This is a genomic window from Pseudomonas sp. IT-P44 (assembly GCF_949768225.1).
GTDB lineage: Bacteria > Pseudomonadota > Gammaproteobacteria > Pseudomonadales > Pseudomonadaceae > Aquipseudomonas > Aquipseudomonas migulae.
This window is the reverse complement of sequence record NZ_CATKQM010000028.1, coordinates 1-57,458: the sequence shown is the minus strand read 5'-3', so window position 1 is coordinate 57,458 and position 57,458 is coordinate 1. Positions and strand designations below refer to the sequence as shown.

Annotated in this window: 48 protein-coding genes and 1 pseudogene (1 of these 49 running past the window's edge); 28 read left to right on the top strand and 21 right to left on the bottom strand. The window is 58.8% G+C overall.

The genetic code is table 11. The features are described 5' to 3' along the window. Both ACM6IO_RS16480 and ACM6IO_RS16475 read right to left on the bottom strand, forming a co-directional pair. On the bottom strand, window positions 1–1,142 hold the 5' portion of the coding sequence (locus tag ACM6IO_RS16480) for an HlyD family type I secretion periplasmic adaptor subunit (protein WP_008039525.1). The gene continues 199 nt to the left of window position 1, outside the view; 1,142 of the gene's 1,341 nt are visible here — the first part of the coding sequence; the start codon lies at window positions 1,140–1,142; its stop codon lies off the left edge, out of view. A gap of 6 nt (window positions 1,143–1,148) precedes the next feature. Beyond that, complete coding sequence (locus ACM6IO_RS16475) at window positions 1,149–2,885, bottom strand: type I secretion system permease/ATPase (RefSeq protein WP_008024527.1); 1,737 nt, start codon at window positions 2,883–2,885, stop codon at window positions 1,149–1,151. A gap of 686 nt (window positions 2,886–3,571) precedes the next feature. On the opposite strand from ACM6IO_RS16475, the gene ACM6IO_RS16470 reads away from it, so the two are divergent. Further along, a complete protein-coding gene (locus ACM6IO_RS16470) occupies window positions 3,572–14,401 on the top strand; it encodes a peroxidase family protein (RefSeq protein ID WP_414911859.1) in 10,830 nt (3,609 codons plus the stop codon). 671 nt (window positions 14,402–15,072) lie between these two features. Here the strand turns inward: ACM6IO_RS16470 and ACM6IO_RS16465 are convergent. After that, the gene (locus tag ACM6IO_RS16465) at window positions 15,073–15,435 is read right to left on the bottom strand and encodes a DUF6463 family protein (protein ID WP_192417472.1); all 363 of its coding nucleotides are present in this window, start codon (window positions 15,433–15,435) and stop codon (window positions 15,073–15,075) included. Between the two features lie 103 nt (window positions 15,436–15,538). Beyond that, on the bottom strand, window positions 15,539–16,588 hold the full coding sequence (locus ACM6IO_RS16460; RefSeq protein WP_414911867.1) for an alpha/beta hydrolase family protein: 1,050 nt from the start codon (window positions 16,586–16,588) through the stop codon (window positions 15,539–15,541). A gap of 367 nt (window positions 16,589–16,955) precedes the next feature. Between ACM6IO_RS16460 and ACM6IO_RS16455 the strand changes: the two genes are divergently transcribed. Next, window positions 16,956–17,654: an ion channel gene (locus tag ACM6IO_RS16455; protein WP_207286559.1), complete on the top strand. Its 699-nt coding sequence runs from the start codon at window positions 16,956–16,958 to the stop codon at window positions 17,652–17,654. A 68-nt stretch (window positions 17,655–17,722) separates the two neighbouring features. Here ACM6IO_RS16455 and ACM6IO_RS16450 read toward each other — a convergent pair whose 3' ends face one another. Continuing rightward, complete coding sequence (locus ACM6IO_RS16450) at window positions 17,723–17,857, bottom strand: hypothetical protein (protein ID WP_414911858.1); 135 nt, start codon at window positions 17,855–17,857, stop codon at window positions 17,723–17,725. A gap of 222 nt (window positions 17,858–18,079) precedes the next feature. Between ACM6IO_RS16450 and ACM6IO_RS16445 the strand changes: the two genes are divergently transcribed. Both ACM6IO_RS16445 and ACM6IO_RS16440 read left to right on the top strand, forming a co-directional pair. Then, entirely contained in the window at window positions 18,080–18,529 is a 450-nt protein-coding gene (locus ACM6IO_RS16445; RefSeq protein WP_008030792.1) for an anti-virulence regulator CigR family protein, read from the top strand. 133 nt (window positions 18,530–18,662) lie between these two features. Next, entirely contained in the window at window positions 18,663–19,178 is a 516-nt protein-coding gene (locus ACM6IO_RS16440; RefSeq protein WP_008039555.1) for a hypothetical protein, read from the top strand. Window positions 19,179–19,258: 80 nt separating this feature from the next. On the opposite strand, the gene ACM6IO_RS16435 is transcribed toward ACM6IO_RS16440, so the two are convergent. Both ACM6IO_RS16435 and ACM6IO_RS16430 read right to left on the bottom strand, forming a co-directional pair. After that, window positions 19,259–19,693 carry a GFA family protein gene (locus tag ACM6IO_RS16435; protein ID WP_207286558.1) on the bottom strand — a complete coding sequence of 145 codons (435 nt, stop codon included), beginning with the start codon at window positions 19,691–19,693 and terminating at the stop codon, window positions 19,259–19,261. A gap of 27 nt (window positions 19,694–19,720) precedes the next feature. Next, the gene (locus ACM6IO_RS16430; protein ID WP_414911857.1) at window positions 19,721–20,662 is read right to left on the bottom strand and encodes a carbon-nitrogen hydrolase family protein; all 942 of its coding nucleotides are present in this window, start codon (window positions 20,660–20,662) and stop codon (window positions 19,721–19,723) included. Window positions 20,663–20,765: 103 nt separating this feature from the next. Here ACM6IO_RS16430 and ACM6IO_RS16425 point away from each other — a divergent pair, with 103 nt between their 5' ends. From ACM6IO_RS16425 to ACM6IO_RS16415, 3 genes are all read left to right on the top strand, one after another. Then, window positions 20,766–21,455, top strand: coding sequence for a winged helix-turn-helix transcriptional regulator (locus tag ACM6IO_RS16425; protein WP_008030799.1), 690 nt, complete (start codon window positions 20,766–20,768; stop codon window positions 21,453–21,455). A 42-nt stretch (window positions 21,456–21,497) separates the two neighbouring features. Beyond that, window positions 21,498–21,824, top strand: a complete 327-nt coding sequence (locus ACM6IO_RS16420) for a low molecular weight protein tyrosine phosphatase family protein (protein ID WP_414911856.1) — start codon at window positions 21,498–21,500, stop codon at window positions 21,822–21,824. A gap of 89 nt (window positions 21,825–21,913) precedes the next feature. After that, a complete protein-coding gene (locus ACM6IO_RS16415) occupies window positions 21,914–22,387 on the top strand; it encodes a DUF6130 family protein (RefSeq protein ID WP_414911855.1) in 474 nt (157 codons plus the stop codon). Between the two features lie 72 nt (window positions 22,388–22,459). Here the strand turns inward: ACM6IO_RS16415 and ACM6IO_RS16410 are convergent, their stop codons facing one another. Further along, a complete protein-coding gene (locus ACM6IO_RS16410) occupies window positions 22,460–23,413 on the bottom strand; it encodes a LysR family transcriptional regulator (RefSeq protein WP_223555852.1) in 954 nt (317 codons plus the stop codon). Between the two features lie 215 nt (window positions 23,414–23,628). Between ACM6IO_RS16410 and ACM6IO_RS16405 the strand changes: the two genes are divergently transcribed. Both ACM6IO_RS16405 and ACM6IO_RS16400 read left to right on the top strand, forming a co-directional pair. After that, on the top strand, window positions 23,629–24,369 hold the full coding sequence (locus tag ACM6IO_RS16405) for an AzlC family ABC transporter permease (RefSeq protein WP_414911854.1): 741 nt from the start codon (window positions 23,629–23,631) through the stop codon (window positions 24,367–24,369). Further along, window positions 24,366–24,692 (top strand): AzlD domain-containing protein, encoded by a 327-nt coding sequence (locus ACM6IO_RS16400; protein ID WP_414911853.1) that lies wholly within the window; start codon window positions 24,366–24,368, stop codon window positions 24,690–24,692. The genes ACM6IO_RS16405 and ACM6IO_RS16400 overlap by 4 nt, the downstream gene beginning before the upstream one ends. A 31-nt stretch (window positions 24,693–24,723) precedes the next feature. On the opposite strand, the gene ACM6IO_RS16395 is transcribed toward ACM6IO_RS16400, so the two are convergent. Beyond that, window positions 24,724–25,701, bottom strand: a complete 978-nt coding sequence (locus tag ACM6IO_RS16395) for a PDZ domain-containing protein (protein WP_414911866.1) — start codon at window positions 25,699–25,701, stop codon at window positions 24,724–24,726. Window positions 25,702–25,964: 263 nt separating this feature from the next. Between ACM6IO_RS16395 and ACM6IO_RS16390 the strand changes: the two genes are divergently transcribed. Beyond that, window positions 25,965–26,177 carry a DUF1059 domain-containing protein gene (locus ACM6IO_RS16390; RefSeq protein ID WP_008030813.1) on the top strand — a complete coding sequence of 71 codons (213 nt, stop codon included), beginning with the start codon at window positions 25,965–25,967 and terminating at the stop codon, window positions 26,175–26,177. 124 nt (window positions 26,178–26,301) lie between these two features. Here ACM6IO_RS16390 and ACM6IO_RS16385 read toward each other — a convergent pair whose 3' ends face one another. From ACM6IO_RS16385 to ACM6IO_RS16375, 3 genes are all read right to left on the bottom strand, one after another. After that, window positions 26,302–27,189, bottom strand: coding sequence for a DUF2950 domain-containing protein (locus ACM6IO_RS16385; protein ID WP_192496337.1), 888 nt, complete (start codon window positions 27,187–27,189; stop codon window positions 26,302–26,304). A 26-nt stretch (window positions 27,190–27,215) separates the two neighbouring features. Next, entirely contained in the window at window positions 27,216–28,721 is a 1,506-nt protein-coding gene (locus ACM6IO_RS16380; RefSeq protein WP_192417482.1) for a DUF3300 domain-containing protein, read from the bottom strand. Window positions 28,722–28,957: 236 nt separating this feature from the next. Beyond that, on the bottom strand, window positions 28,958–29,476 hold the full coding sequence (locus tag ACM6IO_RS16375; protein ID WP_414911852.1) for a phage infection protein: 519 nt from the start codon (window positions 29,474–29,476) through the stop codon (window positions 28,958–28,960). Between the two features lie 341 nt (window positions 29,477–29,817). On the opposite strand from ACM6IO_RS16375, the gene ACM6IO_RS16370 reads away from it, so the two are divergent. From ACM6IO_RS16370 to ACM6IO_RS16360, 3 genes and pseudogenes are all read left to right on the top strand, one after another. Further along, window positions 29,818–30,312 carry a cupin domain-containing protein gene (locus ACM6IO_RS16370; RefSeq protein ID WP_414911851.1) on the top strand — a complete coding sequence of 165 codons (495 nt, stop codon included), beginning with the start codon at window positions 29,818–29,820 and terminating at the stop codon, window positions 30,310–30,312. A gap of 282 nt (window positions 30,313–30,594) precedes the next feature. Further along, window positions 30,595–30,726 (top strand): annotated as a pseudogene (locus ACM6IO_RS16365) (hypothetical protein); the annotation flags it as partial. A 62-nt stretch (window positions 30,727–30,788) separates the two neighbouring features. Further along, window positions 30,789–31,178 carry a CPCC family cysteine-rich protein gene (locus ACM6IO_RS16360; RefSeq protein WP_317851300.1) on the top strand — a complete coding sequence of 130 codons (390 nt, stop codon included), beginning with the start codon at window positions 30,789–30,791 and terminating at the stop codon, window positions 31,176–31,178. A gap of 101 nt (window positions 31,179–31,279) precedes the next feature. Here the strand turns inward: ACM6IO_RS16360 and ACM6IO_RS16355 are convergent, their stop codons facing one another. Beyond that, a complete protein-coding gene (locus ACM6IO_RS16355) occupies window positions 31,280–32,200 on the bottom strand; it encodes an aromatic alcohol reductase (RefSeq protein WP_414911850.1) in 921 nt (306 codons plus the stop codon). 99 nt (window positions 32,201–32,299) lie between these two features. Between ACM6IO_RS16355 and ACM6IO_RS16350 the strand changes: the two genes are divergently transcribed. Beyond that, on the top strand, window positions 32,300–32,713 hold the full coding sequence (locus ACM6IO_RS16350) for a winged helix-turn-helix transcriptional regulator (RefSeq protein WP_414911865.1): 414 nt from the start codon (window positions 32,300–32,302) through the stop codon (window positions 32,711–32,713). Between the two features lie 116 nt (window positions 32,714–32,829). Here the strand turns inward: ACM6IO_RS16350 and ACM6IO_RS16345 are convergent, their stop codons facing one another. Both ACM6IO_RS16345 and ACM6IO_RS16340 read right to left on the bottom strand, forming a co-directional pair. Beyond that, entirely contained in the window at window positions 32,830–33,138 is a 309-nt protein-coding gene (locus ACM6IO_RS16345) for a DUF6966 domain-containing protein (protein ID WP_414911849.1), read from the bottom strand. A gap of 52 nt (window positions 33,139–33,190) precedes the next feature. Beyond that, window positions 33,191–34,384, bottom strand: coding sequence for a Fic family protein (locus ACM6IO_RS16340; protein ID WP_414911848.1), 1,194 nt, complete (start codon window positions 34,382–34,384; stop codon window positions 33,191–33,193). A gap of 915 nt (window positions 34,385–35,299) precedes the next feature. Here ACM6IO_RS16340 and ACM6IO_RS16335 point away from each other — a divergent pair. Continuing rightward, the gene (locus tag ACM6IO_RS16335) at window positions 35,300–35,575 is read left to right on the top strand and encodes a hypothetical protein (protein WP_414911864.1); all 276 of its coding nucleotides are present in this window, start codon (window positions 35,300–35,302) and stop codon (window positions 35,573–35,575) included. Between the two features lie 71 nt (window positions 35,576–35,646). On the opposite strand, the gene ACM6IO_RS16330 is transcribed toward ACM6IO_RS16335, so the two are convergent. Then, the gene (locus ACM6IO_RS16330; protein ID WP_192230206.1) at window positions 35,647–35,919 is read right to left on the bottom strand and encodes a hypothetical protein; all 273 of its coding nucleotides are present in this window, start codon (window positions 35,917–35,919) and stop codon (window positions 35,647–35,649) included. A 424-nt stretch (window positions 35,920–36,343) separates the two neighbouring features. Between ACM6IO_RS16330 and ACM6IO_RS16325 the strand changes: the two genes are divergently transcribed. After that, window positions 36,344–36,913 carry a DJ-1/PfpI family protein gene (locus ACM6IO_RS16325; protein WP_414911847.1) on the top strand — a complete coding sequence of 190 codons (570 nt, stop codon included), beginning with the start codon at window positions 36,344–36,346 and terminating at the stop codon, window positions 36,911–36,913. A gap of 135 nt (window positions 36,914–37,048) precedes the next feature. Here the strand turns inward: ACM6IO_RS16325 and ACM6IO_RS16320 are convergent, their stop codons facing one another. After that, window positions 37,049–38,059, bottom strand: a complete 1,011-nt coding sequence (locus ACM6IO_RS16320; protein ID WP_223437466.1) for a zinc-dependent alcohol dehydrogenase family protein — start codon at window positions 38,057–38,059, stop codon at window positions 37,049–37,051. Further along, complete coding sequence (locus ACM6IO_RS16315) at window positions 38,056–39,165, bottom strand: alkene reductase (protein ID WP_414911846.1); 1,110 nt, start codon at window positions 39,163–39,165, stop codon at window positions 38,056–38,058. Before ACM6IO_RS16315 ends, ACM6IO_RS16320 begins: the two co-directional genes overlap by 4 nt. A 110-nt stretch (window positions 39,166–39,275) precedes the next feature. On the opposite strand from ACM6IO_RS16315, the gene ACM6IO_RS16310 reads away from it, so the two are divergent. The 6 genes from ACM6IO_RS16310 (at window position 39,276) to ACM6IO_RS16285 (ending at window position 45,135) form a co-directional block, all read left to right on the top strand. After that, a complete protein-coding gene (locus tag ACM6IO_RS16310) occupies window positions 39,276–40,172 on the top strand; it encodes a LysR family transcriptional regulator (protein ID WP_259331726.1) in 897 nt (298 codons plus the stop codon). 230 nt (window positions 40,173–40,402) lie between these two features. Further along, entirely contained in the window at window positions 40,403–41,761 is a 1,359-nt protein-coding gene (locus ACM6IO_RS16305) for an MATE family efflux transporter (protein ID WP_414911845.1), read from the top strand. Window positions 41,762–42,316: 555 nt separating this feature from the next. Continuing rightward, window positions 42,317–42,964: a hypothetical protein gene (locus ACM6IO_RS16300; RefSeq protein WP_414911844.1), complete on the top strand. Its 648-nt coding sequence runs from the start codon at window positions 42,317–42,319 to the stop codon at window positions 42,962–42,964. Between the two features lie 213 nt (window positions 42,965–43,177). Further along, window positions 43,178–43,855 (top strand): phosphoribosyltransferase, encoded by a 678-nt coding sequence (locus ACM6IO_RS16295; protein ID WP_414911843.1) that lies wholly within the window; start codon window positions 43,178–43,180, stop codon window positions 43,853–43,855. A gap of 305 nt (window positions 43,856–44,160) precedes the next feature. Further along, window positions 44,161–44,613: an Ohr family peroxiredoxin gene (locus ACM6IO_RS16290; RefSeq protein WP_192417495.1), complete on the top strand. Its 453-nt coding sequence runs from the start codon at window positions 44,161–44,163 to the stop codon at window positions 44,611–44,613. Window positions 44,614–44,682: 69 nt separating this feature from the next. After that, window positions 44,683–45,135: an Ohr family peroxiredoxin gene (locus ACM6IO_RS16285; RefSeq protein ID WP_008040597.1), complete on the top strand. Its 453-nt coding sequence runs from the start codon at window positions 44,683–44,685 to the stop codon at window positions 45,133–45,135. Between the two features lie 72 nt (window positions 45,136–45,207). On the opposite strand, the gene ACM6IO_RS16280 is transcribed toward ACM6IO_RS16285, so the two are convergent. Beyond that, window positions 45,208–45,966 (bottom strand): SDR family oxidoreductase, encoded by a 759-nt coding sequence (locus ACM6IO_RS16280; RefSeq protein WP_223450322.1) that lies wholly within the window; start codon window positions 45,964–45,966, stop codon window positions 45,208–45,210. Between the two features lie 203 nt (window positions 45,967–46,169). Here ACM6IO_RS16280 and ACM6IO_RS16275 point away from each other — a divergent pair, with 203 nt between their 5' ends. The 4 genes from ACM6IO_RS16275 (at window position 46,170) to ACM6IO_RS16260 (ending at window position 51,171) form a co-directional block, all read left to right on the top strand. Beyond that, window positions 46,170–46,739, top strand: coding sequence for a YceI family protein (locus tag ACM6IO_RS16275; RefSeq protein ID WP_414911863.1), 570 nt, complete (start codon window positions 46,170–46,172; stop codon window positions 46,737–46,739). A gap of 120 nt (window positions 46,740–46,859) precedes the next feature. Further along, entirely contained in the window at window positions 46,860–47,405 is a 546-nt protein-coding gene (locus tag ACM6IO_RS16270) for a sigma-70 family RNA polymerase sigma factor (protein WP_008030859.1), read from the top strand. A gap of 26 nt (window positions 47,406–47,431) precedes the next feature. Next, on the top strand, window positions 47,432–48,361 hold the full coding sequence (locus tag ACM6IO_RS16265) for a FecR family protein (RefSeq protein WP_414911862.1): 930 nt from the start codon (window positions 47,432–47,434) through the stop codon (window positions 48,359–48,361). Window positions 48,362–48,675: 314 nt separating this feature from the next. After that, window positions 48,676–51,171: a TonB-dependent siderophore receptor gene (locus ACM6IO_RS16260; protein ID WP_008030862.1), complete on the top strand. Its 2,496-nt coding sequence runs from the start codon at window positions 48,676–48,678 to the stop codon at window positions 51,169–51,171. 250 nt (window positions 51,172–51,421) lie between these two features. Here ACM6IO_RS16260 and ACM6IO_RS16255 read toward each other — a convergent pair whose 3' ends face one another. Next, a complete protein-coding gene (locus tag ACM6IO_RS16255) occupies window positions 51,422–54,805 on the bottom strand; it encodes an Ig-like domain-containing protein (RefSeq protein WP_414911842.1) in 3,384 nt (1,127 codons plus the stop codon). A 350-nt stretch (window positions 54,806–55,155) separates the two neighbouring features. Here ACM6IO_RS16255 and ACM6IO_RS16250 point away from each other — a divergent pair, with 350 nt between their 5' ends. Next, the gene (locus ACM6IO_RS16250; protein ID WP_414911841.1) at window positions 55,156–55,848 is read left to right on the top strand and encodes a GNAT family N-acetyltransferase; all 693 of its coding nucleotides are present in this window, start codon (window positions 55,156–55,158) and stop codon (window positions 55,846–55,848) included. Window positions 55,849–55,917: 69 nt separating this feature from the next. Here ACM6IO_RS16250 and ACM6IO_RS16245 read toward each other — a convergent pair whose 3' ends face one another. After that, complete coding sequence (locus tag ACM6IO_RS16245; protein WP_008034574.1) at window positions 55,918–56,358, bottom strand: hotdog fold domain-containing protein; 441 nt, start codon at window positions 56,356–56,358, stop codon at window positions 55,918–55,920. A gap of 162 nt (window positions 56,359–56,520) precedes the next feature. On the opposite strand from ACM6IO_RS16245, the gene ACM6IO_RS16240 reads away from it, so the two are divergent. Beyond that, on the top strand, window positions 56,521–57,138 hold the full coding sequence (locus ACM6IO_RS16240; protein ID WP_414911840.1) for a TetR/AcrR family transcriptional regulator: 618 nt from the start codon (window positions 56,521–56,523) through the stop codon (window positions 57,136–57,138). The last annotated feature ends 320 nt before the right edge of the window (window positions 57,139–57,458 follow it).

The window sequence follows — 57,458 nt, the reverse complement described above, 5'->3', positions numbered from 1 at the left end:
AGGCGGTCGGCGGAAACGGTCTTCACGCGGCCGGGGATGTTGGGCGTCTGGGCATGGTTGAAGGCCGGGAAGGCAATGTCCACGGCCAGGCCAGGGACCATCTTGTCGATGGCCTGCACGGGAATCATTGCGTCGACCTGCAGCGGCTCGTTGTCCGGAACGATTTCCATGATCTTGAAGCCGGGCTGGATGATCCCGCCGACAGTCGCAATGCTCAGGGACTGGACCATGCCATCGATGGGCGATCGAATCACCGTGTGGGTCACTTCATAGTCCAGCGCACGCAAGCGGTCGGCCAGGGTGGTGTTTTCCTTGGCGGTGTCGGTGAGCTGCGATTCGACTTCCTTCAGATAATCGTGCTGGCGCTGCAGGATGCGCAGCTTGATTTCGGTGGTCTGGCTACGCACACGAGCGATGTTGTTGAGGTTCTCGGCCTGGCCGGCGGAGAGGTCGGCATTGCTGCGCTCCAGCTCCAGCAGGCGGTTGCGCGGCACATAGCCTTCGGCAGCCAGCACGCGGGTGCCTTTCAGTTCCTGGTTGAGGAAGTTGATCTGCGAGGCGCGGGCGCCATAGACCTGTTGCAGGCCCTTGAGCTGCACTGCCGACGCCGCGAGGTTTTCCTGCAGGATGCTGATTTCGCCAGCGAGGCCGGCGCGTCGGGTGTTCAGCAGGCGTTGCTGCAGATCCATGGCAGCCAGCAGGCGGTGGTCATTCCCGAAGCGCTTGAACAGTTCGGGATCGAAGTTCACTACGTCGAGGTTGTCACGTTCCGCTTCCAGGCGGTTTTCCACGGTCTTGCTGACGATGTACTGGGCGCTGACCGCACCCTGTTCGGCAAGGGCGCGCAGCGAATCGAGGCGGACCACCTCCTGGCCTTTTTTCACGGAATCGCCTTCGCGGACAAGAATGGCCTCCACGGTGCCGCCGCTCAGATGCTGCACGGCTTTGCGATTGCTGGTGACTTTTACCGTGCCTGTCGCTACCACGCCGGCATCCAGCGGCGCCAGCCACGACCACAGGAGGAAGCCGCCGAAACCGGCGAGTACCAGCCACAGGCCCCTGCGCACAGGTTTGGCGACGTCCAGATCTACATCGTTCCTGGGATCGACGTGAATCATCTCGGTGTGTTGGCTCATTTGCATGATCGGTCACTCCCGCGTTTTGACGGAGGCAAGCGGAGTCGACGCGCCTGCAGGCATCACACTCGCCTTGCGCAGCGCTGCGAATACTTCGTCGCGAGTGCCGAGCATCTGCACGCCGCCGTCACGCAGCATCAGCACCTTGTCGACGGCGCAGAGCACATTGGGACGGTGGGAAATCAGAATGACGGTGGCGCCACGGTCTTTGAGTTGGGCCAGCGCATCGACCAACGCCTTTTCACCGACGTCGTCGAGGTTGGCGTTCGGCTCATCGAGCACAATCAGATTGGGGTCTCCATACAGCGCGCGGGCCAAGGCGATGCGTTGCTTCTGGCCACCGGAAAGCGGGCTGCCATCGGTGCCCAGGCGGGTCTCATAACCTTGCGCAAAACGCAGGATCATCTCGTGCACGCCCGTCGTTCTGGCGGCGCGGATGACCGCGTCGCTGTCCACTTCGCCAAAGCGCGCAATGTTGTCGGCGATGGTGCCTTCGAACAGTTCCACGTCCTGTGGCAGGTAACCGAGCCAAGGGCCAAGTTCGCCTTTGTTCCAGGTGAATATGTCTGCGCCGTCGAGGCGCACCTTGCCGGCCTGTGCCGGCCAGACGCCGACCAGCAGGCGGGCGAGGGTGGATTTGCCCGAGGCGGATGGGCCGATAATGCCAAGGCTTTCGCCGGGGGAAAGGTTGAAGCTCACCCCGCGCAGAATCGTGTTGTTGGTGCCGGGGGAGCCGGCGTACACATTCTCCACCGCCAGCATGCCCAGCGGCCGTTGCAGCGACATGCTTGGTGGCCGGCGCGGAAAGTCGTTGAGCATTTCATTCAACCGGCCCCAGGCCGAGCGGCAGCCAAGCAGTTGCTTCCACGACGCGATGACTTGTTCCACCGGGCCCAGCGCACGACCGGTAAGGATCGAGCAGGCAATCATCATCCCGGGGGTGATCTTGCCTTCGATCGCCAGCAGCGCACCGGCGCCGAGGATCAGCGATTGCAAGGTGATACGCACGAAGCGCCCGGTGCTGCTGATCAGGGCGGCCCGGTCTGAGGCCAGGGTCTGCATTTCCAGAATGCGCAAATGGCTTTGGTACCAGCGCTTGCCGATCGACGGCAACATGCCCATGGCCTCGATGACCTCGGCGTTGCGCAGGTTGTTGTTGGCGTAGGTGGCGGAGGAGAGGGCGGCCTGATTGGCTTCGGCCAGCGGCTTTTGCGTCGCCTTCTCGGTGAGGTAAGCCAGGCCCATCAGAATCAGCGAGCCGATGAGCGTGACCAGTCCGAGCAGCGGGTGGATCAGGTAGGCGACCAGCAGGTAGATCGGCGTCCATGGCGCATCAAAGAACGCGAACAGGCTGTTGCCGGTGAGGAACTGACGCACCTGCGCGAGATCCTGCAGGGCCTGGGCCGGATTGCCTCCGGCGCGGTTCAGGTTGCGCTCGAATGCGGCGGTGAAAATGCGTCGATTGAGGTCCATGTCAAGGCAGTTGCCGACCCGGATCAGCACACGGGTGCGGAACATTTCAAGCGTGGACATCAGCAAGAACAGGCCTATCACCAGAACGGTCAGCATCGTCAACGTTGTGACGTTGCGACTGACCAAGGCTCGATCATAGACCTGCAACATGTAAACGGCTGGCGTCAACATCATGACGTTGATGACGCCGCTGAAACCTGCCAGGGAGTAAAAACTACGACGAAGTCGGAAGAGTGCGTCAGCCAGTTCGGATCGAGAGTTCGACTGCTTGTGCATTTGGCTGACCCCCTCTTCAAAAAGCCGTTTGCCCTTGCGGAGCAGCAGCTAACAGATTTAGTCCCGTGGGTAGCCGTCGATACGCAGGTTCGCTCTCGGGCGAATCTCGTGCAAATTTCTGCGTTGCTCCCGTAGCAAGCAGCGTAGGTCGCGGCGAAACAATCTGAAATAACATTTCGCTCTAATGGTGCGTCAATCTTTCTATAAGTCCATTAAAAACAGCGAGTTGAGAGGCTTAGCACCGGTCGTCCGGTTTGTCCGTCGTAAAATTGACAATTTTTTGCTATCCAACTTTAGTCTTACTCATTGACGACAACCGTCCGCCTGAAGTCTGTCAACTCTTTGGCAGCGAAAAGCGCGGTGGTTCTCCGAAGGAGCACAGCATGTCGATCACTTCGTTCTACTGCAGAGGGAAGGGGCTGTTCAGCAAGTTCGCCTTGACCTCAAGTTTCCATGGCCCGCCTAGGGCCCGGGTTCGCTCTGCCTGATCGCTTAGCGAGCCATTCTTTCGCGAGTTCCGCGAATTCCAGGCGCGCATACCGGGGGCCGTACTAACGGCTTTGCCTTCCCGTGTCAGCTCTCGCCAAAAAAATGAACCTACACACTGCGCAAGCCAGCACCTGACTGGGCGCGGGAGGATTCTTTTCGTCCCGTGCCCTTCACCAAAGAAATCGAGGGCAAGCAAAATGGCCAATTTCAACAAGTCCGACCTGGAGTTCATCCTCAAACAGATTTTCATCGCAGAAGCACATGCCGACGGCGCCAGCCTCAGTGATTTGCTACCCAACAGTCAGGTGCCTTTCGGCCTGCGCACCGTCGATGGCAGCTACAACAACCTGGTGACCGGGCAAAGTGAGTTTGGCGCTGCGGACAATGCCTTCCCGCGCCTGCTGGACCCCTCGTTTCTGGCGTCATACTCCGGGACAGGGGATGTGATCGACCCACAACCACGGATTATCAGTAACCTGATCGTTGATCAGACCGCCAACAACCCGGCTGCGGTTGCGGCGAACGGCGGTGCCGATCCGGTCATCAGCCCAGGTCCCGATGGTGTCTTCGGCACGGATGACGACAAACAAGTGTTCTTCATCCCCAACCAGTCCGCGGACGCCGGACTGACTGCGGGCTTCAACTCGTGGATGACTTTCTTCGGCCAGTTCTTCGACCACGGCCTCGACCTGGTCAGCAAGAGCGCTACCGATTTTGTGTTTATTCCGTTGCAGCCGGACGATCCGTTGTTCGTGCCGGGCAGTCCGACCAACTTCATGGTGCTGCCACGGGCCGTGCGTACGGCCGGCGCGGACGGAATTGTTGGCACGACGGACGATGGGCAGCTCAACACCACCTCGCCGTTCGTAGACCAAAGCCAGACTTACAGCTCACACCCCTCGCATCAGGTATTTCTGCGCGAGTACGTCATCAACGCGGCAGGTGACCCTGTTGCAACCGGGCGCTTGATTACCAATCGCGATCTGGGCGCCGATGGCGAGTTCGGCACTGCCGATGATGGCGGCGCCGAAAATGGCGGCATGGCGACCTGGGCAGTGGTCAAGGCCCAGGCCCGTGACATTCTCGGCATCAACCTGACCGACGCCGATGTGCACAACGTGCCGCTGCTGGCGACCGACGCGTATGGCAACTTCATCCGTGGCCCGGGCGGTATGCCGCAGGTGGTGATGCGCATCAGCAACGGCGCAGACGGTATCGCCGGTACGGCGGATGACATCACGCAACTGGTCGAAGGCAACCGGGATGCTCCGATCAGTCTGGCCAACGCCGTGAGCACCGGGCATGGCTTCCTCGACGACATCGCGCACAATGCCGCGCCGGTGCTCGTCGACGGGGTTTTGCAGGCGGATGGTGACACCGAAATCGGCAATGCGCAGCCAGTGGGCGCGGGCGGCAACAACCTGACCTACGACAACGAGCTGCTCGACGCTCACTACATTGCCGGCGATGGCCGGGCGAACGAAAACATCGGCCTGACCACTGTGCACCATGTGTTCCACTCCGAACACAACCGCCTGGTCCAGCAGTCCAAGGAAACCATCCTGGCCTCTGGCGATCTGGCGTTTCTCAATGAGTGGCTGGCAGACGACGTCGCGGCAATTCCGACTACTCCCGCCGAAATCGCAGGATTGGTGTGGGATGGCGAACGGCTGTTCCAGGCCGCCAAGTTCGGCACCGAGATGCAGTATCAGCACTTGGTGTTCGAGGAATTTGCGCGGACCGTTCAGCCGCAGGTCGACGAATTCCTTGCCCCCAACGGCTATGACACTTCGATCAACCCGGCCATCCTCGCCGAGTTCGCCCACGTGGTGTATCGCTTCGGTCACTCGATGCTGACCGAGACTGTCGATCGCTTCGACCCCGAATTCAATCCGGTCCTCTCTGACCCGAACAACCCTGACGCGCAACTCGGTCTGATCGCAGCCTTCCTCAACCCTCTGGCATTTGCCGGCAGCGGGGCTACCGCTGACGAAGCGGCAGGGGCGATCATTCGCGGTGTGACCCGTCAACTCGGCAACGAGATCGACGAGTTCGTCACCGAAGCGTTGCGCAACAATCTGCTGGGTCTGCCCCTCGATTTGCCGGCCCTGAACCTGGCGCGTGGTCGCGACACCGGCATCCCTACGTTGAATGAGGCGCGGCGTGAGTTTTACCAGGCAACCGGCGACAGCCAACTCAAGCCGTACATCAGTTGGGCTGACTTGGCGGAAAACCTCAAACACCCCGAATCCCTGGTCAACTTCATCGCGGCCTTCGGTACTCACGGTGCATTGACTGCGGCCGATGTGGATACGCTGGTCGAGATGCGTGCGGTCGCTGCGGCCCTGGTGTTTGGCGGCAGCGCGGTGATCAACGCCGGCACTGCCGATGAGCGTACTTTTACCGCCACTGAAGAGGATCGCCTGGCATTCCTTAACAGCTCGGGCATCTACGCCATGGTCAATGGCGTCACCACCACCGGTGTCGACGACATCGACTTCTGGGTCGGCGGCCTTGCCGAAGAGAAGATGCCGTTCGGCGGTATGCTCGGCTCCACGTTCAACTTCGTGTTTGAAACCCAGATGGAGGCGTTGCAGAACGGCGACCGGTTCTACTACCTGTCGCGTACGGCGGGCCTGAACTTCGGCACCGAGCTTGAGAACAACTCCTTCGCCAAGCTGATCATGCTCAACACCGATGTCACCCACCTGTCGAACACCGTGTTCCTGACGCCGACGTTCACTCTCGAAGTGACCCAGGCCAATCAGTTCACCGGCCTTGGCGTCGGCGGTCGTGACGACCCGACGGGCGGCATCATGATCAACGGCGTGGAAGTCGTGCCGCTGGTGATCCGCGACAACCCCGACACCGTGGGCACGGACAGTAATTTTCTGCATTACACCGGTGAAGATCATGTCGTCCTCGGCGGCACCGCCGCCGATGACATCATCATCTCCGGTGAAGGTGATGACACCGTTTACGGCGACGGCGGCAACGATGTCCTCGAGGGCGGCGCCGGGAACGATGCGGTACTTGGCGGCGCGGGCGATGACATCATCACCGACTCGTTCGGCGACAACCGCCTGGAAGGCAATGCCGGTAACGACGTGATCGTGGCCGGTAAAATGGGGGTTGCGGGCAACCTGATCCTTGGCGGCGATGGCCAGGACTTCATCATCACCACCGAAGACATCAGCACCACCTTCGGCGGTCAGGGTGACGACTTCATCCTCGGTGCCAAGACCAACCTGCCACCGACCGGCAACGAAGGTGATGACTGGATCGAGAAAGGCACCCAGGACGGTGCGCCTGGCGATAACTTCTCGCCATTGCTCAATGACGATGTGGTCGGCAACGACATCTTTGTCGGCGGTGGTGGCTTCGATGAAATGATCGGCGAGGGTGGCGATGACATCTTTGTCGGCAGCGATGCCCAGGACAAGATGGACGGCATGTCCGGGTTCGACTGGGTGACCTTCAAAAATGACCAGGTCGGCGTGACCGCCGACTTGTCCCTGGCCGCGCTGGCCCAGCCACACGGCAACGCGCCAAACCAGAACGCCGGGGTGTTCAATCCGGTCGGTGCCTCGCCGGCCTCGATTCTCGACCGTTTCGCCGAGGTCGAAGGCTTGTCCGGTTCGAATTTCGGCGACGTCCTCAAAGGCGATGATGTTGATGCGGTCACTATCCTCAACCACGGTGGTGCCACGGGTGGTGCACTGACCAATGTGGACTTGATCCGTGGACTGGCGCAGTTCCTGTCCGATGCCGGCTTGCCGACCACCGGCTTTGCCACGGGCAACATCATCCTCGGTGGCAATGGCAGTGACCTGATCGAGGGCCGCGGCGGCGATGATCTGATCGATGGCGACAAATGGATCAACGTCAGAATCGCAGTTTATGCCCCCGGCGACGTCAACCATACCGGCCCCGAGATCGCCAGCTTCGACAGCATGGCTGATATGATCCCGTTCATGCTGGACCGTACGTATAACCCTGGGCAGCTCAAGGCCGTGCGGGAAATCCTGCCCGGCACCTCGACGGGCGGGGCGGCGTTCGACACCGCGATTTTCTCCGGGCTTCAGTCCGAGTACACGGTGACCCAGGACACCCGTGGCACGGCCAACCTGGCGGACGATGTCTGGACGGTGACGGATACCGTTGCGGGTCGCGACGGCACCGATACCCTGCTGCATATCGAGCGCCTGCAATTCGCCGACACCCAGCGGGTGCTGGTACCGGGGCTGAACGCACAACCGGTCGGCAGGCCGACTGTCACGGATGGCAACGGCGGCGACATTACAGTGGGCGACACACTGACCGTGAGCATGCTCGGGGTGAGCGATGCCAACAACGTCACTGCGGGTAACCCGCAGGGTCTCGTCAACAATACTTCGGTGTCTTACTACTGGCAGTTCGAAGCCGACCCAGGCAGTGGCGTGTTCGAAGACATCATCCTGTTGCCTGCGGGTGACCTGGCGTTCCAGAGTGCCGATGGCACCTCCTTCAAGGTCTCGCCGGATCTTGCCGGGCTGTCACTGCGGGTCAAGGCTATCTACCAGGATGGCCATGGCACGACTGAAGTGGTGTTCTCGCAACCGACAGGCGTCGTGGTTCCCGGCGCACCGGTCGTGCCGACAGCACCGACACCGGTAGTCAATGCCACCGAGGGTGGCCCGGGCCTTAACATGGTCCGCTCCGACCTCAACTTCATCCTTGATCAGATCAAGATTGCCGAGGCTGAAGCGGACGGTCAGAACATCCTCTCGCTGATCCCGAACATCCGCGCGCCGCTGGGCCTGCGTGCGGTCGATGGCTCGAACAACAACCTGATGAACCTCAATGGCATCAACAACACCGAGTTTGGTGCTGCGGATAACACCTTCCCGCGTTTGACCGATCCGGTCTTCAATCCGGCGGAAGGTGCACCTGCCGGGTTCTTTGGCCCTGGCTCGCCGGCCATTCCGGGATCGTCGTATCAGCAGACCAGCGGCAATGTGTTTGACTCGCAGCCGCGCACGATCAGCAATCTGATCGTCGACCAGACGTCGAACAACCCGGCGGCGTATGCAACGGCGTACGACGTGGGCGCGGACGGTGTGCTCAACTTCGGCGCGGAGGGTAGCGACGATGTGCTCAAGGATGGCGTACGGATAGTCGCCAGCCCCGGCCTGGATGGTCAGTTCGGTACTGGCGACGACCACGATGTGTACATGTTCGAGAACACCGCTCCGGATGCCGGGTTGTCCGCGCCGTTCAACGCCTGGATGACCTTCTTCGGGCAGTTCTTCGATCACGGTCTGGACCTTGTGACCAAAGGCGGTTCGGGCACCATCTTCATCCCGCTGCAACCGGATGATCCGCTGTATGTGCCAGGCGGCAACGCTAACTTCATGGTGCTGACCCGCGCGACCAACCAGCCAGGCGCGGATGGTGTTCTCGGCACGGCCGACGACATCCATGAGCACTCCAACACCACCACGCCGTTCGTGGACCAAAACCAGACCTACAGCTCGCACCCATCGCATCAGGTGTTCTTGCGCGGGTATCTGCTGACCGATGACGGACCCATCGCGACGGGCAGGCTGATCACCAACCGTGACCTGGGGGCGGATGGCAAGTTTGGTACCTCAGACGACAGCGAAATCGGTGGCATGGCCACCTGGAAAGTGGTCAAGGCGCAAGCCAACGACATTCTGGGTATCCACCTGACCGACGCTGACGTCGACAACGCTCCGTTGTTGGCGACCGATGCCTATGGCAATTTCATCAAGGGGCCGAACGGCTTCCCGATGGTCGTGATGAAAGGCCTTGACGGTCTTGGCGGTACGGCGGATGACGAGCTTGTCGAAGGTAATCCGCTTGCCCCTATTGACCTGACCAATGCTGTGCGCACCGGTCACCAGTTCCTCGTCGACATTGCCCACAATGCCGCGCCGGTGTTCATCGGTGGCGTGCTCGCGCCTGATGGCGATTCTGAAACTGGCAACGACGTGCCGGTCAATCCACAAACCGGGGCCAACCTGGCCTACGACAACGAGTTGCTGGATGCGCACTACATCGCTGGCGACGGCCGGGTCAACGAGAACATCGGCCTGACGGCGGTGCATGCGATCTTCCACTCCGAGCACAATCGGCTGGTCGCGCAAACCAAAGACACCGTGCTCGACTCGGGTGACGTGGCTTTCCTGAACGAATGGCTGCTCAATCCAGTGAGCGCGTTGCCGGTCAATCAGGCGGAGATCGATGCGTTGGTATGGAATGGCGAACGCCTGTTCCAGGCGGCCAAGTTCGGCACCGAGATGCAGTATCAGCATCTGGTGTTCGAGGAATTTGCCCGGACCATCCAGCCTAACGTCGACCTGTTTTTCGCACCGACCCAGGTCTATGACGTTGACCTCGATGCCTCGATCGTCGCCGAGTTCGCCCACACCGTGTACCGGTTTGGCCACTCGATGCTGACCGAGACCGTCGATCGCTTCGACGTTGATTTCAACGTGATCGGCGATCCGAACAGTGCTGATCCCGATCAGCAACTGGGCCTGATCGCGGCGTTCCTCAACCCGTTGGCGTACGCCGCCAGTGGCGTGACGCCTGAGGACGCGACCAGTGCGATCGTGCGTGGGATCACTCGGCAAGCCGGTAACGAAATCGACGAGTTCGTCACCGAGGCGCTGCGCAATAACCTGCTCGGGCTGCCGCTCGACCTGCCGGCGATCAACATCGCCCGTGGCCGCGACGTGGGGATTCCTTCACTCAACGCGATTCGCCGCGACATCTACAGCCAAACCGGTGACACCCAACTCAAGCCGTACACCAGCTGGGTCGACCTGGTGCAGCACCTCAAACATCCGGAGTCGTTGATCAACTTCATTGCAGCCTATGGCACCCATGAGACGATCACGACGGCGACCACGCTGGAAGGCAAACGCGCTGCCGCCATGGCACTGGTGTTCGGTGGTACGGGGGCGCCGGATGACCGCCTGGACTTCCTCAACGGCACCGGTGACTGGACCAACGTAACGCGGGCTGGCAAGGATGGCGTGCTGGGAACAGCCGACGATCTGAAGGGCGTGACTATCACGGGGGTCGATGCCATCGACCTGTGGATCGGCGGCCTGGCCGAAGCGAAAACGCCGTTCGGCGGCATGCTCGGCTCGACCTTCAACTTCGTGTTCGAGAACCAGCTGGAAAAACTGCAGGATGGCGACCGCTTCTACTACCTGGAACGTACCGCTGGCCTGTCGATGAATGCCGAGCTTGAAAGCAACTCGTTCGCCAAGCTGATCATGGCCAACACCTCGGCCACGCACTTGCCGGGCCTGGTGTTCTCGGACGTTGCGTTCTATCTGGAAAGGGACCAGAGCAAGCAATTCAACGATGGCCTGGGCAATGCCGATCCGCTTGGCGAAAACGGCGAGCAGGTGGTGTTCCGCGACAACCCGCTGACCGCAGGGCCGGACGCCAACTACATCAAATACACCGGTGCAGAGCACATCGTGATGGGCGGCACCAACAGCGCCGATATTCTCATCGCGAGTGAGGGGGATGACACGATCTGGGGCGACGGCGGCAACGATCGCATCGAAGGCGGTGACGGCAACGACCAACTGCGCGGCGGCTCCGGCGACGACATCATCACCGACAAGGGCGGCGACGATAACATCCAGGGTGGCGACGGCAACGACGTGCTGCACGGAGGTAACGGCGTCAACCTGATCATCGGCGGGTTCGGCAATGACTTCATCGTGACCGGTGAGGACGCCTCCGAAGCCATTGGTGGTCATGGCAACGACTTCATCCTGGGCAGCAAAGCCAACGAACAGGACATGGGTAACGAAGGCGACGACTGGATCGAGAAGGGCACTTCGGACGGTGCACCTGGCGACAACTTCGACCCGCTCGGCAACGACCCTATCGTTGGCCACGATGTGTTCATCGGCGGTAACGAGAACGATAAGTTCAACGGCGAAGGCGGCGATGACATCATGGTCGGCAGTCTCGGCTTCGGTGATCGCTATATCGGCGGCTCCGGCTTTGACTGGGCAACCTTCAAGGGGCTCGCACAGGGCGTGACCATCGATTTCACGGACCGTTTCTTCGATGTTCCGCCAGTACCGGGTTCAGGTGCTTCGGCGCTGGTGCGTTTCGACATCATGGAAGGTCTGTCGGGTTCGTCGCACGGTGACTTCCTGCGCGGTGATAACGAAGACGCCACATCGCTGCCTACTGCGGGTGCAACCGGCAGTGTGCTGACCAACATCGACCTGATCAACGGCCTGGCGGATCTGCTGCCAGCCGGAGCGACGTTCTTCGATGGCGGCAACATCATCCTCGGCGGTAGCGGCAGCGACCTGATCGAAGGTCGCGGCGGTGACGACATCATTGATGGTGACAAGTGGCTGAACGTACGCATCAGCGTACGGGCGAACGCTGACGGCACTGGCGATGAAATCGCCACGTTCGACAGCATGGAGCCACTGGTGCCGTTTATGCTGAACGGCACGTACAACCCTGGCCAACTGGTCATCGTGCGGGAGATTCTGACCGGCACTGACAGCTTCGATACGGCGTTGTTCTCCGGTACTTTGGGGGAATACGGCATCGAGATCGATGGCGACACTGTCATCGTGACCGACTCGGTGCTTGGGCGTGATGGCGTCGATCGCCTGACGGGCATCGAGCGTCTGCAGTTCGCTGACGTTGCGATACCGTCCGGAGTCGGCACCGTGCAAAACAGCGACCCATCGGGTCACCTGGCAATCCTCGATGCGACTACCGGTGTGCGTGAAGATACGCCAGTCGCCGGCCAGTTGTTGCGCGTCAGCGGTGCGGGGGTACACGACGCGGACAACCAGAGTGCGGCCAATCCGACCGGCGCGATAACCGGTGGGGTGGCTTACTACTGGCAGGTCGAAACCATTCCCGGTACGGGCGTCTATGAAGACATCACCTTTGTCGCCGCTGGCGAGGCAACGCGGGCGACTGGCTCCACCTTCCTGGTGGGCCCCGATGAGGCGGGTCTGAACATCCGCGTCCGGGCGGTGTACCAGGATGCCCAGGGCACGCTGGAGATCGTCGAATCGTCCGGCAACAGTGAACCGACCGAAGGGGCGACCGTTACCGGGCTTGCCGTGCAGAACCAGCTGTTGACCGCCGACACGTCGACCATCGTCGACGCCGATGGCCTGACCAATCCGCAGTTCACCTACCAGTGGCAGGCGAACGACGGGCTTGGCTTCGTCAACATCGCTGGCGCTACCGGTAGCACGTTCTCGCTTGGCCAGGCTCAGGTCGGCCAGGAAGTGCGCGTGATGATCGGTTACGTCGATAACTTCGGTGTGGCCGAAAGCGTTGCGTCCAACATCCTGGGGCCGGTGGACAACGTCAACGATGCACCGACAGGCGCGTTGCTGATCAGCGATACGACACCGGATCAAGGGCAAGTGCTGACGGCGCTGACTGCCGGGATTGCCGATGTGGACGGGCTGGGCACCTTCAGCTACCAATGGCAGCAAGGTATCGGTGCTTCCTTCTCCAACATAAACGGCGCGACGGCCTCGACCTTCACCCCGGGTGTGGCGCAGGGCAACCTGCAAATACGGGTGATCGTGCGCTACACCGACGGCTTCGGCACGCTGGAGACGTTGACTTCCGCGGCAACCGCAGCGGTTGCGGTGCTCAGTGGCGTAGTGCTGCAAGGTAACGCACAGGCGAACACCCTCACCGGCGGCGCCGGTAACGATGTGCTGCTTGGCCTGGGCGGGAGCGATACGCTGAATGGCCTGGCCGGTACCGACCAGTTGTTTGGCGGCAATGGCAACGACATCCTCAACGGTGGAGACGACAACGACATCCTCAATGGCGAGGACGGTAACGACACCCTCAACGGCGGGCTTGGCGCGGATGCCATGAACGGCGGTGCCGGCAACGACACCTATGTGGTCGACAACGTCGGTGACCTTATCACCGAGGCGGTGGGTGGCGGTACCGATCTGGTGCAAACCGCCTTCGCGAGCTACCTGCTCGATGCCAACGTCGAGAACCTGACCTATACCGGTGCCGGTAACTTCACAGGTACCGGTAACGCACTGGCCAACACCATCACCGGCGGGGTGGGTAACGACCTCCTCGATGGCGGTGCGGGTGCAGACCGGATGGTCGGGGGCGCGGGCAACGATACCTACATCGTCGATGCAGCCACAGACGTGGTGGTCGAGGTGGCGGGTGGCGGTACGGACACCGTGCAGACTTCGTTGGCCAGCTACACGCTGAGCGGTAATGTCGAGAACCTAACCTACACCGGAGTCGGCAACTTCGCCGGCAGCGGCAACGGGTTGAACAACGTCATCACCGCCGGGGCGGGTAACGACACCCTCAATGGTGGCGGCGGCAACGACATCCTCACCGGCAACAGTGGCAACGACACACTCAACGGCGACGCGGGTAACGACCAACTGGTGGGTGGCATTGGCACCGATACCCTGAACGGCGGCAATGGCGATGACAGCCTCGACGGAGGTGACGGGGCGGATACATTGAATGGCGGGGCAGGCAGCGACACGCTGCTCGGCGGGCTGGGTGATGACAGCCTGGATGGCGGTACCGGCACCGATCTGCTCCAGGGCGGCGATGGCAATGACACGCTGCTCGGTGGAGATGCTAACGACACCTTGCTGGGTGGTATCGGCAATGACTTTATCGATGGCGGTACAGGCAACGATACAGTCACGGGCGGTGCCGGCAACGACATGATGGTTGCCAGCAATGGCAACGATATCTTCATGTTCTCAGCGGGCTTCGGGGTCGATCAGATCATTGGCTTCGATGCCAACGCGGCAGGAGGGCAGGACCGCCTCGATATCTCCGCGATGAACATCACGGCTGCGACCTTTGCCGGCAGCGTCACCATCGCCGATGTCGGTGCGGATACCCTGGTCAGCTTCGCTGGTGCTGACTCCATCCGCCTGGTCGGTGTGGCCGATGCGACAACCGTCACTGCCACGGACTTCATTCTCACCACTTGAGGTACTGATCAGCACGCTTGAAAAAAAGCGTGGAAAGCGGAAGGGAGGGCAGCGATGCCCTCCCTTTTTTTATGAGAGGCGCCTGGCCGTTTGTTCAACTGGCAACGCGTGAACCAACCTGGCAGGGCGGTCTGTCAGACAGTGGGAAACACTCGATCAACAAATGACCTGGGAATGGGAAAGGGGAGTGGGGAACGAGGCTTGAACCTTTCAGCAAGCTGCAACGTGAGCAGCCTGTTGGTTTCGCTTGCTGCTTCTGCTATCGGGGGGATTCCCGGCTTCAACCGGGACTTCACCCGATCCGCAACACAAACAACGCTTAACTGCTGAACCAGGTGAACAGACTCCAGAATGCCCCTATGGCAAAGATGAGAAGCATGAGTGCCAACGTGCGGACTAGCGGCTCACTTCGCATGAAGGTAACTCCTCAGAAGGGTTGTGCAGCACAGGTGGAAATCTGTTATCCCGTGATAACAACTTCAAACTTTCAATTAATACGCTAGTGAACGCACAGCATTCTCTATGCCAGAAAACTGAACAGCCAATCATTCCCGGCTGGCGGCGCAACTTGATTCCCAGGCCAATGAAAGTTGACACAGGAATCGGGTAATACAGCCCGTTTATGGGGGATTTTTCTCATCGTGGGGGGGATATTGCGGGGGGAGCTTTAGTCAGGCGTACAAGCCATACCCTGCCGCGATGAGCAGCGGAGAAACCAGCAGCGTTGCCCAAAACCCCGATTTTGGAACAGCAATGACGCAAATGATCGAGATCATCAGCACATAGATGCCGACCATTTTAAGTAACGCGAGATCCCCAACGGCTACGGCGTGAATCGCTGTATGCCCTGCGAGCATAAAAAGCGGACCCAGCAGGGTAAACCAAAGGGCGGTACGCCGATCTTCGTGCGCTCTGAACTGGTCAATGAAGCCCGCGTCTACAGCGGCGGCGAATGCTGTTTTGAACTTGAAAATACCTAACGGAATATGGAGGACGCCCAAGGCGAACAGGGTCCATGCGACGATGTTGGACATATCGTTAATGCTCCGTAACGGTAAGGTTGGATAAGAGAAAGGGGCGGATTATTTCTGAAAATAAATCCGTCCCCTTTTGACCTGGCAGTTAATAACCTCGTCTTCATTCGTTGCGAGGTGACGGCGGCAGAAACTCGGTGATCAGCGAAGTAACCTGCTGTTGGATCAAATCCCTTGAGCGAGCGCCATTACCATCACCATCCCGGCAAATGATGCCATCGCCTGGCACTTCTTCTTCGAGCATCGCTTCTGCACCAGGTTTGCACATTGACAAGAAGCTGAAATGGCTTGCATCGCTGATTTCGACGTAACGGCTTGACGCCGGAGGCAGGCGTTTGGCCAGGTTTGCAGACTCCAGCTCAGCGGGAAGATCGTGCGACGGTACGCCGGCAGCGATCACCAGCGTTGGTACCGGCAGCGCGGCCAGGCTTTCATCGGTCATGCCCCGTGAAAGGCCCAGGTCCAATGTGACCACAGCCGTGACGCGTTCATCGCGCAAATCGGCGGCCAACGCGGTCTTTGATTCTGGGGTGCTGGCGGGATTCATCTTTCCGTAGACGTTGCAACTTGCTAACTGCGGGTGGGCCTTGCAGTCATGGGCGAAGCGGTCTGGATCGAAACGGGCACCGGCGATCTCCAGGGCGGTCCAGCCGCCGAGTGAATGGCCCACTACTGCAATTCGGTCATTGGCGACCAGGCCGAATTTTTCCGGTTGAGCCGTGACCCCATCAATGGCTCGGCTCACATCAACGGGCCGCTGCCATAACTGCGCTGCTGCTTTTGGGCTACGGTCATGAGTGGTGGAGCCAGGGTGATTGATTGCAGCGACGATGTAACCCCTGTGAGCCAGAGCGCTGGCAAGCCAGATCTGGTTGCTCCAGTTTCCTCTGTACCCGTGGGAGAGCACCAATAATGGATGCTTGCCAGCAGCGGGCGGTGCGTCACGAACGGCAGAAGCCCCGACGAACACCACATCATCGCCAATCAATTGCGTGGCGGCGGTCGTTGCACTGGGGTACCAGACGACCATTTCCAGTGTGCGGTCATTGTGCGCGTCCGCCAGTGTGGAAGAACGGAAGCCGACAGGGTTCTCGGCGGCGAGCGCGATAGTCGTCAGGCAGGTCAATAACAGGGAGCTAAAAGCTATTTTCAATGTCGTTTCTTCCTTGAATGGACAAGTACATGGCAACCGGAACCCGCCGTCAGGCGCATCTATCTCCGTACGGAGTCGAAGCTCATGGGGTTGCCTGTAAGCACGGACATTAAAGCCCACATTCGAACCGTCGCGCACGACTTTCATCATTAACGCTGTTCTCGGTCTTTAGTCAGAAGACTGAACGCTAACTTTTGGCCGATTGCTGTCAGTCGATCAGGGTAGAAATCGACCGATAGTTGTCCGGCTGAATCCTCTTACATGCATTCGCGACTAGAATTCCACTGCCGTCACTTCTAAAACCAGGCCCGATTTCAAACCTGTAGCGCCAGGTATCGAACGTTGTTTCGGTCTATGGGAAACCGCTATGACAGATCCGCAAAATAAAACCGAATCCGATGAGGATCTAGGTCAGATGGTCATAGGGCGAGGGCCCTGCACCTATCTGTTGCTGCTCTTACTTGGATTGATCCTCCTGTTTCCCTTTCTTGAGGAGGGCATATTTGCCCGCACGTTGCTCGGCATTCTGTTTTCAACCGTGCTGCTCGTGGGCGCTTTCGCCACCCGGCAGACTCGGTGGGGGTTCATCTTAAAACTGGGCCTGGCGTTGCTTGGGGTTGGCCTGCAATGGACGGCGTTGTGGGTTGGCAGTATCGCGATTCTTAATCTTGCCGGGATAGCTTATGCGACATCTCTTGCAGTCTCGTTCATCGGAGTGCTTCGCTATATTCTCCAGCGCGGGCCGATTACGGCCGACAAGCTGCATGGCGCGCTTGCGGGTTACATCCTGCTGGCCTTCGTCTGGTCCTTCGTCTATGCCTTGCTCGAGATCTCCAGCGCTGGCTCATTCGGCCCAAGCCACCTCGACTTTGGACAGCCCGGCACGTTCTTCAAACTGATCTATTTCAGCCTCACGACGCTCACAACCACCGGTTACGGTGATGTTCTGCCGTTGACCAACCATGCCCGCTCACTTGTGATGGTCGAAGAATTTTCAGGCGTCTTTTATGTGGGTGTTGTGATAGCGCGGCTTGCCGGTCTGTATCCGTCGAATCAGACGAAGTGACTCTCGATTTGCTGTGGCCGGACCGATGCCATCAGCTGGGGGTTATGTTCGCTGTTGATCGCTTTTCACTACGACTTCTTCGACGGGTAGTTGCCACGCAAGCCCCCGGATTTGTTGCCGCTTTTGCTGGGCAGGTTGGGCACCACCGGGCGGGATCTGGGCTGAGGGTTGGAGCGGCTGCGGGGTTGAGGTTGTTTGCTCATTGTTCACCTCCTGAAAACGCCTGGCTACTTGGCGCTCTGCATTGACACTTGGCTAGTGTGCTACGAGTTACCAAAATCCGCAGCACACAAGCGCAGACAAAACGGGCTGCTGACAAGGCGCAGATGCATCGGGTGGGGCCATAAATAAGCGGAACTGGAACTCACATCGTCAATAGCGTCTAAATTTCAGAGAGACAACCCGCCACTCTGAGGGAACGACTCATGCACAGATCACGCTCATTGGTTGCCGCGATTACATGCCTTGCGCTGGTTTGCGGCTCAGCGACCGCATTGGCTGATCCTGGTAATGGAAAGGGCCAGGGAAAACCGCAAAACAATCAAGTCCATGGCAATCAAGGCGGCAAAGGCAAAAACGCCGGAGGCGGCGATTGGAGTCATGGCCCCAGTATCAATCAGGGAAGCATTCTCGGGATCGTTGGCGAATACAGGGACTACTGGAGTCCCGGCCCTGCGTTGCCACCCGGAATTCAGAAAAACCTCGCTCGAGGAAAGCCGCTTCCACCCGGCATTGCGAAAAAGCTGGATGGACGCCTGATTGGCAGGCTGCCGCATTATGATGGATACGAATGGCAGCAAGCAGGCACCGATTTGATACTGGTCGCACTGGCAACCGGGATCATCTATGAAGTCCTCAACGGGGCCTTTGACTGATATTTGAACCCTGCGGTTGCGGTGCTTTTACCAGGTGGTGAGCGCACCGCACTCCGTCCGTCGCAGGAGTTGAACTGTCGCCGGACAATTGCGTCCTAATGCATGCGATATCAACCACCTTACGGAAGCAATCATGCTTTTAAAAAACAAGAGTTTCGTTGCTGTCATGTCATGCGCCCTCATGCTTGCAGCCGCCCCATTACTCCCTGCTGACCTCTCTGTCATGAACTCCGCCTATGCGAAGGACGGCAACGGAGGCGGTAATGGCGGTGGTGGTGGTAACGGCGGCGGCAACGGCGGCGGAAACGGTGGTGGTAATGGCGGCGGTAATGGCGGTGGCCACGGCGGCGGTACAGGTGGCGGTCACGGCGGTTCCGATCACGGCAACGCCAACAGCAACGGCCATGGCAATGGACTGAGCAGCGATCATGCCGGAAGGGCTGTTCGCGACCGTGGCGAAAGCGGAAACCACTACGGCAGTGACCGCAATGGTGAGCGCGGTCATGGCACAACGACGTCTGGCATCGCCCATTCCAAAGACACTCGCGGCGTGGCCAAAGCCTCCGCAATCTCGGCCTCGACACCCGGGGATCACAACGCGAAAGGGTTGAGCAAAGCCGGGACGTCGATTTCAAAGAAATCGCACTGATCAGCGTCACTCGCAGCACGCAACCCTGAACAAGACGGGCGCCCGACAAGGCGCCCGTTTTTTTTACTCCGGTGTCAGCGCTATTCGTCCACGCTGATACCCGATCCTCCCAGTTCGTTGGGAACATCCTTCAGTTTGGGCAACCCATCCTTGATGCGCAGCACGCTCTCCTGATAGTGCACGTGAACGCCTGGCGAGTACGCGAGATCCGGAATGATCGCGGCATACACGTCGACGAGCCCCATGCCCGGGTGTTCAGTGAAGAGATGCCCGCCACACGTCTTGCACCACTTGCGGTAACTCTGCGGTGTCTTGTTGTAGGTGCCGATGTTGTCAGCCCCGCGAGTCACCTGCACCGCCTCGGGTTTCCACAGCGTGAAGGCGTTGACCGGTCCTGCTGACCAATGCCGACACGATTCGCAATGGCAATAACCCATCCCGACCGGCTCGCCACTGACCGTGAGCTCGACTGCGCCGCAAAAACAACTGCCCTTGTAAGACCGTTCACTGTTCATTGCATAACTCCCATCAATGGTTTGCCTTCACCCGTCGATATAGCGCACCGCAGTCGCCGGTGTGCGCCGCACCTGCAATTCGAAAATGTCAGGGCGCGCGTAATGCCCGGTGACGTCGAGCGCTCGCCGCGCTGGCGCCACCTGTGCGACGTCGATGTCCGCATACAAAATGCCGGCCTCCCGGTGCAATGGACCGGCGACGATCCGGCCTTGCGGATTGACCACCACCGAGTCGCCGTCGTTGATCCATTCCTGCGGATCGGGAAACAGTTGCGCACGCGCCGGAAAGTCTTCGGGGATGTCGCTGCCGCGCAGTGCGGTGCCACTGCCGAGCACCCAACAGCGTCCTTCGAGTGCAATGTGACGCATCGTGCTGATCCAGCCATCGCCCGTGTCGTACGTGGGGGCGACGTAGATTTCCACTCCTTGAGCATAGAGTGAATAGCGTGCCAGCGGCATGTAGTTTTCCCAGCAGATGAGCGCCCCCACGCGACCGACCGGTGTTTCGACCGTACGCAGGCCGCAGGCATCACCGAAGCCATGCACCATGCGCTCGGGATTCGTTGGCATCAGCTTGCGGTGTCGGTTGAGCACTGCGCCGTTCGCGCCGATAACGACTACGCTGTTATAGAGCGTGCCGCCGCCATTGCACCGGTCGCATTCATTGATGCCGCACACGATCGTCACGGCGTGAGCCCTCGCGGCCTCGCACAAAGGGCTCAGGTCACCGTTCGTAATATCAACGGCGTTGGCCAGCAGTTGCGTGTGCAACTGGCCCATGACAGCCCCGTCCTTTCCCGCCGCCAGCCGCCAGATCCACGACGGATAACCTGGAATGAACGATTCGGGCAAAACGATCAGCGAAGCTTCCGCCGCCGCAGCTTCGGCGACCGATTGCACGGCCCGGGCGATTGTCGCGCCGCGATCGAGCAGCACGGGCGGGCGCTGAATAATGGCAACCTTGGTCATGGCGTTCACCTTTGGTACTTGGCTTCGAAGGCTTGAGCTTGCGCGTGGCGAAGCGGCGGGGCTAGTTCAGAATCTGAAGCGTTGTAATTGCGGAGCCCAGGCAATGGACGAAAGCTACGGTCAGTTCTGCACGGTCGCACGCGGTGCCGAAGCACTGTGCGAGCGCTGGACACCTTTGGTCGTGCGCGAACTGTTGTGCGGCAGCAAGCGCTTCAACGAACTGCACCGTGGCGTCCCCCGGATGTCCACCAACCTGCTGACACAGCGGCTGCGCCATTTGGAAGAAATCGGCGTCGTGCACCGCACGGCCACGGGCAAAGTCTGGGAGTACAGCCTGACCGAGGCGGGCAAGGAGTTGCGCCCCATCATCATGGCGCTGGGGCATTGGGGCGCGCGCTGGATCGGCAGCCGCCTGCGTGATGATGAACTCGACGCGGGCTTGCTGATGTGGGACGTGCGTCGGTTCGTGCGCATCGAAACATTCCCGCCTCGACCGGTGGTCATCCACTTCACGTTCCGCGACGCACGGCCAGGCGAACAAGCGTGGTGGCTCGTGGTTGAAGAGGGTGTAGCCGACCTGTGCCGCGACGACCCTGGCCGCGAACTGACCCTCGTCGTGGACTCCAGCGTGCGCGCATTGACCGAGGTGTGGACGGGCGACCGCACGCCGGGGGACGTTCTTCAGTCGCGAGAGCTGCGTGTGGATGGCGCCGTACAAGACGCGAAAAGCCTGTGGCGCTGGCTTGGCACGAGTGCGTTCGCGGGCACCCGGAGTGCGGCCGTGACCCGGTAATTCGCCTGAGTCCCAGGCGCGTTAACTGTCGGGAGTCATACGATGTTGAACGTACTTTTCATCTGCAGCCAGAACCGCCTGCGCAGCCCCACGGCCGAACGACATTTTGCTGACTGGCCCGGCGTGAAAACCGCGTCGGCGGGCATCAGTAACGATGCGTATGTTCCGGTCAGCCTGGAGCTGTTGCAGTGGGCTGAACTGATCGTTGTCATGGAGCCCATTCATCGCAACAAACTGATGGCTCGATTTGGTTCGGAACTGGCGGACAAACGCGTCGTTTGTTTGGACATACCGGATGTTTATCAGTACATGGATCCGGCGCTGATCAGGCTATTGGATGAGAGGGTTGCGCGGTATTTGCCTACTTGAAGTGAGCGGCAAAAGACGCCCCGTCAGCCCTGCAATGCATTCTCTGCAATGGACTAGCCTTGAGTAACATCATGCGGGAGTAAAACGCCATGTCCGTCGCGCTCAGAAAACTGTGTGTCCTGGTCTTGGGCGGCTTTTTTTGCATGGCCGCATTCGGTGAAGGAGAAGCGGATACCGATCACCCACCGGCAATACTCCCACTGGAGTCCGAGGCGCTGCCAAAACTCATTGCCTATCCACCGCTTGCCGAGCCGCTGGCCCGCGGTGTTGTCATCATCCAGTATCGAACAGAGCACGCCAGGATCATGCCGGTATTTGGCAAGGCAGCGGGTGAAGTTTCACCTCGTCTCAGCCACCTCCACGTGACGGTCGATGACTGGAAAGGTACGTGGGCGCATACCAGCGACGGCCCGATTATCCTGGTTGGACTGACGCCCGGTGCTCACAAGGTTCTTCTGGAAGTGGCCGATCCGACCCACAAGATCCTCACCGGTACGACAGTGAGTTTTACCGTTCCCGAGAAGAAATCATCGAACGTCTCCCACATGGACGCTGGTGGCTGAAGCGTTCAGCGGGCTTTTCATCGTCTGGTGTTTTTCAGGGGCGGCTATTCAGCTGCCATCTTCGCAAATCACTCACTTGAACTGAGCAACCAGCCAGTCCTTCAAACGCCCGCACGCTGGATCATCTGCCTTCTTCTCATTAATCATCAAATACTGAACCGCCTCCCTGAGCGTCAGCTCTTCCGTCACCGGCCGAACCAGGCGCCCTTGCTGTACCAGATGCCTCACCAGATGATCCCAGCCCAGGGCGACACCTTGATTGTCCAGCGCCATTTGCACCAGAAGGCTGTAGTCATTGCTGCTGAAATAGTGCGGATTTTCCGAGGCCGGGATCTTCAGGTCATGGGACTGGAAAGCGAACCACACATTCCAGTCGACCTGTTCCGTCAACTGGGAACGGCCATAAGGGTTGAGGTCCAGCAGGACGCTGTTGCGCATGCCCTCCAAAGTCCTCAGTTCTGGATGCGCTTCTAGATAACCAGGCGTGCACACGGGATAGACGACTTCGTGAAACAAGGGGACTCGCAGATAGCCGGGGCGCAGATCACTGGTCTGGGTGATGAAAATGTCCGGAATGATTCCGGGCTCCATCACCAGAAAATGCTGGGTGGTGATGACATTCAGATCGACATCGGGATTGGCGCTGAAGAAGTCTTTGAGCCTGTGGGATAGCCAAAGCGCCGACAGGGCGGGCGAGCAGCAAAGCGTCAGGGTGCGCTTGTCGCTTTTTTCCCGACGGATTCTTTCGGTTGCTTGAAAGATGTTGAGCAGTGACAGCTGCGCAGCATCGAAGAGCGCTGTGCCCGAGGCTGTCAGCCTGACTTCCCTCCCGGTGCGCGTGAACAACTCGGTGCCCAAATAGAGTTCCAGCTCGCGAATCTGACGGCTGATAGCCGCCTGGGTGACACACAATGCCTCGGCGGCCCGGGTGAAGTTCCGATATTTGGCAGCGGCCACGAAGGATCTCATGGCCTTGAAGGACGGCATTGAGAGCAGGGCCTGATCAGGCTGGGAGCTTTTAGCCATAACAAAAACTACCTGTTTTCTCGAAAAAAAAGTCGGTTCTGCCCATCGGGCTCCGGGTCCACACTCTACCGCACGATGGGCTGCGGACCATGGGCCAGGCAAAGATCTGCCCAAGTGGCGCGTAATAGCCCCAGCTTACCCTGTATCGCGCAGCGGAATGGCTGGTGTCACGGCCCATGGAACCGTCAGCGAGAACATCAGACCAAGGAGTCGAAATGCCGTATCGAACAGCGAGGGAGGCGTTCATGCAAGGTGTCCGGGCGCTCATTCCATTGAGTCCCGGTGTCGTTCCTTTCGGCCTGCTGACGGGGGTCATGGCGATCAACATGGGCATGTCGCCCGGCACGACCATGGGCATGACGCTGCTGTTCTACTCGGGTTCCGCGCAGATGGTCGCACTGCAACTGCTGCATACGGGGGTTGTGCCGCTGGCGATTGTCGTCACTGCGCTGGTCATCAACTTGCGCTTCATCATGTACAGCGCGTCACTGGCGCCTTACATGCACCACTTGCCCAAGCGCTGGACGTGGCCTTTGTCCTACATGCTTTCTGACCAGTCCTACGCGCTGTGCAGTCTCAAGCTTTCTTCAGGCGAGCTGGGGGCATTCGCGCATCACTACTATGCAGGCACCGCTGTGGCCATGTGGCTGTCCTGGCAATTGTCGGTATTGGCGGGCGTCTACCTGGGCGCAAGCATTCCCGAAACCTGGTCGTTGAGCTTTGCCATACCGCTTTCCTTTCTGGCGCTTCTGGTGCCCGGCATACGTAACGCGGCGAGCCTGGGTGCCGCTGTGGTCGGTGGGATGCTCGCGGTGTTGGCGATCAACATGCCCTACAACCTCGGGCTGGTCACCGCTTCCATCGGCGGGGTCATGGCGGGATTGTTGATCGAGACGATTCGCAAGCGTCCATTGAGCGAGGCGCGGGTCCATGACGTGGAGAGGGAGACTCCATGAATGATTTAGCCTTGTGGGGGATGTTCCTGGCGGTCGGCCTGGGGACCTTCGCCATGCGCCTTTCCTTTGTCGAACTGTATGGCCGGCTGCGCATCCCAGCATTGCTGAGTCGGGCCTTGCTTTACGTACCGGCGAGTGTGCTGGCGGCCCTTGTGCTGCCCGCGGTGGTGTACCCCAACGGGCAGATTGAGTTCGTGTTGAACAACCCGCAGATACCCGCCGCCATTATCGCGGCCTGGGTCGCCTGGCAGACTCGCAATACAGTCCTGACACTGGCGGTCGGGATGGGAGGGGTGTGGTTATTCAAGTTTATCGGGCTGTAGCGCTCCTGGACGAAACGCAACGCCCAAAGGTTCAGTCAGTTTTCAGGACCATTTTCACGTCGCGTTTCGCCTGGTTGCGCCAGACGCTCACGGTCGCTTTGTAGCCGACGCGCATGCGCGATGAGATATCAGCGACGTCTTGGGCACTGGCGACTTCCTGGCCGCCGATTTCGACAATGACATCCAATGGCTTGATCCCGGCTTTGTCCGCCGCGCTGCCTTTGACCGTGTCGATCACCCAGGCACCCTGTGCCGACGGCAAGCCCGCAGCCTTGGCATAAGAAGAATTCACCTCGCCGAGGTTCATGCCTTGCAGGTGGGAGGAGGGCGCAGTGTTTTGCGCCGCCGATGTGCTCACCGGTAACATCGATACGGGCGTACCTCCGGGCCCGACCACCACGGGCAGAGTCTGAAACGCCTGGTAGCGCCAGACCTTGAGGTTGACCGTGGAGCCTATGGGCGCCTTGGCCAACTGCAAACGGAACTCTACGGAGTCGGCGACAGGCTGCTCATTGACCGCCACGATTAAATCATTAGTCAGTATTCCGCCCTGCTGCGCCGGGCTGCCGGCGCCAACGTTGTAGACCACTACGCCGTTGGTCGGCATGGAATACAGCGACGCTTTCTGTGCGTCGACGGTTTCCATGGCGATGCCGATTTTGCCCCCCGGGAAATTGGCCGTTTTGCAGCCTTTCTCCTGCCAGGCCGGGCTGGCCGCGACTTTACGGGCCTCCGCAAGCTGTTTGACCAGCGCATTGGAGCTGGTCATATAGCCCGCCGCTTCGATGAGGGACATCTCAATGTACTCGCAGCTACGCGAGCGATAGCGGTCGGGCGTCTCGCGGTCGATGAGGCGCTGCATGTTAACGTTTTGATCTGCCGCTAATGGAGCCTGCGTCGTACCGGCAGGCACGTCGTCGTATCCTCCCGAAGCCTGCACGGCAGCACCGTACATATAGTAAAACGGGTCCAGTTGATCAACGATGCAACCGCTCAGTGATGACATCATCGCCGTCACGCCCAAGATTCGTCCCACGTTCTTAAGGCGTGTGTCCATTGTCTTTTCCCCAGAGATTCTTACGGCAAGCGCCAGAAATTCAGCGTTGTCGCGGCAAAGTAAACCAAGCTGATAGCACAGCGCTACCGTGTTTTTTTGACGCCAGGGCTGCGGACGTTCAACTTCGGGTCGCGCCTTTTGGCGGGCCTATACTTCAAACGTCAGCACACTCGATGCAACCTACGTCGAGTGATCGTTCACGAGAGGAGAAGATCATGGCGCGTAAATACATCGACTGCCGCGAGTTTCCAAGCGATACCAAATGCTCGGTCGCGCTCTGCGCAGACTCTGAAAACGAACTGCTCGAGGCTGCCGCACAGCATGCGGTCAGTGTTCACAAACACACCGACTCACCGGAACTGCGTGCTCAACTGAAAACGATGTTTCACGACGGCACCCCTCCCGTTGAAGCACCGCGCTCGGTTTAGCAAAAAAGGGACAGGCTACGATTAGATGAGAATTGTCGTCTGTCCCGTTTTTCTATGGGCGCCATTAAAGGTCCCAAGGATTAAAAGGTACTACCCGGTAACGGGCCGGCGGGGCGGATAAATACTACTGCTTCTGATCTTCCACCTCCTTCCAACTGTCGTCTGGATCAAACCGTTTCATCGACTGCGCCAGCTTGTAACCGTCAGGTCCCAAGTCTTTCTCGAACACTTGGCCTTCATGACTGATCATGAAACTCATCACCCCGGTGTCTTTATATTTCGTCGGCCAGGCGATCAGGGCAAAACCGCGACTCATCTTGTCACCGATAAGGTAACTGTAGGCGCCACCCGGTGCCGAAGGGCCCTGGCCTTCAAGGATGCGAAAGTGATAACCGTGCCAGTCTTCGTCGGCAATACGTTGGCCGAACAAGGGGCCCAGCGGGCTGATCTGACCGCTGTCGTCGTCCTGCCAATAGAGCCCGTCGTGCTTGCCGGCGGTGCTGAAAAACTTCTGCGCATACTCAAGGGCGCCGTCACCGTCACGGTCCTCTGACGCATAGTCCATCTGGGCGTCGTGGTACGTCAGCGCCGATTGCAAGGCAGCCAGTTCGTTGCGGCCAATACGACGGACACGGATTTCTGCGCTGCCGGCCTTAATGTCAAAGCGCCAACCTTTCTCCACTTTTGTCATGGGGATCGGCAATGTCCAGTGGTCACTGCCCACCGACAGGATCGCCTTGCGGTCGCTGGCTTTTTCAATGGCATGTTGCTCGTGGTATTGCTTGATGAACGCATCCACATCACTGCGTTCCACGCCTTCGCGCGGGATGAAACTGCGCCATTCAGCGCCCAGCAACTCTGTCAGGCGTGCCTGATCGGCGTGTTCCGAGCCCAAAGCGTCGACGAACGCTTGAGCGGCTTTTTCTGGCGTGGGAAATACCTGCTGTGCCGTGACAACGCACGACCATGCCAAGCCGGCAGCGATCACCAAAGCCTGAGCGGGCAGGCCCATGAGCGTATTCATTCGAGGATAGTGTTTCAACGACGGCCCCCCCCCCTTTGACGCGCAGGCGGACTGGATGGCCGACTGACCTGATGGCCAGCTGATCGCGCCGCACTGGGACGTTGCGCGGATGCCTGACTGGCCCGTCCACGATTGACCTGCGCGCTGGTTTGGGACGGTGCGCGCGCTCCGGCGAATGCGTTATTGCGGGCGCCGCCCTGACTGGCGGCGGGTCGTTGTGGCGCCCGTTGTGGCGCCGTTTGGCGCGTCTGGGCACGCTGATTGGCGTCGGCGGTCTGTCTTCTGGGCTGCTGACTCTCGCGAGTGTTTCGGGCTGTGCCTTGGCCCCTGTCAGCTGCCTTCGGTCTGTCTGCGCCTTGGCTCCTGTCAGCCACCTTCGGCCTGTCTGTACCGGCTTGCTTGCGATTGAGGCCCGCAGTCTGGGCGGCACTCGCTCGATCACGGGCTTCGCGGTTACTGGTCGCAGGTCGCTCGATACCGTGCCTGTCCATCGAGCTTCGTGCTTTTTCACGGGCCTGGGCGCGCTGGGCATTGTCCCCGCGATAGGCATCACGCTGGTTGGCACCATCCAGTTGGCGGCCGTACTGTTGGCGGCTCCTGTTGTCGCGATAGGGCACGCCATCGCGGTGAATGGAGTTGTGCTGCCAATTGTTATTGGTGATCTGGTTATTACGGTTGATGTTGTTGTAGCGGTCGATGTCGATGTCGACATCGTTATTGCCCCAGTCACATTCACCCCACAAGGAAGCGACGATCGCGACGCCGGTCCCAAACGCCAGGCCGGCCATCAATGCCGAACCGGGGTAATAGGCGGGCGGCGGAGGGTAATAAACAGGAGGTGAAGCCGGGTAGGCCCAAGTGCCGTAGGTTGTTGTCGGGTTGTAGGTAGGGACGTACACCACCTGCGGATCGGAGGGCTCAATGATAATGGTGGTGTTGTTGGCAGGGAGCTGAGCCGGCGCTGGCGCTGAGGGGGCTGGTGCGGGTGCGGGTGGCGCCGCGGCCTGAACCGTCACGTTCTGATACTGGTTGCTCTGCAGGTTGCCGGCTGCTTGCGCCTGATGACGCAAGCGTTGCACACCCTCCATCACATCGTCGGGCTGCGCCAGGAATGCATCACCCAGGCGTTGTACCCAAACGGGATCCTGTCCCAGCGTTGCAAGGACCTGCGGAAAGGCCACCAACGCCTGCACGCTCGGATCCCACGGCTGGCTAGCCACCTGTTTGACCGCATCATCACCCTTGGCATCGGGGTGCGCCTTGGACCAGGTCACCGCCTCGGTGACTTCCCCAGGATAAGTGGTGGCCATCAGCACCTGAGCCAGCAACGGGTCCGGGTAAAGCGCAATGGGCGCCAACATTTGATCCAACTGCTCTTCGGTAAACACCGCGTCTTTGACCGCCGCCGCGACGGGCGCCGGCTCGGCAGCGCTTGCAGCCGCCTCCACTGGCTGCGCAAGAAGGGCAGGGCTACTCAGAAACAGTACGGCTGACATCGCGAAAAACAACGGAATGCTCATCGCGCGGCCTCCATGTGGCCAGGCAGGTTTGAAACGACTGGATCAATGTCGGAAAGGTGAAAGCAGGTAGCCTCAATGCCTCAGGCTAAGGGTAGTAGCTAAGATATTTTTCGCCATGAGTTTTGTGTGGTGGTTTTTGGGTTGCAGACCTGTGTGACTGACTGTGTTTTGCGCCCGCACGAAAAAGCCCGGCTGATCAGGCCGGGCTTTTGGGGTATTGCGGTGACGCGATTTGTTTATACAGCGCGGCTTTCGATCAGACGATCCGAGCCACCTTCAGCTACACGGCTTTCGATCAGACGATCCGAGCCACCTTCAGCAACGCGGTTTTCGATCAGACGATCCGAGCCACCTTCGGCAACGCGGTTCTCGATCAGGCGATCCGAACCACCTTCAGCAACGCGGTTTTCGATCAGACGATCCGAGCCACCTTCGGCAACGCGGTTCTCGATCAGGCGATCCGAACCACCTTCAGCAACGCGGTTTTCGATCAGACGATCCGAGCCACCTTCAGCAACGCGGTTTTCGATCAGGCGATCAGAACCACCTTCGGCCACACGATTCTCGATCAGGCGATCCGAGCCACCTTCAGCAACACGATTCTCGATCAGACGATCCGAGCCACCTTCAGCCACACGACTTTCAATCAGACGATCCGAGCCGCCTTCAGCGACAACCGGGTAAGTCGAGGTAGCGGCGAAAGCGTTAACTGCAAAAACCGAGAAAGCGATGCTGAGAATGGTTTGGCGTTTCATGATCGTGTGCTCCGGGGTGTTGTTGGTTGGTATGGAGCAGATGTTACGCCGCGGATTTTTTAAGAGAACTTCATTGACGTGATGGTGACCATTGACGGCATTGATAGGGCGAGCAGCCTACCTCTGGTGAGTGTGATGACCGGGTGCAGCCCCGGCAGCCGGAACGTGACAGCGCATTGATTACATTGCGTATCAACTGTAATGCGCGACAACGCCATTCTCATTGCCACCAGTGACAAATACAGTAAGCCGCACGCGACTCGCCTCGAATTGCCCACCGAATTTACTAGCGGCACAGGTGACGACATCATTTTTTTTACTGCGTAATCAGGGTGCCTTTCATGATTAAGAACATTATGAAAACTGCTTGTCTGGCTGCACTTATTTTCACCAGCGCCACAATGTCGTTCGTCCAGGCACAACCATTGCCACTGGATAAGGTCGGTGCTTTACATAGTGAAGACGTTGAGTGGCGCAGCTTTCCAGCTTTCCCGAAAGAAGTGAAACTGGCTGTGTTGGCCGGCGACCCGAGTAAGCCAGCACCCTACGTTGTCAGAGTCAAAGTTCCGAATGACACAAAATTAATGCCCCATACACACCCTGAGGATCGTATCTATACCGTCATGTCCGGTGTTTTCTATATCGGTTTCGGTACTGTTTTCGACCCGGCCAAGCTGGTTGCTTATGGTCCTGGCAGCGTAGTGATACTTCCGGCCAATACGCCACACTTTCACTGGGCTAAATCAGGAGAGTACATTTCACAAGTTTACGGAACGGGTCCGCTAGGCCTTGAGTATGTTGATAGCCAGGATGATCCTCGTAAGGCGTCGAAGTAACTTCACTTGCCGAAAAGCCTGGATGCTTTGGGGGCATACAGGCTTTGGCGTTACGCTCGAGCGGATAGCGTTCAGATCGAGCCATACCGTCGCCCCGGATTGGGTTTCTGTTTGCAGGCTAAACCAGGCCGACAAACGACAGGATAACCAGGACGATCACCACGGCCCCAACGATGTAAATGATATTGTTCATGAAAACTACCTCTTTATCTGAACGGGATTTCGACACAAAGGCGTCTAATACTAACGACACCTGCGCGGGCAATTCCGTTCCGCAAACCAGTGCATCGTCTGTCCAACCCCGGCAACATCCCGCTCGAAGTTATCGATTTACAGTCCGGCAGCTACTTAGGCGAGGACGATATCGAGCGTTTGGAAGAAACAGGCCCCAGAGCGGACCTTGACCGTCGGTAAGTAGCTCTTACAATCTCCGACCTGAGTAAAATGGCACTTGACCGGTACCGGTAGAGCATTAAATGAGGTGGTGTCGTATGCGTGATCTACCATGCCCTTGCTGCGGTTTCGTAACCTTGGAATGCGAGTACGGCTTGTACGATATCTGCCCCCTTTGTGGCTGGGAAGACGACGCCGTCCAGTTAGCCAATCCAACGTCAGAGGGAGGCGCAAATTCGATTTCCCTCGCTGACGCTCAGACGAGTCTCTTAAACAAATACCCAATAGCTGTTCGGCTTGCGGGGGGATTTCGACGAGGGCTCGGATGGCGACCGTTAGACGCCAACGATATTGAGGCTGCGAACGTACTTAAATCCGTCAAGCACTGGCACACCATCGCCGTTCGCTGGGAGTCAGAAGCCTATTGGTCAGTGACGGGAACGACCGACGTCACAGACCGCAATTACAGATGAACAAACTGTAGGAGCGAGCTTGCTCGCTCCTACATCAACACTGCGCACATCAAGAATCCGTATTTATTTACTCCTTCGCTGTATCCAGAAAAGCAGCGCGATCAAAGCAAATGCTGCTCGATCCACTCTGCAACGGTGGTGGTTTTGATTCGCCGTTCGGCGTTGTAACTCTGCGCTTTGTCCCAAGCGACACCTTTGCCCTCGGCAAACACCGCCCGGTACTTGCGCGTCGGATCATCGGGGGCAGCGGCCAGATCGGCCATGAGAGTGGGCACTGTCCATTCGACACGCTCGACGGTGCGGCTCAGCAAGCGGTCGACGGTGTCGGCCAATTGCCCGTAGGTGAGGGTGTCACCGGTCACGTAGACAACCTGATTCATCAGCACCGGATCGAACAGGATAACGGCGGTCAGCCGGCCAATGTCCTCCGGCGTGGTCACCGTCACGGCAGTGTTCCAACTGCCCAGGGCGCGTACGGTGTTCTGCGCCAGATCGACCACGCCGAACGCCGGCTCGAACAGGAAACTGGTGAACATGCCGGTAGAAATAATCAGCCATTGCACCCGCGATTGAGCGCGCAGCAAGTCGCGCACATCCAGTTGCTCGTCAAACAGATCTTGCGGGCTGCCCCGACCGATCACGTCGTAATCCACACCGAACTGCCACGGCACATAACGTTTCACGTTCGACTGCAACGCTGCGCGGGCGAGTTTGACTTGCGTCCCGCTACCGGCGACAAAGCCGAGGCAACTGATCAGCGTATCGAAACCGCTAAACCGCGCGGCAAGCTGCTCTATGGAGTCGTTCACCACATCGCCCGGCAGCACCTCGATACCCAACGTGTCCAGTTCTTCGAGCGTTTGGCGTTTGTGCACCGACGTGGTATCGATGGCCGACGGTCGCAGCATCACCGTGACGCGGGCCTCCGGTCGAGCGGCCAACTCGCGCAGTACGACCATGCCAAGCTCACCGGCACCTAGCACCAGAATATTTTCGGTTTTTGCAGGATTGAGCGGGTGCATCGACAACTCCCAATGAATGATCAGCAAAGATTGTTTTTCTATCCTGTCACCCTTGGCGAACGTTCAGAAGAAGGCACACGCGTGATACTGCATGACGAAATGAGTGAAGAAGACGTGATCCGCCAGTCGCAAGCCGCGTGCGATGCGCTCAGCGCCGAGGACGACGGACTCAAGCGCGAAGTGCTGATCCATGCGGGCAATCGCTGGTCGCTGGGCATCGTCCATACTCTGGGGAGCGCGGGAAAATTGCGCCACGCCGAAATCGGCCGGCGCTTGCAGGGTGTTACGCAACGCATGCTCACCCGTAGTCTGCGGCAGCTTGAACGTGATGGATTGATTGTGCGTTTTGATTACGGCGAAGTGCCGCCGAGGGTTGATTATGAGTTGACGCCGCTGGGGCGTAGTTTTTTGGCGCGGATGGTACCGTTGTGGACTTGGTTGTTGGAAAATGCGGAGGGTTTTCGGGCTGCGCGGGTGCGGTTTGACGGTGAGAACCGATCTGGCGAGACGTAAAAAGGAAAGGAGATGGGCGGAAGCGTTCGCCATACGTTCGCATTTGTGGCCCGGCCTCACCGACTCGTTTTGGCCGATTGCTACCTGACGGCAAGGACAGAATTGTTGTCGATTAATCAGCCCTGTGAACGCTTTATTGTCCCCGCGAGCGCTGCGGCCTCATCGCGTAAGGCATAAAACGTATTGTTCAACTCAACATGCCCGGGCTTCCAGGCAAAAGCGCCGTTGATGCTGCTCTGACCAAGTATCAGGTCACTGAATGAACCCGCTCCACCGTAACCTGACAGTAAGTATTCAATGCCGTAGTAATCAGAGTTCATCACGTGTGCTCTGGCCTTGCGAATCCACTGGCTCCAGTGGGTATCACCATCGCTTTCAAGCACGGTGGCGAGTTGATCCAAAACGTCGATCAATTGTTCGGTCATTGGACCCATGCTCCAAGTCTCCAAAACTGGAAAGCGTTTTTCCCTTGTACAACTACTGAAACCGCCGATGCAAATCCGGAAATATATCCTGGGCAAACCAGGCAGGCAGACCGGGTGTGACAATTCGGGATTTGGGCGTTTGGCTTTCCACCAAGCCAACTTTGATCAGCCGCGACAGCTCATCGATTGCCGGGCGTGGGGTAAGGCCGGTGAAGGTCTTGAATTCGTTGCGCGGCAAGCTTCCTTGAGTGATCAGCGCAATCATTGCCGGCGCGCTTTCCGGGCGAATACCTTGTTGTAGAAGTTTCTCGTTGTTGTGAAACGCGCGTATGACACGCTCGCGAATTTGGGACGGGTCTACCGCTGCGGTCATGTAATCGACCTGATCGTGACAAACCTGCAGCATGAACTCGATGAACTCGAAATAGCGTCGCTGAGACAACTGACCTCGTCCGTCCAGATCACCCTCTCTTGGGCGGTCGGCCATGGTCAGGGCTGCGTAGTAATTCTGGTGTTGCCTTGCAAGGCCTCGAGACAGCGACCACAGAGTTGGTTTCATTCCCAGGCTCACCAATTGAAGGTGAGTGACCAACCGAGCAACGCGACCATTCCCGTCCGCGAAGGGATGAATCCAGGCAAGGCGATGGTGGTAGGCAAGCGCAGCAATCAGCTGGCGACGGGAATCTGTCTGCCGCCCGAATCCGGCCTGAAGGTGCTGCAACATTCCGTCTACAGCGCGAGCGTCCGGAGCATCATGATTGCCAACGACAACGTTCTGACCTGTGATCGATCGCAGGATGCCGGGCTGCATGACCGAGCCATCTGACAACGTGCGCTCCGTGTCACTGGCCCCGCGAAAAAGCCGTTTGTGTGTCGTGCTCACAAGCTCGGGCGCAAACATGTCACCCCAGTCGAACGGCGCACGCTGGCGCAACGCCCGTTCGAGCAACGCTTGCACCGCCATCTGTTCAACCGCGAGGTTTTTGAGCTGCTTGCGGTCTTTTACCGGCGCCGCTTGCGCTCTCTGCATCTCGGCAGGCTCGGTGTATTGCCCTTCGATCAGGTTCGAATAGTACGTATTGGTGATTTGCAGGAGACGGCCGAGGCGTGCAGCGGTTTCGGACGGCAAGCGGCCCGCTAGAAATTGCGTCTTTCTGGGCAGCGCGTCCGCGAGCGCAATGATCGATGGAGGCAACGTGTCAGGGAGAATGGGGTCAAGCCAGGTTTTTGATGTGATCAGGGACATAGCGGTTTTTACCGTATCAAAGTCTTCACATTTTATTTCACATACTGACTTGATGAACAAGCGCTAATTTATTGGGCTGTAGAGGTTTTCTTGGAGCTTTAGCGAAAATTATCTTCACATTTTATTTCACATATTTTTTGTGGAAGTCGCTTCGGCCGACTGGCTCACAAATGGATCCTTTGCCGTGTTGACGTGTAGATCGCAACTGCCGAAAAACGGGTGCGCATTCGCAGCCATATCAGGCGGCTGCACAAACTGTAGGAGCGAGCTTGCTCGCGATGGACCAAAGAACCCCGCGTTACTCCAGGAACCCCGCGGCTACGTTCAAGACCATCGCGAGCAAGCCCCGGCAGCTGAGTCGACCTGTGCGGCGGGATGGGTAGTGCTAGTCATGGGGACTATGCTGTTGCTGGACCAGTTCACGGTTGAATAGACTGCCTTCTTTGGCGTCTCGCGAGCAGCGTCACGTCTACTTCTTGATTGTTTTTTGCCCCGAGGAATATCTGGCCTGTCGTATGGCCGCCCTCAGGTACCACTATGAACCGCCGCCACGTTATCAGCTGATTAGAAAGATGGAGCTTCTGTGATCCCAGGATATCGCACCCGCATTTACCGTTTCATCGGTGCACTGTTACTCCTACTCGTTGCTTTGGTGTTGGCTCTGGAACTATATGACGCTCTGACCACTTGGCAATTAGACGCATTGACAGGGCCTCGTCGAAACACGATTAACGAACACCTTGTATTCGACGAACAACCAGAGCGCTTCGTTTTGTATCTGCTGCAAAAAGTCATGTTTTTCATTTTAACCGTCGTAGTAGGGCTCGTTATGCTATGGGAGGCTCTGTCGGGGCGACGGGCGTACGAGCACCGGCAATAACGGCAGTTTGCTCACCGTTTGCGGTCCGAGCCTTTTTGATTGCAGCGGTGCTTTTAGTGCTTGCCGTTCTCTACATCGGGTACTACGAAGCGCTTGAAGATGGTGACATCGAGACCATCCTGTTTATCAAGAAACACCCGACTGTTCGGATGAAGTTCTACAACATCCACGCCAATGATGGAGAGATCAGAAGAGTAGAGCGCCTTACGGAGGAGGAGCGGAAGTGGATTATCGACTACTGCAGATACAGATTAGGAATCGACACGGCGTTAAGGGCTCAGGACGACGTTGAAGTTTGCAGGAAGAAATAACCAGCGGTTGGGCAACACGGGTGGTCAGATTCAGAGACAAAAAAACGGGCGCCCTCGGCGCCCGTTTCCATTCACTCCTTCGCCTGCGCCCGGAGTCGTCGACCAATCACATCCATCAGATCACACCCATCGCGTAACGGAATGGCAAGCAATTTGGAGAAGTCCGACAATACCACCGTGTCGCAACCAATCTCGGCGCGAAAGGCGATGTTCTCCAGCACCTGTGTAACTGCGCGAATGCGGTAATCAGCTGCAGCTTGCAGTACGTCGAGTGGGGCTTCGGTGTCGATGAGCAGGGAGGCCGGGACCAGGTCGATTCCGGTGAGGGGCATGTATCTTTCCATAGGTGAAACTCCGATCAAGGCAAAGTTTGACTGCCCCTCAATCGTCGCCAAACGAATGGGTGGCAGCTGTACGCAGGTTGGCGAACCGGGATCGGGATACCGGCAGACCCGAAGGTCTCCCGCGCACAGCTGCCATAAAGACAGCTTTGCGGGCATGCAAAAGCGACTGCATTAAAGCACAGTGCTTTTGCATCCGATCGATCAGGTCGCCAAACCTGAATCACCATTTTGGGCGACGGGGCGGACTATAAGCTTCATCAGAACGGCGGGGAAGGTGACGCATTCCGAGGTTTGTGTAGGAATTTTAATAGCGTCCTAGGACCATTACGCGCCTTCCGTGGGCGACTGCTATCGACCCATAGCAGCCCTTGATGTATGTGTGTTGTCGCCATATGTTATTGGCATTCATGGAGGATTCTGACTGATGGCACGCGTGGGATTGATACTGACACCCGGTTTTGCGGACTGGGAATATGCTTTCATTGCTGGAACTGCGTCTCCGTTTTACGGGATCGACGTCAGGTTTTTCGCTTCTGCTACGGGGCAGTTCCTCTCGCAGGGTGGATTGGCTGTAACTGTCGATAGCAGCTTGCAACAATGTCTGGACTGGAAACCGGACGTTGTTGTCGTCATTGGAGGAATGGTCTGGGAGCGTGCAGACGCACCGGATATTCGAGAGTTTCTTCATGCTAGTCGTTCAAGTGGAGCGACAATTGCCGGTATCTGTGGGGGAACGCTGGCACTTGCGAGGGCCGGGCTTCTCGACACGGTTCCTCATACATCGAACAGCGCCGACTTCTTACAGCAGAATGCCGTAGGTTATGAGGGGCGCACGCTTTATCGATGCAGTGCAGTGGCTGTGGTTGCAGACCGCATTATAACTGCTCCAGGCCCTGCACCCGTTAGCTTCACCTGCGCAGTGTTCGAAGCTGCCGGGCTATCTTCAGAGATCACTTCTCAATTCAGGTCAATGTTGGCAGCGGAACATCGGTGACTGCTTCGTCCTGCAAAACAGCCAATCTGTTGCGTCGACCGGTTGAATCCACAGCCGAAAGCAGTCGTTCGTGAACGACAACAATCGGCCAGAAGCAGCCGCGTGAGCGACGGCGTCCGGCCGAGCATCTCCACGTCAGAAGGTGATTACGATCTTTCCAAACTCTGGCCCTTTGAGTTGCTGGGCGAAGGCATCCCTGGCATCGCTAAAGTCAAAGCGGTGTCCAATAATCGGGTGGATTCCTTTGCGCTCGATGAAGGTATTCATCTCCTCGAACAATTGCCGCGAACCGACACGCACGCCGCGTACTGTGACCGTACCGCCAAGAATTAGCATTGGGTCAATCTTCCCAACCGGATTGATCAGGCCAACCAAATGCACCGTACCGTCACGGCGCGTTGCGAGTATGGAGCGTTCCAGCGTATCAGGACCAACGGTCTCGATGACGTGATCAACACCTTTCCCACCGGTCAGCTCGCGTGCTTTTTTGTGCCAGTCCGGATCGCTTTGATAGTTGATCAAGTGATCCGCCCCGGCCGCAGCTGCGCGCGCCAGCTTGGCGTCGCTGGAGGACGTGACGATAGTTCGGGCGCCCAGCGCACTGGCAAATTGCAGTGCGAACAGGGCTACCCCGCCGGTGCCCAGAATGAGCACTGTTTGCGAAGGGCGTACCTCTCGCACGGCATTCCAGGCTGTCACCGCAGCGCAAGGTAACGTGGCGCCCTCTTCGTAAGACAAATTCCGGGGTAATGCCACCAACCCTTCCTGGTTGAAGACACGGTATTGCGTCAGCGTGCCGTCAATTCCGTGACCAAGCGTCGTGCTCGAATTTGCGGCGTGATCGCCGAGGGGGCCATACAGCCAGTCCTGCACAAAGTTACCCGCCACGCTATCGCCCACTGCGAACCGATTTACATGCTCACCAACCGCTACGACTTCGCCAGCACCGTCCGATAGCGGCACGGTTGGGCGAGGCAGCTGAATACCCTGTGCGCCAGCCAGGTAGAAATTGTCCTTGTAGTTAAGTGATGCGGCGCGCATCCGGACCAATACTTCGTATGAGCCGATGGCAGGCACAGTCTCGGTAAACAGTTGCAGCGATTCCAGGCTTGGCGCTGTCAGCCGATAGGTTTGGGACGTCTTCATGCTTCAACCTTCAATGCGTTTTGTTCAGCCAGAGTCGGGTAGTCGGTATAGCCTTGCGATCCGCTGGAATAAAACGTCGCGAAGTCGGCGGAATTCAAATGAGCGCCGGCCTGCAAACGATTTACCAGATCAGGATTGGCCAGGAATGGCCGACCAAAGGCAAGAAACTCGGCCTCGTCTCTTTCCAGCGCGCCTGCCGCATTGGCCTGGTCAAAACCACCTGCCAATACGAGCGGGCCCTTGAAAGCGTCGCGCATGGCGTCACGTAGGCTGACCGGCAGCGGCGGCAGCCCCATCGACTCGAAGTTCACCAGGTGCAGGTACATGAGGCCGACGCGGGAGAGTTGCCGACAGAGTTCGACATATTGCGCGTCCATTTCCGCATAGTTGAATGCACCATTCGCTCCACTGTGGGGCATGAAGCGGATGCCTACACGCGTCGCGCCGATTGCAGCCACCACTGCCTGAACGACTTCCAGAATGAAACGGTTACGCGCGGATGAACTTCCGCCGTATGCATCATTGCGTTGATTGACGGTTGCGTTGAAAAAGGAATCAAGCAGATAACCGCCGCCGGCATGCAGCTCCACACCGTCAAAACCGGCTTCAATGGCGAGGCTCGCTGCGCGCGCAAATTCGGCGACGGCCACCTGAATATCGGAGGCACTCATTGCGCGTGGCGTGGAGGTGGCCTGCATGCCATGTGCGTCAGTATGAATGTCACCCGGTGCGCGCTCCGCGCCGGGGCCAAGCACTTCTGCGCCGAGGGGCAAATTGGCAACATGCGCAACACGACCGGCGTGCATTAGCTGAAGTACGATCTTGCCACCCTTGGCATGCACTGCGGCGGTGACCTGCTTCCAGTCTTGTACGTGGGCACCATTGAATAAGGCTGGCATCCGCGCGTAACCCAAGCCATTCGGTGAAGGCGAGGTGCCTTCAACGATGATCAGCCCTGCGGATGCGCGCTGGGAGTAATACTCGGCCATTAAAGCGTTGGGAGTGTTGGCTTCAGTTGCCCGGCTGCGTGTCATCGGCGCCATGATGATGCGATTCTTTAAATACAGTTCGCCAAGCTGCGCCGGGTGATGCAAAGAGAGGGTCATTACAGGCTTCCTGTGTAAAAGGTGCCCGCAATGTTAGGTCGGGAGTTATTATGGGAAAAGATGAAGCAATGACATGTACTCGTGCATTTTTGGGATGATTGATCTTGGACTTGAATGACATTGCCCTATTCGTTCACGTGGTACGTGCGGGCAGCTTTGCAGAGGCAGGGCGACGGTTGGGTATTCCGCCCAGCACTGGCAGCCGTCGTCTGCAAGCACTGGAACGCAGCGTCGGCGTACGCTTACTGCAGCGTTCAACGCGCCGTTTGGCATTGACAGATGCCGGCCAGGCCTTTTTTGCACAGTGTGCAGAGCAGATCGACGCACTGAACCAGTCTGCCCAGGATCTGGCAGATAGCAGCAAAAAGCCGAGCGGCCGGGTTCGCGTGGCAGCCGGCGTGGACTTCTTAAACTGGTTTCCCATGGAATTGATTGCGGACTTCATGGCCAAGCATCCCGCCGTGCGAGTGGAGTTTGTGCTTAGCGATGCTCGCGCCGACTTACTGGCTGACGGCATTGATGTCGCTGTCAGGTCCGGCAAAATGGTGGAGCCAATGCTGGTGGCAAAGGAAATCGGTTGGATTGAGTGGCGTATGGTTGCCAGCCCTGACTACCTGTCCACACATGGAACACCGATCAGTCCGCAAGATCTGACCCAACATGAATGCATCACGCGGCCCGCGATCGGAAGCACTCCGGTCACATGGCGATTGCGTGGTCCAGACGGCATGATCGAAGTGCCCGTCAGCAGCCGTTTTCAGGTGAACACTCATCAGGCACAGCTAGGCGCTGCGCTGGCAAACCTGGGTATAGCGCTGGTGCCATCCCTGACCACACTCGCACCTCTAGAACAAGGAGTGCTGAAGGAAGTTTTGCCCGGTTATAGCCATGAGGCAGGTGTCTATTTTGTATTTCCGAGCAGGCGGCATATTCCCCGCGCAGTTAGAGCGTTCACGGAATTTGCCAGTACTGTCCTGTTTGAGCGGGGCATGGTTCTGCCTTCTTAGTATCAACGTTTGGAGAGCTCTTAAGGGTTCTTTATCGAGGAAGTGATCACTCAGCCAATGGGGCGCAGCGCTGGACGATTTACCCAATCCGTTGCGTCGACCGGTTGAATCCACAGGCGAAAGCAGACATTAATCACGCTACCCACTCTTTCGAAAATGGGCACGCGTTACGGTCAGCCCCCTAGCGTAGAATTTCCTGGATGCCAGCCCCCACCCGAGACGGACCCTCAATGCAAACCCCATCCACCCAACACCCCCTCTGGAAAACCTACCTCCTTTTCCTCACCCCCATGGTCCTCTCCAACTTCCTCCAATCCATGTCGGGCACCGTCAACAGTATCTACATCGGCCAAATGCTCGGCACCCAAGCCTTGGCCGCCGTCTCCGGCATGTTCCCCATCGTCTTCTTCTTCATCGCCCTGGTCATCGGCCTCGGTGCGGGTGCGAGCGTGCTCATCGGTCAAGCCTGGGGCGCACGGGAACCGCATCTGGTGAAAACCATCGCCGCCACCACCTTGCTGTTGGGAGCAATCATCGGCCTGACAGCGGCGGTGCTGGGCAGCGTATTCGCAAGGCCAGCCTTGCAGGGCTTGGGTACTCCGGCTGACGTGCTGGACGACGCCGTGTCCTACGCCCACGTGATGATGTGGATCATGCCGTCGCTGTTGGTCTATGTCCTGTTCACCCAACTGCTGCGCGGGGTGAGCGATACGGTGTCGCCGCTGATCGCATTGGTGGTGTCGACGTGTATCGGGTTGGCGCTGACGCCGGCGTTGATTCGCGGTTGGTTCGGGTTGCCGATGTTGGGGATTCAGAGTGCGGCGTATGCGGGGTTGGTGGGGAATTTGTCGGCGATGGGGTGGTTGGCGTGGCGGTTGATTCGGCGGGGGCATCCATTGGCGCCGGATCGGGAGATGTTTGCGGCGATGCGCCTGGATCGGGTGATTCTCGGCAAGGTGTTGCGCATCGGTTTGCCGACCGGGTTGCAGATGGTGGTGTTGTCGGTGTCGGAGTTGGTGATTCTGGCGCTGGTGAATCAGCACGGTTCGCAGGCGACGGCGGCGTATGGGGCGGTGACGCAGATCGTCAATTATGTGCAGTTTCCGGCGTTGTCGATTGCTATCACGGCGTCGATTCTTGGGGCGCAGGCGATTGGGGCAGGGCGCATTGAGCGGATGGGGCCGATTCTGCGCACCGGGTTGTTGATCAATGTGTGCCTGACCGGTGGGTTGGTGGTGTTGGGTTACCTGTTGTCGCACTGGTTGCTGGGGTTGTTTCTGACGGACGATTTGACTCAGGCGAAGGCCGAGCACTTGTTGCACATCATGCTCTGGAGCCTGTTGGTGTTTGGCTTTCAGGCGATTGTCGGCGGGATCATGCGGGCCAGCGGCACGGTGTTGGTGCCGATGGCGATTTCGATTGTGTGCGTGCTTGGCGTGCAATTGCCGATGGCGTATGTGCTGGACGGGCAGTTCGGGTTGCAGGGTGTGTGGATGGCGTTTCCGGTGGCGTATTTGGGGATGCTGATGTTGCAAACGCTGTATTACAAACTAGTGTGGCAACATCAGAAGATTGAACGCCTGGTGTAGATTGGATCCCTTATTTCAATCCTGGCCCTAATAAGTATGACTGTTTTAGTTGGAGTGGCACCGAATGCGAGTTGGTCTCTATTGCAGATATCGTTAGTGAGGTAACAACTAATGGATCCAATGGAAGAATCTAAGGCCTCAAGTAATTTACCAGGCCAGTTATCACGTGGCTTTCAGGGAAGTTGGAAATTATCCAATGAGGTGAGTTGCTTCTGCTGAACTAACCGTTTGTCGGTGGTTTGCACGAAAAATGAACATTTTTGCTTTAATGCCCTCTGATACTTCAGCACGTCGCCATGACCTGCCCCTGCAGCTGCAGAAAGAGAAGTGGATCCCGAACCTCATATGCATTGAATGCAAATGAGGATTTTTTTACCTGAAATTCAGGAGCCAACAAATAGCCGAACTTGATTTGCCGGGCAAATTAATCGGTTCAGCCGCGCCAAATCACTGATTTGGCTTGTCTTTTATCAGTCGGATCTCGTAGGGCCTGTAACTCGATTAGAGCCCCGCTGAACTAATGATTCGCACTGTATAATCAGTTGGAGAAGTACCGTGTCTATAAATACAATTATGAGTCTGGTCGAAAACAAAGAGTGTATGGAATTTGTGCGGTTGGGTGTTGTTTATGCTCACTTGGTCGCCTGTTGTGTTGCCATTGGTTTGGTGTTGACCAGTGATGTAGCCATGGTTAAGAACTTGTTGAAGGGCAAGGTGTTTTCGGAACACGATAATGCGCATCTGGAAAGTCTCCAGACGTCTGTCGTTGTTGCATTGATTGCGTTGTGGGTCACCGGTATTGCAATTGTGGGTATTGATTACCTGGAGAAGGGAGTCGAGTACTTCATGAACCCGAAACTTCAAGCCAAAGTGATCATTGTCATGTTGCTGACGTACAACGGCATCTTGTTGCATCGCCTGGTGTTGCCGGCTATGCAGAAGGCCGGATCGCTGCTCAAGCTCGAGTTTAGCGCTCGGATGCTGGCGCTGTTCTGCGGCTCGCTGTCGGCGGTGTCCTGGATGTATGCGGCCCTGCTGGGTGTCGGACGCCCGTTGGCCTGGAAGTATTCACTCTCTGAACTGTTGATGGCGTATCCGCTGTTGATTGCTCTGGGTTTCCTGGCAATGCTGGCATTGACTCAACGAGTGATAAAACAGAACGACGATGTGGTGCCGCAGCGGGCTGTTGCGAGTGCTTGCTAAGTTGTAACGTTCGCTGAACTTTCCGGACACCTCCGGTTTAAAAAGAGGGCCACCCGTAACAGGGTGGCTCTTTTTTTTTGCGTCAAAAGTTGCTCCAGAAAGTCGAGTCGTCGGTGTAGGCCGGCGGGCTTGCTGTCGTCCACCTTCGGACTGACAATCCAGAGTGACGGTCATGTAAACCGACAGGCTTGATCGCCTGGGGAGGTTTTCCACATGAGTCCTTCATCGACAACCATTCTGCAAGACCGCGCCGATGCCGGTCGGCGGCTGGTGGCGCCGTTGCTCAAGTACGCGCATCGCCCCGATGTCATCGTCCTCGCCTTGCCCCGTGGCGGTGTGCCGGTGGCGTATGAAGTGGCGACCGCGCTGGACGTTCGCCTCGACCTGATGCTGGTGCGCAAACTGGGCGTTCCGACCCATCAGGAGCTGGCGATGGGCGCGATTGCCAGCGGCGGTATTCAAATCCTCAATGAGCATACGCTGCGGGCACACCCGATTGATCAGGCCGCGTTCGATGCCGTGGTCGCACGGGAAACCCGCGAACTGCTGCGGCGTGAGCAGGTGTATCGCGGAACGCGCGCGCCGGTGCAGCTCAAGGATCAGGTGGTGATTCTGATTGACGATGGCCTGGCGACGGGCGCTTCGATGAGGGCGGCGATTCACGCGGTGCGCGCACAGGCGCCGGCGCGCATTGTCGTCGCGGTGCCGGTGGCGCCGGTTGAAACGGCGGAGGCGCTGCGCGGTGAGGTGGATGAATTGGTGTGCCCGATCACTGCTGATTGGTTTATGTCGATCGGGCATTGGTACGTGGATTTTTCCCAGACTGCGGATGCCGAGGTCATCAGGTTGTTGACGCGGGCGTGGCAGCGGCAGGGGAGTGGGGCGGCGTAAACATTTGGGGTTTGAGAGATGGGTCATCCGTTGCAGGGTGGCCCATTTTTTTTGGCTGGAAGTTGCGTTGATCTTGAGGGCGCCATCGCCGGCAAGCCGGCTCCTACAAGGATCGGGTTTGCACGCGCACATTGTAGGAGCCGGCTTGCCGGCGATAGCGGCCTCACGGTTTACACCGTTCGTCGCAGAACTCGCTAACCACCTATTGACACCCACCGGCATCTGCGTGAATATTCATCAATCGCATGCGACACAATCGAATGCGACACTAAATCAAACCTATCGCAATATCGAGGATTCACCCCATGAGCAAGATCGAAAAAGTCCTGGCCACCGGCAAAACCCACACCACCGCCAGCACTGCCGGCAATACATCCGGCGGCCACAACGGCAGCCTCGACATCACCCTGTCGACACCCGGCAGCGCCAAACCTGCTCATGTGTTTGCCGGCACCCAGCCGCACCCGGCTGCCGAGCAACTGTTCGCCGGTGCATGGTCGGCGTGCTACACCGCAGCCGTCGGTCTGGTGGCCAATGATTTGAACGTGGTACTGCCAGCGGACTTTTCCGTCGACATCGAAGTCGATCTGGGGCAAACCGGCCCGGCCTACTTCCTTCAGGCTCGTTTGACTCTGCGCGTACCTGGCCTGCCACACGACATCGCCACCACGCTGGCGCACACCGCTGATCAGATCTGCCCATACTCGAAAGCAACACGCGGCAATATTGATGTGGCACTGAACGTCCTCACCGTTTAATTATTGTCAAAACATCGCGTGCGATAAAAGCGCACGCGAAAAACAAATCCCCAATAGAGAGCATTCATCATGAGCAAGATCGAAAAAGTCCTGGCAACCGGCAAAACCCACACCACCCCTAGTGCAGCCGGCAACACGTCGCGCGGCCACAACGGCAACCTCGACATCGTGCTGTCCTCGCCCGGCAGCGCAAAACCGGCGCACCAGTTTTCGAACATTCTGCCGCACCCGACCGCCGAGCAATTGTTCTCCGGCGCCTGGTCGGCCTGCTATAGCGCCGCCGTCGGCCTGGTGGCCAAGGAGCTGAACGTGACACTGCCGGCCGACACGGCGGTAGACATCGAAGTTGATTTGGGCCAGACCGGCCAGGCGTATTTCATCCAGGGGCGATTGACCCTGCGCGTACCGGGCCTGTCGAACGAGGTCGCAACGAAACTGGCGCATGGCGCCCATGAGATCTGCCCGTACTCCAAAGCCACTCGCGGCAACATCGACGTGACGTTGAACGTCATCACCGAGTGATGCACCGCACGACCGGTTCGACTTCGCCAGGCGAGTCGAACCGGCCGCCGGCCCGGGCAACATCGATAAGCGTCAATTGGACGCCAATGTGCTCTTCAGCCAATGTTCAAAACGTGTCGCGCCCACGATCGGATTCGCTCCTGGCGTCAGTGACTGATCGTTGATGGGCGCACCGAAGTAAGGAACCGTGTCATCCGGGACAACCTCGCGCGGGTCTTTGATGTGCTGCAGATACTGGCTCACGAATTCAACGATTGGCCTGCGATCCGGCCCGGCGACTTCCAGGGTCTGGTTGTCTGGCGCTTTCAAGGCGATATCGGTCAGCGCCGTGGCGACATCGAGCGAGGCAATCGGTTGCAGTGCGGCAGGGGTCAGGTGGATGGTGTTGCCGTCTTCGCGGCCCGAGTAGGCAATGGCACCGATGAACTCGAAGAACTGCGTGGCGCGCAGGATCGTGTAAGGAATGCCCGAGTGTTTGATGAGTTTTTCCTGAGCCATTTTCGCCCGGAAGTAACCACTTTCGAGCATGCGCTCGGTGCCGACCACCGACAGTGCAACATGGTGTTTGACGCCGTCGATTTTCTCCGCCGCGAACAGGTTTTTCCCGGCCGTTTCGAAAAAATGCAACGCCGCGTGATCCTCGAATGAGGGCGAGTTCGCCACGTCCACCACCACGTCTGCGCCTTTCAAGGCTTCCTTCAGTCCTTCGCCACTGATGACGTTGACGCCGGTACTCGGCGACGCTGCCAGCGCTTCATGCCCCAGTGCCCGCAGGTTTTTGCACAGTTGACTGCCGATCAGTCCAGTCCCTCCGATGACGACGATTTTCATGACCCGTCTCCCGTTGCGGTGAATGGAACACTCATTAAACACCTGCATGACTCAGGCATCCGGCGCGTAACGGGGTTGCGCGACAGGTGGTCGGGCCGCCGGTGCACCCATGGCGCAAACGGCGATTTTTTGCTTTAGTCCACCTGTGGCTGGCCTTTGTGTGCAGCACCTCACTGCACCAGGGCGTCCTGCCGGAGAATCCCATGAACCTTCGTTTCCCGCGTTCCGCCGCCGTGCTTGTCGCGCTCACGCTCGGCGTGTTGCCGTGCGCCGATGCCATCGAATACAAACAGGTGAATGAGACCGCCAGCACGATCTCTTTCACCTACAAACAGTTCAGCTCACGGGTCTACGGCACGTTCGGCAAGTTCGAAGGCACGCTGGATTTCGACACGGCGAACCCCTCGGCAGCCCACGCGGTGCTCACGATCGAGCTCGACAGCATCGATGCCGGAAGCAGTGACGCCAACGAAGAGCTGAAAAAGCCCGCGTGGTTCGACACGGCCGCTTATCCGAAGGCGACATTTGAATCGACCGCTGTAAAAGCGTTGAGCAACAACCGTTACTTGATCACCGGCAATCTCACCCTCAAGAAAATAACGCGCACGGTGCAAGTGCCGGTCCTGCTGAAGTCCCAGAAAGGCATCGGCATATTCGATGGCCAGCTGACGCTCAAGCGCAGCGACTTCAAAATTGGTGAAGGCGAGTGGGCGGATACGGTGGTTTCCGACGATATCAACATCAGGTTCCGGATGGTTGCGCCGGAGCAATAGCTGTTTAGCCTCCTGCGCAATGTTCTGATTCACCGCGGCTTTACGTCGCTTGCTCTGCCATGGTTTTACTGTCATCGTTCGCGCTACTGGTAATCTTTCTTATTTGAGAAATTTTTGCGTATGCGCGATTTTTCCGTGGCTGATGACGACGTTGCCCGTCGTCGGCGGACCTTCACCGACCTCTATAGCGATCACCATTCCTGGTTGCATGGCTGGCTACGGAAAAAACTCGGCTGTTCGCAACGTGCGGCCGATTTGGCCCATGACGCGTTCATTCGCGTGCTCACCCTCGCCGAGCCTCACACCATCAAAGAGCCGCGCGCGTTTCTGGCGACCATGGCGGGGCGCTTGTTGATTGATGGTGCCCGACGCCGGCGGATCGAGCAGGCGTACCTCGAGGCGCTGGCGATCCAGGCGCATGACGCCGGCATGCCCGACCCCGAAGCGATCCATGTGGCGCTTGAGGCGCTGGAAAAAATCGCTGTGATGCTCGCCGGGTTACCAGACAAGAACCGCGAGGCGTTCCTGCTCAGCCGGCTCGACGGCCTTACCTACAGCGAGATCGCGATTGAACTGAAAGTGTCCGCCAGCACGGTCAAAAACTACGTCGCCGGTGCGCTCGTCCATTGCTACAACACCCTGTACGGGGCGGAACAGCCGTCGTGACGAACGTCCATCCACCCTCCGAGCAGATGATCCTTGAGGCGGCTTACTGGCTGACGTTGTTGCACGACGATTTGGCTACCGACGCCGAACGTGCGGCTTTCGATGTCTGGTGCGAAGCCGACCCGCGACACGCGCTCGCCCTGGAGCGCATGCGGGCTTTGTGGGGCGGTTTTGACGAACTGCCTGCCGCCCCCGCACGCGTTGCCCTCAAGCATGCCTTTGCCCGGCCGGGCCCGAGAGTGTCGGGCCGTGGCGCCCAGGCGATTGCGCTGCTGGGTGTGTTGGTCTGTGGCTGGATCGGCCTGGACAACATGCCGGTCTGGCTCGCCGATCAACGTACCGGCGTGGGCGAGCGGCGCGAGGTGGTGCTTTCGGACGGCAGCCATATTCAGCTCAACAGTCATTCGGCGCTGGACGTGAAGTTCGACGGCCAGCAGCGCGTCATCGAGTTGTTGGAAGGGGAGATGTGGGTCGAGGTGGCCAAGGACGCCCGGCGTCCGTTTGTGGTGCGCACTGATCAGGGGACGGCGACGGCACTGGGCACGCGCTATCTGGTGAAACGCGCAGCCGATGGTTCGACCGTGGTCAGTGTGCTGGAGTCTGTCGTAGCCGCCAAAGCCAACGGCGCCGAGGCGGTGAACGTCGCGGCGGGCGAGCAAACCACCCTCAGAGAGGGCCGGGCGCAAGCACCGCAACCTATCGGCAACGCCCACCCGGATGCCTGGACCCGGGGCCTGCTCAAAGTCGATGACCGCCCCTTGAGCGAAGTGCTTCAGGCCCTCGCCGGTTACCGACGGGGCCTGGTGCGCTACGACGAACAGGCGCTGCAAGGGCTGCGCGTCTCCGGCGTGTTCCGCCTCGACGACACCGATGCTGCGCTCGCGACACTGGCGGACAACCTGCCGATCCAGGTCGAGCACTTCACCGATCTGCTGGTGGTGATCAAACCCCTCTAACCCCCCAACCCTGTAGGAGCCGGCTTGCTGGCGATCCAGACGACACGGTCTGCCTGACCCACCGCCATCGCTGGCAAGCCAGCTCCTACAAGGTTGAGGAAGGCATCAATACCGTTTTACCCCAACCTGTAGGAGCCGGCTTGCTGGCGATCCAGACGACACGGTCTGTCTGACCCACCGCCATCGCGAGCAGGCTCGCTCCTACAGGGTTTCGGGGTTTCAAAAAATATTAATGCAAATCGCTCGCATTCATTGTCTGTTTTTCCGACATGGCCGTCATGGTTAGTAACGCCTTCCATTTCGCAGGATTTCTCATGTCTCGCTTTGCTCGTCCGTTGCACCCACTGGCGCTTTCAGTGGCGATGGCTTTTGTCGCGGCGCCGCTGCTGGCTGCCGAATCGCCGGTCGCGGGTTCACACACCAGTGCTGTCCGCAGTTTTTCGATCCCGGCCGGGGATTTGAGTCAGGCGCTGAACAGCCTGGCCGAGCAGGCAGACCTGGTGTTGGCCTTCGACCCGGCCTTGACGCGCGGTAAACGCAGCAATGGCCTGAGCGGACCATTCAGCACCGGCGACGCACTTGCCCAATTGCTCCAGGGCAGCGGCCTCAACGCCATCGCGCTGTCGGCCACGCGTTATCGCATCGAACCTGCACCTGAGGCGGTCGAAGGTTCTCTGGAGTTGCAGGCCACGAACATCAACGGCGCGTATGCGAGCGAAAGTCCGACCGGCCCGGTGGCGGGTTATGTCGCGACACGCGCGCTGTCGGCGACCAAGACCGATACGGCGCTGAACGAAACACCGCAGTCGATTTCCGTGGTCACCAAGGACCAGATGCGGGCCCAGGGCGCGGAGAACCTCAACCAGATTTTGCGTTACACCGCCGGTGTGATTCCCGAAACCCGTGGCTCTACCGCCTCGCGACTGGATCAGATGACCATCCGTGGTTTTTCCCCGGCCGTGTATCTGGACGGCTTGCGCATGCCGGGCAGTCGCGATGCCTCGCCGCAAAAAGACTCGTTTGATCTGGAGCGCGTGGACGTTTTGCGCGGGCCGTCGTCGGTGCTGTACGGGCAGGCCAGCCCCAGCGGTGTGGTGAACATGGTCAGCAAGCGGCCGCTGGATACGCCGTTCCATGAAATCGGCGTCGAGTACGGCACCTTCGACAAGAAACGCACGACCTTCGATTTGAGCGGCCCGCTCGACGACCAGGGCGTTTACTCCTATCGCCTGGCCGGTCTGTACGACGAGGCCGATGGTCAACTGGAACACACCGAAACCCAGCGTCAGTCCATTTCGTCGGCGTTCACCTGGCGCCCGAGCGATGACACGTCGCTGACGCTGCTGGGGCATTTCCAGAAAGACCCGAAGGCGGCTTCGTACGGTTCGACACCGGCGTGGGGCTCGGTGTTGCACAGCCCGACCGGGCGTGACATCGATGTCGATTTCTATGACGGCGACAAGGATTTCGAGAAGAGTGACCGCGAGTATTTCTCCATCGGTTATTTGTTCGAACATCACCTCAACGACGTCTGGACCTTACGTCAGAACGCGCGTTACCTGCGCAGCGAAGGCGTTTATCGCAGCCTCTACAACAGCAACCTGCGCGCCGATTACCGCACCTCCAACCGGTCGACCATTGCCACAGACGTCGACCTGGATGCCTACACCCTGGATAACCAGGTGCAAGCCAGATTCGACACCGGACCGGTGCAACACACGGTGCTGTTGGGTGGCGATTATCAGAACACCAGCACGGATACCAAGTCCGGTTTCGGCACGGGGCCGACGCTGGATATCTTTGACCCGGTCTATGGTGTTCCGGTCGTCACACCGGCGTTCACCACCGACGCGACACAGCGTAACCAGCAGAAGGGCTTGTACCTGCAAGACCAGATCAAATGGGACAAGTGGGTGTTGCTGATGGGTGGTCGCTACGACTGGGCGACCAACAACAACAGCTCGATGAACTTGCGCAACAACGTCAAGACCAAAACCTCTCTGGACAGCGAGGCGTTCACCGGTCGCGTGGGGCTGGTCTATCTGTTCGATAACGGCCTGTCGCCGTACATCAGCTACGCCGAATCCTTCGAACCGCAGTCGGGCACCGGCTATGGTGGTTCGGTGTTCAAGCCGACCGAGGGCCAGCAATACGAAGTGGGGATCAAGTACCAGCCACCGGGCAGCAACAGCTTTATCACCGCGTCGGTCTTCGACCTGCGCCAAAGCAACGTGCCGACGCTTGATCCGGATCCGACGCACCTGTGCGGCACCGGGCGTTGCCAGGAACAGAGCGGTGAAGTGCGCTCCCGTGGTTTCGAACTCGAAGGCAAGGCCAGCCTGAATGACAACCTGGACATCACCGCCGCGTACGCTTATCTGGACAACCGCATCACCAAGTCCAACAGCACCGTGAGCTACGCGCCGCTGACCGACATCGCCGTCGGCCCGGCAGTGCCGGCGAAAGGCACCACCAACTATGGCGTGCCGCGTCATACGGCCTCGGTCTGGGCGGATTACACCTTCCACGACGGCGTTGCCAAAGGCTTCGGTGTCGGCGGCGGGGCGCGTTACGTCGGTTCCTCCTGGGGCGACACTGCCAACACGCTGAAGGTGCCGGGTTACACGCTGCTGGATGCGGCAGTGCACTACGACATCCCGCACATCAACAGCCTCAAGGACAACCTGCGCCTGGCGGTGAACGCCAGCAACCTGGCCAACAAAGAGTACGTGGCGTCGTGCTATTCCTATTCGTGGTGCTGGTATGGCGCACAGCGCACCGTTCAGGCGAGCGCGACGTATCAGTGGTAACACCCCGCTGAGCTGACACACCACGTCGCCTGAATCGCCAGCAAGCCGGCTCCTACACACCACCGAACCTGTAGGAGCTGGCTTGCCAGCGATGGCGGCGTATCTGATACACCGCGCAAGCCCCATCGCCAGCAAGCCGGCTCCTACAAGGATCAGTATTCACCTGACACACCATCGAACCTGTAGGAGCCGGCTTGCTGGCGATCCGGGCGACGCGGTGTGGCTGACCAGACGTCAAAGCGTGGCCGTTTTAATGCACGGCAATTGGCGCTGTAACGGTCTTCCCGAGCGCTGAGCGAACGGTGATGGTCGGGCTCGGTGTCGGGCCGTTGCCGGTGGTGGTAACGGACAGTCTCCAGCGTGCACCCGTACCGTTCGGCGTGAGCGTCGCGGTTCCCAGATTGAGCTGGCCGCCCGTGGTCGACGCACTGACGGTGATGCTGTTGCCCGCCGCCCGCGAGGTCGTCCCGGTCACGTCCCAAGTATAGCGATTGTTGCTGCGCACGTTGACGGAAGCGCGGGTGACCAACAACGTTTCATTCACCGCCGCCGCAGCGCTGACCGCCACGGATACCGTCGCCGGTTTGTCCGAGACGGCGCCAAGGTTGTCACTGGCTTCGTAGGTAAACACCGCAGTGAATGGCGCCGCAACAATGGCCGGTGGCATATAGAACACTCGAATGCCGTCGGTGCTCACGGAGCCCTGGCCCGAATCCGGCTGGGTCAGGCCGACAACCTTGAGCGGCAGGTTACCGTCCGGGTCGGTGTCGTTGGCGAGCACGCTGATGGTCACTGGCAGGCCGTTACTGCTCGTGGCGCTGTCATTGTTGGCCACGGGTTTTTTGTTCGGGCCTTCATTATCATCGCCGTCAACGCCAGTGCGGAAAGTCGGCAGTGCCACGGAGTTGACGAAGGTGACGCCGTCCCAACCCGGTATCGGCGTTGGCATCAACTGGAACTGCCCCGGATGCTCGGAATCCCAGCGCAGCAGCATCGACGTGTCCTCGTGCTGAGTGTTGTGGCAGTGCTCCATGTAGGTGCCGGCGAACTCGCGGAAGTGAAGCGCCACGTCGACATCCACTGAACTGTCGACGCCTTCGCCAATACGAAAGACGTCCTTGCGTGCCCATTTTTCCCATTCCGGCGGTGCCTTGCCGTCGCGACTGAGAATGACGCCTTCTTCGAAATGCACATGCACCGGGTGGTTCCAGCCATTGCCGCCGTTCTTGATTTTCCACACTTCGAGGGTGCCGTCGCCGGAGAACCCGGCGTCCGTGGGGCCGCTGGCCAGTTGCGGTGCGGCACTGATGCGGCGCGGGTCCATGGGAAAGCCGGGGCCGCCATCGGTCTTGATCGTCCACGGTGCTTCATCGGTGCCATCGGAGCGACCGAAAATGAACTCCCGATGCCGCGCCACGTTGAGCCTGGCCTGGTCGTTCGGGTTGTCGCGATCGATGGGCAACGGGATCATCGTCTTGCCGCCAGGCACAAAGGCTGCCGGGTCCATGGCCACGTCCTGACCACTGTAGGGCTGAACCAACAGTTGCAGGAATTTGCCAACCAGCGGGTCGCCCCTGTCCCATTTCGGGCCATTGCTGGTTTGCTTGATGACGGCCTTGTACTTCTCGGACAGCACGTCAGCCAGGGGGGCGGGTTCTTCCGGGCCCTTGCCGTCTTCGTGCACCAGCAGGTTGACGAAGTACAGTTTGTCGCCGACCTTGATCCCGTTTTTCGAGAAGTTGACGATGATGTCGAAACGTTCGGCGATGCCCATGGTTGGCAGGATCGCATTGTTATTGGTCTTATCGCCGTCACCATCCAGGTCCATGCTGCCGTCGAACGGCACGGCGTGTTCCATGATATTGCCGTCGTTGGCAATCAGGTGGAGCGGCACCCGATTATAGGAAACCCCAGAGCCGGCAGGCCCCGGAAATTCACCGCCATTGCCGCTGATTTCCCGTACCAGCGCCAGCTTGAAATAGCGCGACACCGAGCCGTTGAGAATGCGGAAACGATAGCTGCGCGCGCGGACTTTCAGGCTCGGCTGGTACTGCCAGTTGACCAGCATCTGATCCCCGAGAAAGCCGTCGGTGTTGAACGGGTTGAACCACAACTGGCCGTTCTCGTCCCAGGCCTTATCGGAGATCAGCAGGTTCACGTCGTAGTCGCGGTTGCCCCAAGGCATCGCCGAACCGCTGGGAAAACGCAGGTTGACGCCGTCCTCGATCGCTTCGTTGCCGCGATCCACAGCGCTGTAGTAATTCATCATTGCCGCATTGCCCTTGTAGACATTCTGCGCGGTGAAATCGAGCATGTGGTCGTGGAACCAGTGGCTGCTCATGGTCTCGCGCCAGTCGCCTCGGATTTTTATGCTGCCGTTTTCGCAGGTCTTGAGACCCGGACTGACATCGTTGACGAAGAGTTTTTCGCCCGGTGAGCAGGGGAAGGCTGCACGCGGATCCTGCGCCTTGGTGTTGATCGTGTCGTAGCCGGCCAGTTGCAGCGGCCAGCGATAATCGTAGAACTGCCCCGGAAAGAAAAATGCATTGGTAAAGCCATCGCTTTCAGCCGGCGAGTGGCCATTGTGTTCGTGGGTACTGATGGTGTGCAGGCCAAAACCGGCGTTGGCTGCGGGGTCGATTGGCAGGGCGTTGTAATGGCGCATCAGCAACGCTTGACCGTAACGGACCATCAGCAATTTGGCCGGCACGGTGCCGTCGAATGTCCACAGCGAGTTGTGATTCTGCACCGGCATTCTTGAATGAAAACGCACGTCGATACCGCGAGTGGTGCCCGCTGTCGCCGGGATGTCCGAGGTTTGGTAGTAGAGCCCGCCGGGGGCGAATTCACCCTTGTTGTAGTGGTGCAATTGTTGGGCGTCACGCAGGCCTTGGTTGGTTCTGGCACCGGCTTGAACAGTCTTGAACTGAACCTGCGGGAAGAACTCGTTCCAGCGTTGATGCGACCAGCCTTTTCCCGGTGGCCGACCCTCCGCCGGCGAGCCTACCGGATGCCGGTTGAGGAAGGCTTCGATCTGCGCTTTCCACGGATTGCGGTCCAGTACATTGGAAAACTGCGAAGGAAACGGGGACAACCCCGGCTGGCGCAGGAAGGCTTCGAGCGCTGCACTCGACGGGCCGCTGCGGGCGACGTTGTTCGGATCCTGCTGGGGCGCCGGGCCGAGGGTTGGCACGGGGAATGTTATCGTCTGCGGCGGGGTAGTCGGGTCGAGTGTTTCCGAGCCGAACTCTTCGAACAGCAGCAGTTGTTGAGTGAATGGTTCGGCCCCGAACAAGGGGCTGGGTTTGCCGTTGGTGGGGTAGTTGAACGACGTCTGCTCGGCGGGCGGCAGTACGTTGTCGGCACGCGGCGTGTTTCGGTCGCCGAACACGCCGTTGGGCAAGGCCAGGGCACCTTGATTGGCCGGGGGCAGGTTTTTCAGAGCTTCCAGGGCTGCCGCAGGGTCGGCAGGCGGGTTATGGAAGGCTGACGGATCGGTCGGAGGCGGTGGCCCGAAATCATCGAGCGGAGCGGCATTCACCGCAGACAGGCTGAAAGTCATCAGCATCACCAGAGTAATGCCCAGCGTCCGGAAAAAGCCGGGCGACTTGTTCACAGGAGCTGAGCTTTTCATGGTGGTTCTCTGGGGGCGTGTCGTGGTGTCGGCACATGCGCAAAAATCGACGCAAAAGCTGAGCCACTAACGAGATTGTCAGATAAATCATCGCGTTAGGTTCAGTGATATGCGTGGGAAGTGTTAACGAGAGTTAACAGTTGGGGGATATTCCTCAGTCTTGGGGAGGGTGTTATTCCCCATTGCCCCGCCCGGTGAGGAGGTGTTGCCGCTGGCCCCATTGCCGGCAAGCCGGCTCCTGCAGTTGATTTCCATAGTCACTCGACATGACTGCCAACTGACACGCCACCCCGGTCTCGTCGGCGCGTTATGATAGGCGCGTCCGCCGCCAGAGTCAGAGCAGAGCCTCAATGCCCCAGATTACCCATTTCAAAACCTCGTGCCCCGAGCACCTCACCAGCCAGATTCTGCAGATGGTGGTCGATAACCTGACCGACATCAGCATGGTCGCCATCCCGCCGAGCAACCTGTTGTACAACGTTTACCAGTACGCGATCGGCTATGAGGTTCACCTCTATCTGGAGGCGCTGAACGGGGCGAAAGGGGTGGCGGTGGAGTTGCTGGTCGCGACCGATGTGGACGATCCGGAACAGGTCATCGGCTTCTTGCTTTACCTGCCGATCAAGGACGATCCCGAGGCGTGCGGCGTCGCATACATGGCGGTGCAGGCCGGCCATCGGCGTCAGGGCGTGGCGCGGCGGATGCTGCGGGAAATGGTCGGCCGCTATCCGCATGCCGAGCTGACCTGCGCGGTGGCCAAGGTGCCGTGGTTTGAATCGATGGGCTTTCAGGTGCTGGGCACGCGCGGCACGCAGGTGTTGATGAACACCCGCGATCATCGCTCTGACGGGTTGATGGGGCTGCTCGACGTGGCGTCGATCTACAGCTCGCTGGAGGTGCGGCAGATTCATACGTACCTGCTGCAAAAGCACGGCAAGCGGGCGATGCTCGATGCGGAAAAGCAGCGTGACCGGCATCTGGATCAATTGACGCACAAGGCCAATGAATTTGTCCGCGAGCGGTTGGGCGAGTCGCCGCGCTGACTGCGCCCCACCAGTCAAATCGATCAACTGTGGGAGCAAGCCCGCTCCCACATTGGGCCATGGCAAAATTCAGGAAAGCTTCACGTTCATGGTGATCCGCGCCGTGAACACCTTCTTCCCCTCGACGTCGTGAATGTCCACCGGCACGAGTTTGTCGCCTTCCGTGGTCCAGTCCACGGAACCCCCATCGGCCACCGCCGTCACGTCGGTTTTTGCCTTCGCCAGGTACTCCACCGTCATGCCTTTTGGAATCCAGCGTGCGCCTTCGGGAATCGACACGTCGGTCATCATTCCCGCCGCCAGTTCAGCCGCATTGCACATCGCGATCGCGTGCACGGTGCCCAAGTGGTTGGTGATTTCCTTGGCGAACGGCACCTGCACCGTCGCGCAGCCTTTGCGCAACTCCGTGACCAGCGGGTTGATGGTGCTGAAGTAGGGCGCAACCTGACAGGCCATTTTGCTGAATGCTTGCGGGCCCACGCTGTTGAACATGCTGAGAAACTGACTCATTTGAAACCTCGCTGAGGGGCTTAAAACAGAATGGTGTTCCGTTACAGAATAATGTTCTGTAACGGAACAGTATTCTGTCGGCGGGAAATCTGTCAACCTGTCGCCACGTGTCCGATGGCAGTCATCTGCCTTCACCATCGATTTTTTGGGACTGTGTTGAGCATGGAAACGTCAGATTTACTCGAGCGCTGCTACCCCGGAAGACGCGCCGAACTCAAGCGCGATATTTTTCGAAAGGCCCTCGCCCTGTTCAACGAGCAGGGGATCGAGGCCACGACCATTGAAATGATTCGGGCCGAATGCGACACCAGCGTGGGTGCGATTTATCACCACTTCGGGAACAAGGAAGGGTTGGTGGCCGCGCTGTTTTTCACCGCCCTGGATGATCAGGCCAGGCTGCGCGACAGCTATTTGAGCGAGGCGAAAACCACGCAAGAGGGTGTGTATGCGCTGGTGCACAGTTACGTGGATTGGGTCGACAGCCAACCCGAATGGGCGCGTTTCCAGTACCACGCGCGATTTGCTGTCACCAAGGGGCCTTTGAAGGACGAACTGGCTACCCGTAACAAGATGCGCAACAAGCAATTGCTGGAATGGCTGTCGGATTCGGCCAGAGGCGATGAGTTGAAATGTTTTCCGGCTGAATTGATGCTGTCGCTGATTATTGGTCAGGCAGACAGCTATTGCAGGACGTGGTTGTCGGGTCGGGTGAAGGGTAGTCCGAAGGTTTACAGGGACGAGCTTGCACAGGCGGCGTGGCGGTCGATTTCCGGCGGTTGACCTGCAAAAAAGCCTGGCCTGATTGCGCAATGCTGTTCGGAGGGCATGCGCTAACGGGAGGTTTTGAATGGGGGCATATCCGTTGCTGCGGTAACGGCGGCTATTGGTTTCGCTTTTACAGCGAGTCACTTGGAAGAGCCCCAAGTAACCAAGGGCTTTTGCCCCTTTCGTTCGGTGCCTCGCTGTGGCTCGGCATTCCCTCGCTCCGGTCCTGCTCCGTGGGCCCGCCGCGATCGGCCATCCCTGGCCGTGCGCGGCTAACCCGGCATCCATGCCGGGTTGCCCACTGCGCAGAACCTCCACTCGGCCTCTCGAGGGGG

Excerpts from the sequence above, each read along its gene's own strand:
- ACM6IO_RS16295 (WP_414911843.1), top strand. The coding sequence starts at position 43,178 with ATGAGTCCTTCATCGACAACCATTCTGCAAGACCGCGCCGATGCCGGT.
- ACM6IO_RS16470 (WP_414911859.1), top strand. The coding sequence starts at position 3,572 with ATGGCCAATTTCAACAAGTCCGACCTGGAGTTCATCCTCAAACAGATT.
- ACM6IO_RS16380 (WP_192417482.1), bottom strand. The coding sequence starts at position 28,721 with ATGAGCATTCCGTTGTTTTTCGCGATGTCAGCCGTACTGTTTCTGAGT.
- ACM6IO_RS16455 (WP_207286559.1), top strand. The coding sequence starts at position 16,956 with ATGACAGATCCGCAAAATAAAACCGAATCCGATGAGGATCTAGGTCAG.
- ACM6IO_RS16355 (WP_414911850.1), bottom strand. The coding sequence starts at position 32,200 with ATGCACCCGCTCAATCCTGCAAAAACCGAAAATATTCTGGTGCTAGGT.
- ACM6IO_RS16290 (WP_192417495.1), top strand. The coding sequence starts at position 44,161 with ATGAGCAAGATCGAAAAAGTCCTGGCCACCGGCAAAACCCACACCACC.
- ACM6IO_RS16360 (WP_317851300.1), top strand. The coding sequence starts at position 30,789 with ATGAGGTGGTGTCGTATGCGTGATCTACCATGCCCTTGCTGCGGTTTC.
- ACM6IO_RS16340 (WP_414911848.1), bottom strand. The coding sequence starts at position 34,384 with ATGTCCCTGATCACATCAAAAACCTGGCTTGACCCCATTCTCCCTGAC.
- ACM6IO_RS16325 (WP_414911847.1), top strand. The coding sequence starts at position 36,344 with ATGGCACGCGTGGGATTGATACTGACACCCGGTTTTGCGGACTGGGAA.
- ACM6IO_RS16445 (WP_008030792.1), top strand. The coding sequence starts at position 18,080 with ATGCACAGATCACGCTCATTGGTTGCCGCGATTACATGCCTTGCGCTG.
- ACM6IO_RS16255 (WP_414911842.1), bottom strand. The coding sequence starts at position 54,805 with ATGAAAAGCTCAGCTCCTGTGAACAAGTCGCCCGGCTTTTTCCGGACG.
- ACM6IO_RS16435 (WP_207286558.1), bottom strand. The coding sequence starts at position 19,693 with ATGAACAGTGAACGGTCTTACAAGGGCAGTTGTTTTTGCGGCGCAGTC.
- ACM6IO_RS16425 (WP_008030799.1), top strand. The coding sequence starts at position 20,766 with ATGGACGAAAGCTACGGTCAGTTCTGCACGGTCGCACGCGGTGCCGAA.
- ACM6IO_RS16390 (WP_008030813.1), top strand. The coding sequence starts at position 25,965 with ATGGCGCGTAAATACATCGACTGCCGCGAGTTTCCAAGCGATACCAAA.
- ACM6IO_RS16400 (WP_414911853.1), top strand. The coding sequence starts at position 24,366 with ATGAATGATTTAGCCTTGTGGGGGATGTTCCTGGCGGTCGGCCTGGGG.
- ACM6IO_RS16250 (WP_414911841.1), top strand. The coding sequence starts at position 55,156 with ATGCCCCAGATTACCCATTTCAAAACCTCGTGCCCCGAGCACCTCACC.
- ACM6IO_RS16260 (WP_008030862.1), top strand. The coding sequence starts at position 48,676 with ATGTCTCGCTTTGCTCGTCCGTTGCACCCACTGGCGCTTTCAGTGGCG.
- ACM6IO_RS16320 (WP_223437466.1), bottom strand. The coding sequence starts at position 38,059 with ATGAAGACGTCCCAAACCTATCGGCTGACAGCGCCAAGCCTGGAATCG.
- ACM6IO_RS16265 (WP_414911862.1), top strand. The coding sequence starts at position 47,432 with ATGATCCTTGAGGCGGCTTACTGGCTGACGTTGTTGCACGACGATTTG.
- ACM6IO_RS16405 (WP_414911854.1), top strand. The coding sequence starts at position 23,629 with ATGCCGTATCGAACAGCGAGGGAGGCGTTCATGCAAGGTGTCCGGGCG.
- ACM6IO_RS16315 (WP_414911846.1), bottom strand. The coding sequence starts at position 39,165 with ATGACCCTCTCTTTGCATCACCCGGCGCAGCTTGGCGAACTGTATTTA.
- ACM6IO_RS16305 (WP_414911845.1), top strand. The coding sequence starts at position 40,403 with ATGCAAACCCCATCCACCCAACACCCCCTCTGGAAAACCTACCTCCTT.
- ACM6IO_RS16420 (WP_414911856.1), top strand. The coding sequence starts at position 21,498 with ATGTTGAACGTACTTTTCATCTGCAGCCAGAACCGCCTGCGCAGCCCC.
- ACM6IO_RS16275 (WP_414911863.1), top strand. The coding sequence starts at position 46,170 with ATGAACCTTCGTTTCCCGCGTTCCGCCGCCGTGCTTGTCGCGCTCACG.
- ACM6IO_RS16410 (WP_223555852.1), bottom strand. The coding sequence starts at position 23,413 with ATGGCTAAAAGCTCCCAGCCTGATCAGGCCCTGCTCTCAATGCCGTCC.
- ACM6IO_RS16350 (WP_414911865.1), top strand. The coding sequence starts at position 32,300 with ATGAGTGAAGAAGACGTGATCCGCCAGTCGCAAGCCGCGTGCGATGCG.
- ACM6IO_RS16270 (WP_008030859.1), top strand. The coding sequence starts at position 46,860 with ATGCGCGATTTTTCCGTGGCTGATGACGACGTTGCCCGTCGTCGGCGG.
- ACM6IO_RS16465 (WP_192417472.1), bottom strand. The coding sequence starts at position 15,435 with ATGTCCAACATCGTCGCATGGACCCTGTTCGCCTTGGGCGTCCTCCAT.
- ACM6IO_RS16375 (WP_414911852.1), bottom strand. The coding sequence starts at position 29,476 with ATGAAACGCCAAACCATTCTCAGCATCGCTTTCTCGGTTTTTGCAGTT.
- ACM6IO_RS16330 (WP_192230206.1), bottom strand. The coding sequence starts at position 35,919 with ATGGAAAGATACATGCCCCTCACCGGAATCGACCTGGTCCCGGCCTCC.
- ACM6IO_RS16245 (WP_008034574.1), bottom strand. The coding sequence starts at position 56,358 with ATGAGTCAGTTTCTCAGCATGTTCAACAGCGTGGGCCCGCAAGCATTC.
- ACM6IO_RS16370 (WP_414911851.1), top strand. The coding sequence starts at position 29,818 with ATGATTAAGAACATTATGAAAACTGCTTGTCTGGCTGCACTTATTTTC.
- ACM6IO_RS16240 (WP_414911840.1), top strand. The coding sequence starts at position 56,521 with ATGGAAACGTCAGATTTACTCGAGCGCTGCTACCCCGGAAGACGCGCC.
- ACM6IO_RS16385 (WP_192496337.1), bottom strand. The coding sequence starts at position 27,189 with ATGGGCCTGCCCGCTCAGGCTTTGGTGATCGCTGCCGGCTTGGCATGG.
- ACM6IO_RS16415 (WP_414911855.1), top strand. The coding sequence starts at position 21,914 with ATGTCCGTCGCGCTCAGAAAACTGTGTGTCCTGGTCTTGGGCGGCTTT.
- ACM6IO_RS16430 (WP_414911857.1), bottom strand. The coding sequence starts at position 20,662 with ATGACCAAGGTTGCCATTATTCAGCGCCCGCCCGTGCTGCTCGATCGC.
- ACM6IO_RS16285 (WP_008040597.1), top strand. The coding sequence starts at position 44,683 with ATGAGCAAGATCGAAAAAGTCCTGGCAACCGGCAAAACCCACACCACC.
- ACM6IO_RS16440 (WP_008039555.1), top strand. The coding sequence starts at position 18,663 with ATGCTTTTAAAAAACAAGAGTTTCGTTGCTGTCATGTCATGCGCCCTC.
- ACM6IO_RS16280 (WP_223450322.1), bottom strand. The coding sequence starts at position 45,966 with ATGAAAATCGTCGTCATCGGAGGGACTGGACTGATCGGCAGTCAACTG.
- ACM6IO_RS16345 (WP_414911849.1), bottom strand. The coding sequence starts at position 33,138 with ATGACCGAACAATTGATCGACGTTTTGGATCAACTCGCCACCGTGCTT.
- ACM6IO_RS16475 (WP_008024527.1), bottom strand. The coding sequence starts at position 2,885 with ATGCACAAGCAGTCGAACTCTCGATCCGAACTGGCTGACGCACTCTTC.
- ACM6IO_RS16450 (WP_414911858.1), bottom strand. The coding sequence starts at position 17,857 with ATGAGCAAACAACCTCAACCCCGCAGCCGCTCCAACCCTCAGCCCAGA.
- ACM6IO_RS16395 (WP_414911866.1), bottom strand. The coding sequence starts at position 25,701 with ATGATGTCATCACTGAGCGGTTGCATCGTTGATCAACTGGACCCGTTT.